The organism is Kitasatospora sp. NPDC005856, assembly GCF_040629945.1.
Lineage (GTDB): Bacteria > Actinomycetota > Actinomycetes > Streptomycetales > Streptomycetaceae > Kitasatospora.
In genome coordinates, this window is the sequence record NZ_JBEXWT010000085.1 from 1 (window position 1) to 40,634 (window position 40,634).

Genomic DNA, 40,634 nt, shown 5'->3' on the forward strand with positions numbered 1-40,634 from the left:
GGAGCGGCGACCGGAGCGGGGGCGGCGGCGGGCGCGGCCTCGGCGGCCGGGGCCGGAGCGGCGGCCGGGGCGCCCGAGCCGTCGTCGATGATCGCCAGCTCGGCGCCGACCTCGACGGTCTCGTCCTCGGCGACCTTGATCGAGGAGAGGATGCCGGAGACCGGGGCCGGGATCTCGGTGTCGACCTTGTCGGTCGACACCTCGAGCAGCGGCTCGTCGACCTCGACACGCTCACCCTCGGCCTTCAGCCAGCGGGTGACGGTGCCTTCGGAAACGCTCTCGCCCAGTGCGGGCAGTGTTACTGAGACCGCCATGGTTTCAGCGACTCCTATCAAGTCTTGCGTACGGGAAGTACTTGCGTACGGGAAGTACCGGGAAGGGGGTGGGGCGTGATCAGTCGTGCGCGTGCAGCGGCTTGCCGGCCAGCGCCAGGTGCGCCTCGCCCAGGGCCTCGGACTGGGTCGGGTGCGCGTGGATGAGCTGCGCGACCTCGGCCGGCAGGGCTTCCCAGTTGTAGATCAGCTGGGCCTCTCCGACCTGCTCGCCCATGCGGGCGCCGACCATGTGGACGCCGACCACGGCGCCGTCCTTGACCTGGACGAGCTTGATCTCGCCGGCGGTCTTCAGGATCTTGCTCTTGCCGTTGCCGGCCAGGTTGTACTTCAGGGTGACGACCTTCTCCTTGCCGTACAGCTCGACGGCCTTGGCCTCGGAGATGCCGACGGAGGCCACCTCGGGGTTGGAGTAGGTCACGCGCGGAACGCCGTCGTAGTCGATCGGCATCGGCTTGAGGCCGGCCAGGCGCTCGGCGACCAGGATGCCCTCGGCGAAGCCGACGTGGGCCAGCTGGAGGGTCGGGGCGAGGTCACCGACGGCGGAGATGGTGGGCACGTTGGTGCGCATGTACTCGTCGACCAGGACGTAGCCGCGGTCCATCGCGACGCCGTTCTCCTCGTAGCCGAGGCCGGCCGAGACCGGGCCGCGGCCGATGGCGACGAGCAGCAGGTCGGCGTCGATCTGCTTGCCGTTCTCGGTGGAGACGCGGACACCGGTCTCGGTGTACTCGACGCCCGAGAAGCGGGCCTTCAGCTCGAACTTGATGCCGCGCTTGCGGAAGGCGCGCTCCAGCAGCTTGGAGGAGTTCTCGTCCTCCAGCGGGACGAGGTGCGGCAGCGCCTCGACGATGGTGACCTCGACGCCGAAGGACTTCCAGACCGAGGCGAACTCGACGCCGATCACGCCGCCGCCGAGGATGACGGCCGACTTCGGGATGCGGTCGAGCTTGAGGGCGTGGTCCGAGGAGATCACGCGGTTGCCGTCGATCTCCAGGCCCGGGATCGAGCGCGGCACGGAACCGGTGGCCAGGACGATGTGGCGGCCTTCGATGCGCTGGCCGTTGACATCCACGGAGGTCTGCGAGGAGAGCTTGCCCTCGCCCTGGATGAAGGTGACCTTGCGGGACGCCACCAGGCCCTGGAGGCCCTTGTACAGGCCGGCGATGACGTCGTCCTTGTACTTGTGGACGCCGTTGATGTCGATGCCCTGGAAGGTGGCCAGCACGCCGAACTCGGCGGCCTCCTTCGTCTCGTCCGCGATCTCCGCGGCGTGCAGCAGCGCCTTGGTCGGGATGCAGCCGCGGTGCAGGCAGGTGCCGCCCAGCTCACCCTTCTCGATCAGGGCAACGCTCAGGCCCAGCTGAGCGGCGCGGAGCGCCGCGGCGTAACCGCCGCTTCCGCCTCCGAGAATGACTACGTCGAAAACGGTGCTGGCGTCGTTCGCCACGTCACGTCCTCCATGCATGGGGTGGGTCGCCGGGCCGGTCGCGGTCCGGTGGGTCGGAAGCCTTTGTGGGGCGCCCAGTCGTGCCGGAAATACATCTTCGCACTTGTTCACGGTGGCTGATGTCGGGGTCCGCCCCAGGGGTGTCCCGCGGAGCGGTCACCGGGGCGGGAGCACCCTCGACGGAAGGGCATCATCGCAGCTCAGAGCGGTGTTGACAGCCGCCGGACGGGCGTCTTCCGCGTCACCCGCCGCGGGTTCTTCCGCAGTGTGGAATAAAGTTTCGCCCGCAGCGAACAGAGGTGCGCCGCGGCCGCCCGCCCTACTCGCAGGTAACCCGGCCGGGAACGCCGACGGGGCCCGGCGCACGCGCGCCGGGCCCCGTCGCAGCGGGTCCTGGACCAGCGGACGCCCCGCGGTCGGGGGCGTCCCGGAACAGGGGATGTCCGCGTCAGGCCTTGCCGTTCGCCCGCTGCTCGGCGAAGCGGACCAGGGTGCGCACCGCGCTCGCGGTGCCGCCCTTCGGGGTGTAGCCGTACGGCGCGCCCTCGTGGAACGCCGGACCGGCGATGTCCAGGTGCGCCCAGTCGATGCCCTCGGCCACGAACTCCTTCAGGAACAGGCCGGCCACCAGGCCGCCGCCCATCCGCTCGCCCATGTTGGCCAGGTCGGCGATGGTCGACTCGGTGAAGCCCTTGCGCAGCTCGGCCGGCAGCGGCATCGGCCAGGACTGCTCGCCCGCCTCGCCGGCCAGGACGTGCAGCTCCTCGCGCAGCTCGTCGGCGTTGGCCATCACACCGAAGGTGCGGTTGCCCAGGGCCAGCACCATGGCGCCGGTCAGGGTGGCGACGTCGACGATGACGTCCGGGTTCTCCTCGCCGGCCCGCACGATCGCGTCGGCCAGCACCAGGCGGCCCTCGGCGTCCGTGTTCAGGACCTCGACGGTCTTGCCGCCGTACATCTTCAGCACGTCACCCGGGCGGGTGGCGGAGCCGGACGGCATGTTCTCGGCCAGCGCCAGCCAGCCCGTCACGTTGACGGCCAGGCCCAGGCGCTTGGCGGCCACCACGGCGGCGAACACGGCGGCGGCGCCGGCCATGTCGCACTTCATGGTCTCGTTGTGGCCGGCCGGCTTCAGCGAGATGCCGCCCGAGTCGTAGGTGATGCCCTTGCCGACGAACGCCAGGGTGGCCTTCGCCTTCGGGTGGGTGTAGGCCACCTTCACCAGGCGGGGCGGGTTCGCCGAGCCGTTGCCGACGCCCAGCAGGCCGCCGAAGCCGCCCTTGGTCAGCGCCTTCTCGTCCAGCACCTCGACCTTGAGGCCGTGCTCCTTGCCGGCCGCCTGGGCGATCGCGGCGAAGCTCTTCGGGTTCAGGTCGTTCGGCGCGGTGTTGACCAGGTCGCGGGCCCGGTTCATCTCCTCGCCGATCGCGGCGGCGCGCTCCACGGCGGCCTTGGCGTCCTTGCTGCCCTTGCGGGCGGCCAGCAGGACCAGCTCGCCGACCGGCTCCTTGCCGTTGCCGTTGCCCTTGTAGGTGCCGAAGGCGTACGAGCCGAGCAGACCGCCCAGCGCGACCGCCTCGACGTCCGCGGCGGACTCGGCGGGCAGGACCAGCGCGGCCTTCTTGGCACCGGCCAGGGTGCGGGCGGCGACACCGGCGGCGCGGCGCAGCGCCTCCGCCGCGTAGCCGTCCTCGGCGACCTCGCCCAGGCCGACCGCGAGCACGAGCGCGGCCTTCAGGCCGGCGGGGGAGGGGACCTTGACGGCCTCGCCCTCGGCGCCGGTCGCGCCCAGGGTGCTGAGGACCTCGGTCAGCTTGCCCTCGAACGCCTCGTCGACGGCCTCGGCGCCGGGGGCCAGCACGATGCCCTTCGGGCCCTTCGCGACACCGATCACCAGGGCGTCCGCGCGCAGCGAGGCGGCGGAGGAGGTGCTCACAGACAATGCAGTCACGTAATGCGTCCTGTTCTTTCGCGGTCCACGACCGGCCACGGCGAGGCTGCCGCACCGGCGCAACCCGCCGTCGCAGGCCGTCCGCCGGCGGGCCTCAGGCTCCGGGCCCCCTGGCGCGCGCGTCCGCCCGAAGCGGCCGCGCACACCAGAGGGCCCGGCTCCTCGGTACGCGCCGGGCGGGCAGGACCTGCCACGGTGCAGGGCTGCGGTGCTCCACGCATGGTAGTCCGCATGCTGGGATCACGCGCCGCCCGGTATCAGCCGAGCAACGCCAAGGCGAACAGCGAGGCGGTCGCGGCGGTTTCGGCCATCGCGCCGAGCACGTCCCCGGTGATCCCGCCGAACCGGCGCACACACCGTCCGAGCAGCAGCCGGGCGCAGCCGGTTCCGAGCACAACGGCCAAGGGGAGACGAAGAGCTGACCATCCGTCGAACAGTCCGACCGCGGCCAGGACGAGCGCGGCGGCGGCCGTCGCGGCGGCGGCTCCGGCGGGCGGCACGGTGCTCGCCACCATCGCACCCAGCCCGCCCGGCCGGGCGGCCGGCACCGACCGCAGGCAGCCCCAGGCGAGCGCGCACCGGGCGGCCGTCGCCGAGGCGAGCACCGCGAGCGCGCCGCGCAGTGGGGAGTGGGCGAACTGCCCGGCCAGCGCGGCCACCTGGGCGAGCAGGGCGAGGACGAGGGTCAGTACGCCGAACGGACCGATGTCGGACTGCTTCATGATGCGCAGCGCGTCCTCGGCCGGCTTCCCGCTGCCCAGCCCGTCGGCGACGTCCGCCAGGCCGTCCAGGTGGAGCCCCCGGGTCAGGGTGGCGAGCACCGCCACCGAGGACACCGCGCCGAGCGGCCCGCCCGCCCGCCAGGCCACCAGGGCACCGGTCGCGGCCGCCAGTGCCCCCAGCACCAGCCCGACCACCGGAGCCGTCAGCATCGCCCGGGCCGCCGCCGCCCGGTCCCACCGTTCCACCCGCACCCGCAGCACGGACAGCGTCCCGAACCCGAACCGCAGGCCCTCGGCCCAGGTGGCCCGATCGCCGCCGCTCGCCATCGAATACGTCCTCTCAAAGCAAGAACGCCCCTGGCAGGGGCGTTCTTCGGGTTGTCGTGCCGTCAAAAAAGCCGGGCGCGGGGCCCCGCCGCTACAGCTTCCGCAGCAGGTCCGCCGCCGAGGGCAGCTTCGGCTGCTCCTTGGGCGCGCTCGGTGCCGGCGGCACGAACGGCTTCGGCGCCTCGTCCGCGAGCACGTCCCCGGCGGCTTGGAGCAGCGGCAGCGCCAGCAGGGCGCCGAGGCCCTCGCCCGCGGTGATGCCCTGGTCCTGCAGCGGCGTCAGGGTCAGCCGGTCGTACGCCTTCGCCTGGGCCGGCTCGCCGCTGGACTGCCCGGCCCGCCACCACTCCGGCGCCCGGAAGGCGATCCGCTGAGCGACCAGCGCGCAGGCCGCGGAGACCACGCCGTCCAGCACCACCGGCAGCCGTCGTACGGCCGACTGGAGCAGGAAGCCGGTGATCGCCGCGAAGTCGGCCCCGCCGGTGGCGCCGAGCAGCGCGAGCTGGTCGCCGAGCACCGGCCGGGCCCGCCGCAGCGAGTCCCGGATCGTGGCGCACTTGACCATCCACACCCGGTCGTCGATCCCGGAGCCGCGCCCGGTCACCGCCGCCGCGTCCGTCCCGCAGAGCGCGCCGACCAGCACGCCGGCCACCGTGGTGGCGCCGACCCCGAGGTCGCCGAGCAGCACCAGGTCGGTGCCGGCGTCGGCCTCCTCGTCGGCGACGGCCATGCCGGCCCGGAACGCCCGGACGGTCTCCTGCGCGGTGAGCGCGTCCTCGACGTCGATCCGCCCGGAGCCGCGCCGGACCCGGTGGGTGACCACCTCGTCCGGGAAGTCGGCCGGGTCGGCGTCCACCGCGACGTCGACGACCCGCACCCGGGCGCCGTAGCGCGCGGCCAGCCGGGACACCGGAGCGCTGCCGTCGAGCACGGCCCGCACCCGGGCCGCGGTGCCGCCCCGGGCGGGCATCCGGGAGACCCCGAGCGCCGCGACGCCGTGGTCGGCGGCGAACAGCAGCACCTTGGGGGCGGAGATCGGCCGTACCGGCGAGTGCCCCTGCACGGAGGCCAGCCAGCTGCCCAGCTCCTCCAGCTTGCCGAGCCCGCCGCGCGGGCGGTCGGCCGCCTGCCAGCGCTCCTCGGCGGCCCGCCGGGCGCTCTCGTCGGGGCGCTCGACGAGCGAGGAGAACGTATCGAGATCCACGGTCGTGTCCATCGTCCGGAAGGCTACACGCCGAAGGTGTTCAGCCAGCGGCTGGCTTGACGTCCGGCTTGATGGTGAGCACCTGTCCGGCCACGACCAGCAGGACCCGCTCCGAGGCGTCCGCCACGGCCATGTTGAGCCGGCCCAGGGTGTCGCGGAAGCGGCGGCCCGCGGCGGTGGCCGGGACGACGCCCATGCCGACCTCGTTGCTCACCGCGACGACCGTGCGCCCGGTGGCCGCCCAGGCCCGCGCCAGTGCGTCGCAGCGGCGCTGCACCGCTCTCTCGCCCCCGTCGGCCCAGACCTCGTCGTCCCAGGCGCCGCACTCGTCCATGACGGAGGTCAGCCACAGCGCCAGGCAGTCGACGAGCACCGGAGCCGGGTCGGCGGGGTCGGCCAGCACGGCCTCCAGGTCGCAGGTCTCGGCGGTGCGCCAGCTCGCCGGCCGGCGCTCCCGGTGCAGCGCGACCCGCTGCGCCCACTCGGCGTCGCCGTCCCGGGTGCCGCCGGTGGCCACGTACAGGACGTCCGGGCGGTCGGCGAGCAACTGCTCGGCGCGGGTGGACTTGCCGGAGCGGGCGCCGCCGAGCAACAGGGTGCGGGGCAGCGGGGGACGGGTGGGCTCGGATGGGGTCGCCATGGCGCCCATCCTGCCCGACAGGCATACGGAAGATCGGGCCGGGCAAGCTATGGTGCGCAGCACAGGCAGCGTCAGTGGGAGGAGCCGGGCATGGTCTGGACGTGGCGGTACGAGAAGGCGGACGGCAGTGTGGTGACGCCCGGTGGAGGCCAGGAGGAGTTCGCCGGCCAGGGGGACGCCGAGACCTGGATCGGGGAGACCTGGAAGCAGCTCGCCGAGGACGGCGTGGACACCGCGGTCCTGCTGGAGGACGGCAACAAGGTCTACGCGATGAGCCTGCACGAGGCCTGAGCCCGAGCGGCTACTTCGCCCCGATGACGTGCAGGAGTGCGGCGACCTGCCGGTAGGGGTCGGTGCGGCCGGCCCGGTCCTCGGCTTCCAGGAGCTGGGCCAGCTGCCGGCCGTCCACCGGCGGGGCCGCGTCGTTCGGGGCGGTGTCGGTGAAGACCCGCACGCCGTACCAGTGCCGCAGCGGCACCGACACCTCGGAGAGGGTGACGGTGAGGTCGGCGAGCCGGTCGGCCCGCGCGGCCAGCCCGAGCCGGTTGTAGTACCGGTCGGTCTCGAAGGCGTGCAGGGCGGCCCGCCAGTCCCCGGTGGCGGCCGGCCGCAGGGCGAGCGCGTCGCGGTTGCGGACCAGCAGCGAGAGCAGCCCGCCGGGCGCCAGCAGCCGGGCCAGCGAGGCGATCATCGGGTCCGGGTCGGGCAGGTACATCAGCACGCCGTGGCAGAGCACCACGTCGAAGCTGCGCGGGCCGAACCAGCGCCCGCACTGGTGGCCGTCGCCGCTGAGCAGCTGCATCCGGCCGCGGACCTCCGGCGGCTCCTCGGCGAGCGCCTCCTGGGCGACGCCGAGCGCGACCGGGTCCGAGTCGATCCCGGTGACGTAGTGGCCGGCCCGGGCCAGCCGCAGGGCCTGGGTGCCCTGGCCGCAGCCGATGTCGAGGACGCGCTGCGCGCTGCGCCCGGCGAGCTGTTCGGCGAGCTGGCGGGCGACGAGCTCCTGGCGGACGAAGTCGCGCAGTCCGCCGAGCCGGTCCAGCCAGGCTCCGGTGCCGCCCGCGAAGGAGCCGCTGCGCGAGGGCAGCCGGCGCTCCTGGGCGATCCGGTCGTGACCGCCGTCACCCTGTCCCGGAAGCGCGTAGAGGCCGGGCCCCTCCCAGGACGGGGGGGCCCAGCCGGAGTCGACCGGTTCGGCGGTCAGGGCTTCTCTCCGCGCCGCACCTGCGGCTTGGGCAGGCGCAGCCGGCGCATCTGGAGGGTGCGCATGATGCCGTACGCGACGGCGCCGCGGGTGTTCTGCCCGGCGAAGCGCTCGGTCAGCTGCTTGCGCAGGCCGAAGCCGAGGCGGACGAAGTCCAGGATCACGAACACGAAGAACAGCAGGAACAGCAGGGTGGAGAGCATCTGGAGCGTCGGCACCTTGACGATGCTGAGCACCAGGATGACCACGGCGGCCGGCAGGAAGAACTCGGCGAGCGACCAGCGGGAGTCCACGTAGTCGCGGGCGAACTTGCGCACGGGGCCCTTGTCACGGGCCGGCAGGTGGCGCTCGTCCCCGTTCATCAGGGCCTGGCGCTGCTTCTCGCGCTCGACGCGCATCCGCTCGCGCCCCTGACGGGCGGCCTCCTTGCGGTCCTTGGGCACGGTCACCCGGTTACGCCGGTTGGCCTCGGCCTCACTGCGCTTGGGGGTGGGGCGGCCCTTCTTGGCCTGCGGGTCGCGGGCCTGGGTCGTCTCGTCCTGCTTCTCCAGCACGGTGGCGGAGGCGGCGGCATCATCTGAACGGCGTCGGAACACACCCCCAGCGTACGGGGTGCGACGCGGCTTCCACGGGTGCCCTCGGCACCGAACGCATATCGATGCCCCCGGGCCGGCGTCCGACCCGGGTTTCCCGGGGCCTTCCCGTAGGGGATCAGTCGGATGGACGATGAGGGGTATGAGGGGCGGATCCACCCGGGGGAGGAGGAAACCCACTGGTCGCTGTAGCAGTCTTGTTGCAGGCAGGTGCACTGCGGCGACGGGCTCGCTGCACATACACTCGTCGTGTCTGGTAACGAGATAGAAACCGCAGGCCGGAGAAGGGGGCACCCGAGGCCCATGAGCGACGGAATCATGAAGCGTATGGGGCTGATCTTCCGCTCCAAGGCGAACAAGGCCTTGGATCGGGCGGAGGATCCCCGTGAGACGCTCGACTACTCCTACCAGAAGCAGCTCGAACTGCTGCAGAAGGTACGGCGTGGTGTCGCGGACGTCGCGACCTCGCGCAAGCGGCTCGAACTCCAGCTGACGCAGCTGCAGCAGCAGTCCGCCAAGTACGAGGACCAGGGCCGCAAGGCGCTGTCGCTCGGCCGCGAGGACCTCGCCCGCGAGGCGCTGACCCGCAAGGCCAACATGCAGTCGCAGATCACCGACCTGGAGACGCAGTACCAGCAGCTCCAGGCCGAGGAGGAGAAGCTCACGCTCGCCTCCCAGCGGCTCCAGGCCAAGGTGGACGCCTTCCGCACCAAGAAGGAGACCATCAAGGCGACGTACACGGCCGCCCAGGCGCAGACCCGCATCGCCGAGTCCTTCTCCGGGATCTCGGAGGAGATGGGCGACGTCGGCCTGGCGATCCAGCGTGCCGAGGACAAGACCGCCCAGATGCAGGCCCGGGCCGGTGCCATCGACGAGCTGCTCGCCTCCGGCGCGCTCGACGACGCCAGCGGTCTCGGCCGCAAGGACGACATCGAGGCCGAGCTGGAGCGCGTGGCCGGCGGTTCCGACGTCGAGCTGGAGCTGGCCCGGATGAAGGCGGAGCTGTCCGGCCCGTCCTCGGCCGGGCCCGCCGCGATCGAGCAGGGCAAGCAGGACGTCCAGCCGCAGCCGCAGCAGGACACCCCGCGCATCAACTACAACAAGTGATCTGAGCTCCACCCCACGAACCAGGGAGACGCACGGCATGATCATGAGGGTCATGGGTGAGGGGCAGTACGAGGTGGGCGAGGACCACCTGAACCTGCTCAACGAGCTCGATTCCGAGCTTGTCACCGCAGTGGAGTCGGGGGACGAGACGCTCTTCCGCCAGGCCTACGGCAAGCTCATCGACGCGGTGAAGCAGTACGGCACCCCGGTGCCGCTGGATTCGCTGGAGCCGTCCGAGCTGATCCTGCCGAGCGCCGAGGCGACGATCGACGAGGTCCGCGAGCTGCTGATGGCCGACGGCGAGGGCGTGATCCCGGGCTTCCCCGAGTAGCGACTGCGGCTGGTGCCAGACGAAAGGGCGGGCCCCCTCCGGTGGGAGGGGGCCCGCCCTTCGCCGTTGTCCGCGGTTGTTCCGTCCGCGGGACGGGCTACGGCAGGGCCAGCATCCGGTCCAGCGCCGCCTTGGCGTACTTCTCGGTCTCCGGGTCGACGGTGATCACGTTCGGCACCCGGCCCTCGACCAGCGACTCCAGCGCCCAGACCAGGTGCGGCAGGTCGATCCGGTTCATGGTCGAGCAGAAGCAGACCGCGCGGTCCAGGAAGACGATCTCCTTGTCCGGGTGCGCCTTGGCCAGGCGGCGGACCAGGTTCAGCTCGGTGCCGATGGCCCACTTGGAGCCGGGCTCGGCGGCGTCCAGCGCCTTGATGATGTACTCGGTCGAGCCCACCATGTCGGCGGCCGCGACGACCTCGTGCTTGCACTCGGGGTGCACCAGGACGGTGACGCCGGGGATCCGCTCGCGGACGTCGTTCACCGAGTCCAGGCTGAACCGGCCGTGCACCGAGCAGTGGCCGCGCCAGAGGATCATCTTCGCGTCCCGCAGCTGCTCGGCGGTCAGGCCGCCGTTCGGCCGGTGCGGGTTGTAGACCACGCAGTCGTCCAGCGAGAAGCCCATGTCCCGCACCGCGGTGTTGCGGCCGAGGTGCTGGTCGGGCAGGAACAGCACCTTCTGGCCCTGCTCGAAGGCCCACTCCAGGGCGCGCTTGGCGTTGGAGGAGGTGCAGATGAGGCCGCCGTGCCGGCCGGTGAAGGCCTTGATGTCGGCGGAGGAGTTCATGTACGAGACCGGGACGGTCACGTCGGCTATGCCGGCGTCGGTCAGCACGTCCCAGCACTCGGCGACCTGCTCGGCGGTGGCCATGTCGGCCATCGAGCAGCCGGCCGCGAGGTCCGGCAGGACGACCTGCTGGCGGTCGCCGGTGAGGATGTCCGCGGACTCGGCCATGAAGTGCACGCCGCAGAAGACGATGTACTCGGCCTCGGGGCGGGCCGCCGCGTCGCGGGCGAGCTTGAAGGAGTCGCCGGTGACGTCGGCGAACTCGATCACCTCGTCGCGCTGGTAGTGGTGGCCGAGGATGAAGACGCGGTCGCCGAGCGCGGCCTTGGCCGCGCGGGCGCGCTCGACCAGGTTCGGGTCGGAGGCCGGGGGGAGGTCACCGGGGCATTCGACGCCGCGCTCGCTGTTCGGGTCGGCCTCGCGGCCGAGCAGCAGCAGAGCGAGCGGCGTCGGGGTGGGGTCGACGCCGTGGGTCTCGGTGATGGTGGTGGTCACGGGCGGGTGCCCTTCTGTGCGGCCGAGCTAGCGGTGGGGCCTTTTCGTCTAACTGACGCTATCTATTCTAACCGCTTAGCGTCAGAGTGACGATGGCCATCCTGTCGATGTGACGAGAACCGCTCGCCGAAACGGACCCTGGCGGAGCCCGATAGCCGATTCGGGGCAGTCTGGCGTGTCCGAATCGATACTTCGAAGCCCGCGGGTATGGCTGAGCCCATGAAAGCAATCGCGATCAACCGCTACGGCGGCCCCGAGGTGGTCGAGTACACCGACCTGCCCGACCCGAAGGTCGGGCCCGACTCCGTCCTGGTCGAGGTCCGGGCGGCCGGGGTGAACCCGGTGGACTGGAAGGTCCGGGACGGCGCCCTGGACGGCATCCTCGACGTGCACTTCCCGCTGGTCATGGGCTGGGACCTGGCCGGTGTGGTGCGCGCCGTCGGCGGCGCGGTCACCGAGTTCGCCCCGGGCGACGAGGTCTACGGCTACGTCCGCAAGGACGCCGTCGAGCACGGCACCTACGCCGAGCTGGTCTCCGCCCCGGTCCGCACCCTGGCCCGCAAGCCGGGCGCGCTGGACTGGGCGCAGTGCGGCGGCCTGCCGCTGGCCGGGCTCACCGCCCTGCAGGCCCTGCGGGCGCTGCGGCTCGCCGAGGGGGAGACCGTCCTGGTGCACGCCGCCGCGGGCGGGGTCGGGCACCTGGCGGTGCAGCTGGCCCGGGCCTTCGGCGCCCGGGTGATCGGCACCGCGGCCGAGCGCAACCACGACTTCCTGCGCGGACTCGGCGCCGAGCCGGTGGCGTACGGCGAGGGCCTGGCCGACCGGGTCCGCGCGCTCGCCCCCGACGGGGTGGACGCGGCCCTCGACCTGGTCGGCCACGGCGCCGTCCAGGTCTCGGCCGGCCTGGTGGCCGACCCGGGCCGGATCGCCTCGGTCGCCGACTTCGGGGTCAAGGCGATCGGCGGCCGGTACGTCTGGGTCCGCCCGGACGCCGCCGACCTCGCCGAGCTGGCCGCGCTCGCCGGCGACGGCCGGCTGACCGTCACGGTCGCCTCCACCTTCCCGCTGGCCCAGGCGGCCTCCGCCCAGGCGCTCAGCGCCGAGGGCCGCACCCGGGGGAAGATCGTGCTGCTCGTCCCGTGACGGCCTCCCGCCCGTCATCCGCCGGCGGTGAACTCGTCCAGGTCATCCGCCAGAATGGTGGAGAACCGTTTCGGCAGTGGCAGCCCGCCGCCCACCGCCGGAGCGCCCCGCCGACCCCCCGTACGATCCGTGGAGCCCCGCACCCATGAGCAGCAGCCGAGCGCACGAGGTGATCGGGGCCGACCTGGACGAGACCGACCGGCTCCTGCTCGCCCGGCTCGGCAGTGACGGCCGCGCCTCGTACGCCGAGATCGGCCTGCAGGTGAACCTCTCCGCCACCGCCGTGCGCCGGCGGATCGACCGGCTGCGGGCGCGCGGCGTGGTGCGGGGCTTCACCGTGGTGCTCGACCCGTCCGTGCTGGGCTGGCAGACCGAGGCCTTCGTCGAGGTCTACTGCCGCGAGCGCACCGCCCCCGAGGAGATCCTCGCCAGTCTGCGGCAGTTCCCCGAGGTGGTCGCCGCCTGGACGGTCACCGGCGACCCGGACGCCCTGGTGCACCTGCGGGCCGCCGACATGCGCCACCTGGAGGCCGTCATCGAGCGCATCCGGCGCGAGCCCGGCGTGCAGCGCAGCCGCTCCTCGGTGGTCCTCTCCCAGCTCATCGGCTGACCTCTCCCGGCCCGCACGCAGGAATCCTGCGCGGACCGCCCCGAAGACGCCCGAAACCTGCCTGACCAGCCGCGTTCCGACGCGCGGCGAGGCACTCACGCTGCCTACGCTGATCACGTCCGGTCGTCGCGGTGAAGCCCCCCGCCGGTCGGACACCCCCCGACACCCCACGCCGAGAGGGACAGCCGTGTCCGCAGCACCCGACCGCATGCACCGGCCCGACAACGAACTGGTCGACCTGGTTTTCGACTACATGCGGGAGCGGCTGCAGTACGACCCCGTCCCGCTCGACCACCCCGGTGACGGCGAGCACCTGCGCGCCCAGCTCTCCGGCCTGCTGAACCAGGACGGCAACAACCCGGTCGACGTGCTCAAGCTGTACGACCACGAGCTGTCCCGGGCCGTCATCTCCGCCGACAGCCCGCGCTACCTGTCCTTCATCCCGTGCGCCCCGACCAAGGCCGCGCTGCTGTTCGACATGGTCGTCTCCTGCGCCTCCCTGCAGGGCATCTCCTGGCTGGAGGCGGCCGGCGCGATCGCCGCCGAGAACCAGGTGCTGCGCCTGATCGCCGACCGCGCGGGCCTGCCCCAGTCGGCCGGCGGCTGCTTCGTCTCCGGCGGCTCGGCGGGCAACCTCTCCGCCCTGGTGGTCGCCCGCGACACCGCCCGCCGCCGGCTGGCCGGTGAGGGTCGACCCAGTGGACCGGAGGCCCGGCTGCGGATCGCCGTCGCCGACCAGGTGCACTCCTCGGTCAAGAACACCTTCAACATCATCGGCGTCGAGGCCTTCAAGGTCCCGACCGTCGACCGGCGGTTCACCGGCGAGGCGCTGCGCGCCGCCCTGGCCGCCGACCCCGATCCCGAGACGGTGATCGCCGTCGTCGGCACCGCCGGCACCACCAACGAGGGCATCGTCGACGACCTCAAGGGCCTGGCCGAGGTCGCCCGCGAGCGCGACCTGTGGTTCCACGTGGACGGCGCCTACGGCGGCGCGGGCCTGTTCGCCCCCTCGGTGCGCGAGCGCTACGAGGGCATCGAGCACGCCGACTCCTTCGTGGTCGACCCGCACAAGTGGCTGTTCGCCCCCTTCGACTGCGCCGCGCTGATCTACCGCAACCCGCAGCTCGCCCGTGCCGTGCACACCCAGGACGCCTCCTACCTGGACGTCCTGCACACCGAGGGCGACGAGTGGAACCCCACCGACTACGCCTACCACCTGACCCGGCGCGCCCGTGGCCTGCCGCTCTGGTTCTCGCTGGCCGTGCACGGCGTCCAGGCCTACACCGACGCCATCGAGGCCGGCCTCGCCCTGGCCCGGGAGACCGCCCAGCTGATCCGGGAGACCGAGCACCTGGAGCTGCTGTTCGACCCGCAGCTCTCGGCGGTCTGCTTCAAGCGCAAGGGCTGGACCAACGACGACTACTACCGCTGGTCGCAGCAGCTGCTCGCGGACCAGATCGGCTTCGTCACCCCCACCGGCTGGGACGGCGAGACGGTCGCCCGGTTCGCCTTCCTGCACCCGGGCACCACCATGGAGATGGTCAAGGAGATCCTGGACACCATGGTCTGAGGGGTCTGAGCCCCTCCCTCGTCACGGCCCCGCCGGCGTTCCGGCGGGGCCGTACGCGTGCCCGCGCGCCCCGGGCCCGACGGACCCGCCCTACAGGAACGCCCCGTTCGGCAGGTACGGCGCCGGCGGCCGCATCCCGCGGACCCCGACGAAACCGCCGGCCCGTGGCGTCAGCCTGACCTCCAGCCCGACGTCCAGCGCCCACTCCTGCTCCGCGGTCAGGTGCTCCACCCGCGCCTCGACGCCGTCCGGCACCCGGGCCAGCGCCTCGCGCAGCAGCCGGGCGGCGATCCGTTTGCTGGTGGCCGCGAGCAGCCGCACCACGCCGCCGTCCCGGTAGCAGTAGCCGCTGCCGGCCAGCGCGTCGGCGATCAGCAGCTCCTCGAAGTGGCCCAGCATCAGCCCGTGGTCCGGCCCGTGCGCCGACCCGCGCAGCCGCCGGTCCACCGAGTCCAGCAGGTGCAGGTGGGTGGCGTTGCCGCGGTGCACCGGGATGTCGCCCGGGTCGAGCAGCCCGTCCCGGTCCACCCGCCCGGTCAGCCGCATCGCCGGGTGCAGGGTGAAGCCGGCCAGCCGGTAGCGGCGGGCCGCCGCCGGGGAGTCCGCGGCGCAGACCATCCCGCGCAGACAGCCCCGGGAGTGCGCCGCCGCCCGCTCCAGCAGCAGCCGCCCGACGCCCTTGCCCTGGGCCGACGGCCGGACGGCGTACAGCGAGGGCGCCCACAGGCCCTCCCGGCGGATCGACAGCACCGCCCCGACCGGCCGGCCGGCACTCTCGGCCAGCCAGCAGCCGCCGGGGTCGGTGCGCGCCAGGTGTCTGGTCCGGGCCAGCCGCAGGGGCGTCGGCTCCGGCGCCGCTCCGGCCGGTCCGCCCGGGGAGGCGTCCGCGAACGCGGCGTCGGTCAGCTCCTGGACGGCCTCCGCGTCCGCGGCGGTGTCCCTGACCGGGCGAAGGATCATGGGCACCATCCTGACGTCCGGTGGCCCGCCGCGGGGCCGGTTCACCCGGATCCGCACCTCGCGCGGTGACCGCGCCCGCGGGGGTGTGCGAGCATGGGGAGCGTAGGGGACGCGGGTGGCACACCCGGCCCACGGATATCCAGCCGCGACAGAGGCCGCAGAAAATCCATCGCCGCCCGGGAAATGAAACCGGACGGCCGTTGGTTGGCACTGGCGGCAGACCGTCGTCAAGACCGGGAGAAAGCAGATGACCGTCCAGGACGAGACCACCGTCGAGAGTGGCATCCTCCTTACCGATGCCGCCGCGGCCAAGGTCAAGGCCCTGCTGGAGCAGGAAGGCCGCGAGGACCTCGCGCTGCGCGTCGCCGTCCAGCCCGGTGGCTGCTCCGGCCTGCGTTACCAGCTGTTCTTCGACGAGCGCTCGCTCGACGGTGACGTGATCAAGGACTTCGACGGTGTCAAGGTCGTCACCGACCGGATGAGCGCCCCGTACCTGGGTGGCGCCACCGTCGACTTCGTCGACACCATCGAGAAGCAGGGCTTCACCATCGACAACCCGAACGCCACCGGCTCCTGCGCCTGCGGCGATTCGTTCAGCTAAGCCCGCTGCGGAAGGCGGCCCCGGGGATCACCCCGGGGCCGCCTTCTCGTTTCCCCGCCAGGGGCGCCTACTGCCCGGCGATGTCCGGGGTGACCGGGTCCGGCCCGATGTGCGGGTCGCCCTCCAGGGGCACCTCCTGGCCGCTGGACTTGTCGACGACGGTCCGCCCGGCCAGCGGCGAACGCAGGTCGGCCGAGACCGACTGCCGCTTGGCCAGCGCGTTGCACACCTGACCCGGCTGGATGGTGGGCGGGCCCGGCACGACCAGCACGTCCACCCGGCCCGGCTGGGACTCGTCCGCCTTCAGCGCGTACTTGGTGCAGACCCCGCCGAAGAAGTAGACGGTGAGCTTGGTGGTGCCGTCCACCCGGTAGGCGACCGGCGGACGGACGGGCGCGTTCGAACCGTTCGGGTCGGGCTCGCCCACCGCGATCCCGTTGCCCGGGGGAGTGGCCGGGGCCGGCTGCGCGGCCCCGGAGGAACTCCCCGTCGGGTCCGCCGGGGCCGGGCTCGCGGGGTCCGCCGGAGCCTGCGGGGAGGCACTCGCCGAGGCCGAGGCCGGGGCGGGGGCGGAAGCGGCGGCCGGGCCGCCCGCCGCAGCGTCCGAGGCGGGCTTGCCGCCGCTGCCGCAGCCGGCCACCGTCACCACCGCCGCCAGCGCCAGACCCGCCAGGGCCATCGCCCGCCGACCGCGCCGGGGCATCGTCTCCAGATCCATCTGCACATCCTCCCGAGGGCTCAGCGGTGCCGCGTCCTCGCCGCGCCGCGCGGATGTGACGTGCTCCGGTCGGATCCGGTTCCGTACCGGTCGGATCCGCTTCGATGCCGGTCGGGTCCCGCTCGGATTCCGTCCGGAACCCGTCCGGCGCGGGCTCAGAAGCCGTACTCGGCCATCCCGGCCACCATCCGCTGCGCCCCGGAGGGGACCCGGACGCCGGTCGGCGCGGGGGTGGCGGGCTGCGGACCGGCCGCGACCTGCGGCCAGAAGCGGAGCAGCCGCCGGGAGGAGTCCAGCAGGGCGTCGAGCGTCTCGCCGTCCTCGGTCCGCAGGACGGGCAGGGCGCAGTCGTCGGTCATCATCGGGCATCGCTCCGATCCAGGGCCGTGGCCACGCTGCCACGGTCGGCGACGGGTCCGTACGAACGGGCCCTCTACGGCCGACCCTAGGCAGGGGTCGGGCCGCCCACCAGTGCTACCGGGAGGTAGTACACGTTCGAGGGTCACGGGTGCCACCATGGGCGTGCGGGCGGCAACTTGCGGCACTCATGCCTGGGCGCTCCCCGGGGCCGGGTACCGTGGGTGGGTTCATCCCCGCCTGCCCGTTGGCCCCGCAGCCATCCTGAGGAGACCTTCCGTGCGTATCGCCGTTGCCGGCTCGATCGCCACCGACCACCTGATGACGTTCCCCGGCCGGTTCGCCGACCAGCTCGTCGCCGAGCAGCTGCACACCGTGTCGCTGTCCTTCCTGGTCGACACCCTGGACATCCGCCGCGGCGGCGTCGCGCCGAACATCGCCTTCGGCATGGGTGTGCTCGGCCTGCGCCCGGTCCTGGTCGGCGCCGCCGGTGCGGACTTCGCCGAGTACCGCAGCTGGCTGGAGCGCAACAACGTGGACTGCGACTCCGTCCACATCTCCGAGACCCGGCACACCGCGCGCTTCATGTGCACCACGGACGAGGACCACAACCAGATCGCCTCGTTCTACACCGGCGCCATGGCGGAGGCCCGCAACATCGAGCTGAAGCCGATCGCCGACCGCGTCGGCGGCCTGGACCTCGTCCTGATCGGCGCCGACGACCCCCAGGGCATGGTCCGCCACACCCAGGAGTGCCGCACCCGGGGCTACGCCTTCGCCGCCGACCCCTCCCAGCAGCTGGCCCGCCTGGAGGGCGACGACATCCGCGAGATCGTGGACGGCGCCGCGTACCTCTTCACCAACGAGTACGAGGCCGCGCTGATCGAGAGCAAGACCGGCTGGGGCGCCGAGGAGCTGCTCACCCGCGTCGGCACCCGGATCACCACCCTGGGCAGCAAGGGCGTCCGGATCGAGCGCAAGGGCGAGGCGCCGATCCTGGTCGGCTGCGCCAAGGAGGAGGCCAAGGTCGACCCGACCGGCGTCGGCGACGCCTTCCGCGCCGGCTTCCTGGCCGGTCTGTCCTGGGACCTCGAGCTGGAGCGCTCCGCCCAGCTCGGCTGCATGCTCGCCACCCTGGTGATCGAGACCCTCGGCACCCAGGAGTACGAGCTGCGCCCGCTCGCCTTCCTGAAGCGCTTCGAGGAGGCCTACGGAGCCGAGGCGGCCGCCGAGATCAGCGGCCACCTGGTCAAGTAGTCCGCCGCACGACGAGGTAGGCCGAGCCCCGGTCGCCGCCGTACTCGGCGGCCGGGGCCTCGCCCGCGTACTCCTGCCCGCGCATCTCGCACCAGGCCGGGATGTCCAGCCGGGCCGCCTCGTCGTCCGCCAGCACCGCGACCGTGCCGCCCGGCGGCACCTCGCCGATGCGCTTCGCCAGCTCGATCACCGGCAGCGGGCAGCGCTTGCCCAGCGCGTCGATGACCAGCAGCGACTGCCGGGCCGCCGGCCCGGGCGCCGGAAGGTCCAGCCCGAGCGGCGCCCGGACGCCGGCCACCAGGTCCGGCAGCACCGCGAGGAAGCGCTCCACGTCGGCCTCGGCCGTCCCGTACGGCAGCGAGACCCGCACGTTCCCCTCGGTGAGCACCCCCATCGCCGCCAGCACATGGCTGGGCGTCAGCGTGGACGAGGTGCAGGAGGAGCCGGAGGAGACCGCGAAGCCCGCCCGGTCCAGCTCGGTCAGCAGCACCTCCCCGTCCACGTACAGGCAGGAGAAGGTGACGATGTGCGGCAGCCGCCGCACCGGGTCGCCGACCACCTCGACCTCGGGCACCAGCCGCGGCACCCGGGCGCGGATCCGCTCCACCAGCGCGTGCAGCCGGGCGTTCTCCCGCTCGGCCTCGGCCCGTACGGCGCGCAGCGAGGCGGCCGCGGCCACGATCGCCGGGACGTTGACGTAGCCGGGCACCCGGCCGCCCTCGCGCTCGTCGGCCGGCAGCGGCGAGGCGTACCGGACGCCCTTGCGCACCGCCAGCACCCCGACCCCGGGCGGGCCGCCCCACTTGTGGGCGCTCGCGGTCAGCAGCGACCAGCCCGCCGGGACGTCCAGCCGTCCGGCGCTCTGCGCCGCGTCCACCAGCAGCGGGACGCCGGCCCCGGCGCACAGGTCGGCGACCTCGCCGACCGGCTGCACCGTCCCCACCTCGTGGTTGGCGCTCTGCAGCGCGGCCAGCGCGGTGTCCGGGCGCAGCAGCGCGCCGAAGGCCGCCGGATCGACCCGGCCGCCGCGGTCCACCGGCGCCGACGAGACCTCGCCCCCGCCCGCCTCGTGCCGCTCCGCGACGTGCAGCACGCTGGAGTGCTCGACGGCGGAGTGCACGAAGTGGCCCCCGCGCCGCCGGTTCCCGGCCAGCGCGCCCAGCAGACCGAGCTGGACGGCCTGGGTGCCGCTCGCGGTGAAGGAGATCTCGTCGGCCCGCGTGCCCAGCACCGCGGCCACCGTCTCGCGGGCGGCGTCCAGCAGCATCCGGGCCTGCCGGCCGGAGCGGTAGAGCCGGGCCGGATCGGCCCAGCCCTCGTCCAGGGCGGCGGTCAGCGCCTGCCGCGCGACGGGGTGCAGAGGGGCCGTCGAGGCCGCGTCGAAGTACACGGTCACATTTAACGACACACCCGGCCCGGGACCGCGGCCGCTCGCCCGGCTCACCCGCCGTCAGTCGATCATCCCGAATGTCCGCTTCGTCCGTGTCCGACGGGTCGTCACGGGCGTCGTTCGAGGTCATCCCCCGATCGGGCGTACGGGCCTCGAATGCCTACGATGACCTGCGACGCAGCCCCCACCGGGCCTGATCGGGCTAGCGGGCGGCGCGTTACCGGGGGCTGCCCGTCAGGAGCGCATAAGGCTGGAGTAGGGTTTGGCCCGCATAAGCATTCAAACCGTGCCCGTGGACGGGTCGCCGGGGAGGCTCACACTCCTCCCCGGGGCGACGCGAAGGCGGGCGAGACTTCGGGAAGGCGCTACGTGAGTCCCAACGGCTCCGACCGCTCGCCGCGGCGCACGATGCGGCGGAAGCTGCCTCAGGCGCTGGCACTGGGCCTCGTCATCGCGACCGCCACCGGCTGCTCGGCCAACGACCTCCCCAGGCTTGGCCTCCCGAGCCCCGTCACCAAGGAAGGGCCCATGGTCCTCCAGATGTGGCAGGGCTCCTGGATCGCGGCGCTGGTGGTCGGCGTACTGATGTGGGGTCTGATCATCTGGAGCGTGATCTTCCACCGGCGCAAGCGCACCGGTGTGGAGGTCCCTCCGCAGACCCGGTACAACGTGCCCATCGAGGCGCTCTACACCGCGGTCCCCATCATCATCGTCTCGGTCCTCTTCTACTTCGTCGCCCGCGACGAGTCGAAGCTGACCGCCACCTCCGAGAAGCCGCAGCACTACGTCAACGTGGTGGGCTTCCAGTGGAGCTGGGCGTTCAACTACGAGAACACCGAGACTCCCGACCCGGCCAACAGGGACGCCGCGTACGAGGTCGGTACGCCCAAGGACGCTCCGACGCTCTGGCTGCCGGTCAACGAGACGGTGCAGTTCCGTCTCACCTCGCGTGACGTCATCCACGACTTCTGGCCCGTCAACTTCATGATGAAGATGGACGTCGTGCCGGGCGTGGTGAACAAGTTCGAGGTCACGCCGACCGTCAAGGGCGAGTACATGGGCAAGTGCGCCGAGCTCTGCGGCGTCGACCACTCGCGCATGCTGTTCAACGTCAAGGTCGTCGACCGCGCCGACTACGACAAGCACCTGGCCGAGCTTCGCGCCAAGGGCCAGAACGGTGCGGTGCCCTCCGGCCTGATCACCATGGGAAGTGAAGAGAAGTGACAATCCTCAACGAGCCCGCCGCGGCCGGCGGGGGCGCCGAGGCCGTCACGGTCGGGGCGCAGCGGACCCGGAAGCCGGGTTCGACCATCATCAAGTGGATGACCACCACTGACCACAAGACGATCGGCACGCTGTACCTGGCCACGTCGTTCGCCTTCTTCCTGATCGGTGGCGTCCTCGCCCTGGTCATGCGCGCAGAGCTGGCTCGTCCCGGGACCCAGATCCTGTCGAACGAGCAGTTCAACCAGGCGTTCACGATGCACGGCACGATCATGCTGCTGATGTTCGCGACGCCGCTCTTCGCCGGCTTCGCGAACTGGATCATGCCGCTCCAGATCGGCGCCCCGGACGTGGCGTTCCCGCGTCTGAACATGTTCGCGTACTGGCTGTACCTCTTCGGCTCGACCATCGCGGTGGCGGGCTTCGTGACCCCGAACGGCGCCGCCGACTTCGGCTGGTTCGCCTACTCCCCGCTGTCCGACGCCGTGCACTCGCCCGGCATCGGCGGTGACATGTGGATCATGGGTCTGGCCTTCTCCGGCTTCGGCACGATCCTCGGTGCGGTCAACTTCATCACCACGATCATCTGCATGCGCGCTCCGGGCATGACGATGTTCCGGATGTCGATCTTCGTCTGGAACGTCCTGCTGACCTCGGTGCTGGTCCTGCTGGCCTTCCCGGTCCTGGCCGCCGCGCTGTTCGCCCTGGAGGCGGACCGCAAGTTCGGTGCCCACGTCTTCGACCCGGCCAACGGCGGGGCCCTGCTGTGGCAGCACCTGTTCTGGTTCTTCGGCCACCCCGAGGTGTACATCATCGCGCTGCCGTTCTTCGGCATCGTGTCGGAGATCATCCCGGTCTTCAGCCGCAAGCCGATGTTCGGTTACTCCGGTCTGGTCGCGGCCACCATCGCGATCGCCGGTCTGTCCGTGACGGTGTGGGCGCACCACATGTACGTCACCGGACAGGTACTACTGCCGTTCTTCTCGTTCATGACCTTCCTGATCGCGGTCCCGACCGGTGTGAAGTTCTTCAACTGGGTCGGCACCATGTGGAAGGGCTCGCTGAGCTTCGAGACCCCGATGCTCTGGACGGTCGGCTTCCTGGTCACCTTCCTCTTCGGTGGTCTGACCGGTGTTCTGCTGGCCTCCCCGCCGATCGACTTCCACGTCTCGGACTCGTACTTCGTCGTCGCGCACTTCCACTACGTGGTCTTCGGCACCGTCGTCTTCGCGATGTTCGCCGGCTTCCACTACTGGTGGCCGAAGATGACCGGCAAGATGCTGGACGAGCGCCTCGGCAAGATCACCTTCTGGACGCTGTTCTTCGGCTTCCACACCACCTTCCTGGTGCAGCACTGGCTCGGCGCGGAGGGCATGCCCCGCCGCTACGCCGACTACCTGGCGTCGGACGGCTTCACCACGCTGAACACCGTCTCGACCATCGGCTCCTTCGTGCTCGGCCTGTCGATCCTGCCGTTCCTCTACAACGTCTGGAAGACCGCCAAGTACGGCGAGAAGGTCACCGTGGACGACCCGTGGGGCTTCGGCCGCTCGCTGGAGTGGGCGACCTCCTGCCCGCCGCCGCGGCACAACTTCCTCACTCTCCCGCGGATCCGCTCCGAATCCCCGGCCTTCGACCTCCACCACCCGGAGATCGCCGCGCTGGACTACCTGGAGAACCACGGCGAGCCTGCCAAGCACCTCGCCGGTGTGACTCCCGCGAAGTACGACGCCCCGAAGCTGAGCAAGGGCACCAAGGAGGGTGACGCCTGATGAAGGAACAGGGAAAGATCTTCCTGGGCCTGTCGGTCTTCGTCCTGGCCATGGCCATCACCTACGGCCTGTGGACGAACAGCTCCGACGTCGGCATCGAGGCCGCCGGTACCACCGCGCTGTTCCTGGCCTTCGGCCTCTGCGCGTTCATCGGGTACTACCTCGCCTTCACCGCCCGTCGGGTGGACAGCGGCGCGGGTGACAACCCCGAGGCCGAGGTCGCGGACGACTCCGGCGAGCTGGGCTTCTTCGCCCCGCACAGCTGGCAGCCGCTCTCGCTGGCGCTCGGTGGCGCGCTCGCCTTCCTGGGCGTGATCTTCGGCTGGTGGCTGATGTTCTGGGCCGCCCCGATCATCGCGATCGGCATCTTCGGATGGGTCTTCGAGTTCTACCGGGGCGAGAACCAGAACCAGTAGGGTTCCCGCTTCCGGCACCAGGGCCGGTCCTCCCGCAGGGGAGGGCCGGCCCTGGCGCGTTCCCCGGTGCCGCCGCCCTTCCCGGTCGTGTCGCGTCCCCGGTTCCGCTGCGTCCCCGGGATGACGGGTGTCACTCCGGTGGGTGAACCGGAAGTCCCTCGGATGTCGCTTCCCCGGGGGGCGTTCCTACGATCTGATCAATCGTGCGAACCCTCGGAGGCGGTCATGGCCGACAGGCGCGGAATCGCAGCTCTCGGCGGCATCTCGCTGGCCCTCGCGGTGCTGGCCCCGCTGGCCGGCTGCACGGCCGGGGACGACGGGCCCGCCGGACCGCACCGGATCGACGCGGGCCCGCTGGTCCACCTCTCGGCGGACGACAAGGCCGATCCCTCCCAGCCCGTCACCGTGAGCGCCGTCGAGGGCAGCACGCTCACCGACGTCACCGTGGTCGGCCCGGACGGCCGGGTGGTCGCCGGGACGCTCGCCGAGGACCAGCGCAGCTGGCGGACCACCGGCCGGCTGAGGGCCGGGACGGCGTACACGGTGCGGATCTCCGCCGACGACGGCAACGGCGGCCGCGGCGACACCACCGCGGGCTTCAGCACCGTCGCCGCCCAGCGCCTGCTCACCGTCAAGCTCGGCCCGGACTCCTCCGGCACCGGCGTCTACGGGGTGGGCCAGCCGCTCACCGCGCAGCTCTCCGAGGCGGTGAAGGACCCGCAGGCCCGCCAGGAGGTCGAGCGCGCCCTGACCGTCGGCTCCCAGCCCGCCGTCACCGGCGCCTGGTACTGGGTGGACGACAAGAACCTGCACTTCCGTCCGGAGGACTACTGGCCGGCCGGTACGACCGTCTCGCTGGCCTTCGACGGCACCGGCAGCCGGATCGCGGACGGCCTCTACGGCGGCGACCGCAGCTCGCTGAAGCTGCGGATCGGCGAGCGGGTGGAGTCGGTGATCGACGCGGCCGCCCACGAGCTCACCCTGAAGCGCGACGGCGAGGTGCTGCGGAGCATCCCGGTCACCACCGGCAAGCCCGGCTTCGACACCCGCAACGGCGTCAAGGTGGTGCTCGGCCAGGAGCGGTCGGTCCGGATGAACGGTGAGACCATCGGCATAGCCGCGGGCAGCACGGAGTCGTACGACCTCGACGTGAAGTGGGCCACCCGGGTGACCTGGAGCGGCGAGTACGTCCACGCGGCGCCCTGGTCGGTCGGCTCGCAGGGCATCGAGAACGTCAGCCACGGCTGTACCGGCATGAGCACCGGCAACGCCGAGTGGTTCTACCAGCACACCCGGGTGGGGGACCTGGTGACGGTGGTGAACAGCCGGGGCGGCGAGATGGAGCCCTTCGGCAACGGCTTCGGGGACTGGAACATCGCCTGGGCGGACTGGGTCAAGCACAGCACCTCCGGACAGGCCGTCAGCACCACCGCACCGGCCTCCCAGGCCCCCGCCATGGGGCTGATCCGCCCCGACCTCTGACCGGCCCTCCCCGGCCCGTCAGCCCTCCGGGTAGGCCAGTCGCAGGGCGGTGTCCACGGCGGCCAGGGCGTCCGCGCGGGAGACGCCCAGGCGGCTCGCCCGGGCGGCGTACTCGGCGGCGGCCTCGGCGGTCAGCCGGTGGGCGGCGTCCCCGGTGGCGGCGATCAGCGTGCCGCGCCGGCCGTGGGTCTCCACCACGCCGTCCGCCTCCAGCTCGCGGTAGGCCCGGGCGACGGTGCCGGCGGCCAGCCCCAGCTCCTCGGCCAGGGCCCGGACGGTGGGCAGCCGCAGTCCGGTCGGCAGCTCGCCGGAGCGGGCCCGCTCGGCGATCTGGGCGCGGATCTGCTCGTACGGGGGAGTGGCCGAGGCGGGATCGACGGAGAGCTGCACGGGGGCTCCTGGCGGCGGGGTGGGTACGGGGCTGGCACGTACGGGAACGGCCGAGGGCCGCCGACCAGAAGAACTGGTCAGCGGCCCTCGGGGTGACGCGGTGGCGCTTACGGGATCAGTGGTGGCCGTGGCCGCTGGTGATCTCGTGGTGCTCCTCGGCGGTCGGCTTGGGGATCTGGCCGCCCTCGCCGTAGAAGCCGCGGGAGAGCTTGGCCCGGGTGCGGGTGAGGACGCCGGCCTTGCGGGCCACGCCGTTCTCGTCCGCCTGGGCCGGCAGCTCGACCGGCTGGTTCTGCTCGTGCGCGGTGAGCTTGTACAGGTCCTTCTGCGGCAGCTGGGCGTGCACCTCGATGAACTCGCCGTGCGGCAGGCGCTTGATGACGCCCGTCTCGCGGCCGTGCAGCACCTTCTCCTTGTCGCGGCGCTGGAGGCCGAGGCACCAGCGCTTGGTGACGATGAAGGTGATGACCGGGACGACGAAGAAGCCGACGCGGACGAAGTAGGTGATCGAGTTGATCGACAGGTGCAGGTGGGTGGCGAACAGGTCGTTGCCACCACCCATCAGCAGGACCAGGTAGAGGCTGATCCAGGCGGCACCCAGAGCGGTGCGGACCGGGGCGTTGCGCGGGCGGTCCAGGATGTGGTGCTCACGCTTGTCGCCGGTGATCCAGCCCTCGATGAACGGGTAGACCGCGATCGCGACCAGGACCAGCGGGAAGATCGCCAGCGGGACCATGACACCCAGGTTGAGGGTGTGGCCGCCCCAGACGCTGATCTCCCAGCCCGGCATGACACGGATCAGACCCTCGGAGAAGCCCATGTACCAGTCGGGCTGGGCGTCCGTGGAGACCTGGTCCGGACGGTACGGGCCGTACGCCCAGATCGGGTTGATCGTGGCGATCGCCGAGATGACGGCGATGAGGCCGAACACCAGGAAGAAGAAGCCACCGGCCTTGGCCATGTAGACCGGCATCAGCGGCATGCCGACGACGTTCTTCTCGGTCTTGCCCGGGCCCGCCCACTGGGTGTGCTTGTGGTAGAAGACCAGGATCAGGTGCGCCACCAGCAGGCCGAGCATGATGCCCGGGATCAGCAGCACGTGGATGGTGAAGAACCGCGGCACGATGTCGTGGCCGGGGAACTCGCCCCCGAACAGGAACATCTGGACGTAGGTGCCGATCAGCGGGACGGCGAGGATCGCGCCTTCCATGAAGCGGATACCGGTGCCCGACAGCAGGTCGTCCGGCAGGGAGTAGCCGAAGAAGCCGTCGAACATGCCCAGGACCAGCAGCAGGAAGCCGAAGACCCAGTTGATCTCACGCGGCTTGCGGAACGCGCCGGTGAAGAACACGCGCATCATGTGCACGAGCATCGCGGCCACGAAGACCAGGGCGGCCCAGTGGTGGATCTGACGGATCAGCAGACCGCCGCGGATCTCGAAGCTGATGTCCACCGTGGAGGCGTAGGCCTCGGACATCGGGATGCCCTTGAGGGGCACGTACGAGCCCTCGTAGACGACCTCGGCCATCGACGGCTTGAAGAACAGCGTCAGGTAGACGCCGGTCAGGATGATGATGACGAACGTGTAGAGGCAGATCTCGCCCAGCATGAAGGACCAGTGGTCCGGGAAGATCTTCCGCAGGTTGGCCTTGGCGAGGGAGTAGATCCCCAGCCGGCCATCAGTCCAGTCAGCCGCGGCCTCCCACTTGTTGGCGGGCTTGGCGCGCGTGCTGGAGGGCTTGGCGGCACCGGTCGTGGTGCTGCTCGCGCTACTCATCGAGCACGCTCCCAGTAGCTCGGGCCGACGGGCTCATCGAAGTCGCCGGTGGCGACCAGGTTGCCCTTCTCGTCAGTGGTGATCTTCAGCTGCGGCAGCGGGTGACCGGCCGGGCCGAAGATGACGCGGGCGCCGTCCGCCAGGTCGAAGGTCGACTGGTGGCAGGGGCAGAGCGCGTGGTGGGTCTGCTGCTCGTACAGGCTGATCGGGCAGCCGACGTGGGTGCAGATCTTGGAGTAGGCGAGGATGCCCTCGAAGCCCATCTCCTTGGACTTCTCGTCCTTGATGTCCTCGGGCGCGATGCGGACCAGCATCAGGGCGTCCTTGGCGATCCGCTGCTGGAAGTCCTCGCTGTGCGTGGACAGGCCCTCCGGCATGGCGAAGGTCAGCGAGCCGACGGTGATGTCCTCGGGCTTCATCGGCTGCATGGTGTTCATGTTGATGAGCGGCAGCGGCTTGGCCTCGGTCGCCTCCTTCCAGCCGGTCTCCTTGAGCTTCTTCTCGGGAAGCGGGCCGAGGTCACGGAGCAGGACCACGCCGGAGAGCGGGACCAGCGCCATGGAGCCGATCAGGGTGTTGCGGATCATCTTGCGGCGGCCGAAGCCGGACTCGGCGGCGCCGGTCTTGAACTGCTCGATGACGTCGGCGCGGACCTCGTCCGACGCCTCGATCGGGTGACGCTCGGCCGGCAGCTCGACGTCCGACATCAGGGTGCGGGCCCAGTGGACCGCGCCCGCGCCGATCATGAACAGCGCGACGCCCAGGGTCAGGCCGAGCGCGAAGTTCAGCGCGCTGACGTGACCGAGCGGGAAGATGTAGACGATCTTGTCCGGGTCGATGGCCACGTACGAGGCGATGAAGCCGACGGTGGCGAGCATCGAGACCACGAACATCAGCGAGACCTGGCGCTCGGCGCGCTGGGCGGCCCGCTCGTCGATGTCGGTGCGTCGGGGCTCGTGGGCCGGCAGGCCCGGGTCGGCGAACGGGCTGCCGTGGTCGGCCACCTCGCCGGTGGAGCCGTGCGGCTCCGGGAGCTTCTCTTCTGACATGTCGTGGCTCATGACTTCTTGGCCTTGGTGGTGTGGGCGGCGACCCAGATCGCGACCGCGATGAGCGTGCCGAGGCCGAAGATCCAGCCGAACAGACCCTCGGTCACCGGACCGAGGCTGCCCAGGGTGAGACCGCCGGGGTTGGGCTCATCGTTGGTGGTGTGGCGGACGAAGGCCACGATCTGCTTCTTCTGCTCCTCGGGCATGGTGGTGTCCGGGAACGACGGCATGTTCTGCGGGCCGGTCTGCATGGCCTCGTAGATGTGCTTGGCGTCCACGCCCTCGAGCGACGGGGCGTACTTGCCCTTGGTCAGGGCACCACCCTGGCCGGCGAAGTTGTGGCACTGGGCGCAGTTGGTGCGGAACAGCTCGCCACCCTTGGAGATGTCCTCGGGGTTGGTCGAGGTGAACTGCTCCTCCGTCGGGGTCACCGGGCCGGGACCGAGGGAGGCGACGTAGGCGGCGAGCTGGTCGATCTCGGCCTGCGTGTAGATGTTCTTCTTGCGCGGGACCTGGGCGCCGGGCTGCTGGGCCGGCATGCGGCCGGTGCCGACCTGGAAGTCGACAGCGGCGGAGCCGACGCCGACCAGGCTCGGACCGTCACTGCTGCCCTGGCCGTTCAGGCCGTGGCAGGAGGAGCAGCCCACGGCGAAGAGCTTCTTGCCCTCATCGATCGCGAGCGACTGCGCGGCGACGTCGGCCTGCGCCTTGTCGGCGGGCGCGAACGCGGCGTACAGCCCCCCGGTTGCCGCCAGGGCGAGAAGTAGGACGACCAGCGCCGCCAATGGGTGGCGCCGTCGTGCGGAGAGCTTTTTCACGGAATAACCCCGGTGTCAGGATCTGGTCGACTGGTGGGTGCACCCGGCGGCCGGTCTGGCCGGCACGAGGCTGCCTGTCTAGGGCTGCGCGCGCGGTCGGTCGGTGGGAGCGTCGGCACCGGCAGAAGCGGCCCGTCGCCGGTGAGGGCGGGGGCCGCAGCCGGTGGCCAGCGACCTGATCAGCTGGTTACTTGATCAGGTAGATGGTCGCGAACAGGCCGATCCACACGACGTCGACGAAGTGCCAGTAGTACGACACGACGATCGCCGCGGTGGCCTGCTCGTGCGTGAAGCGCTTGGCTGCGTACGTCCGTCCCAGGACCAGCAGGAACGCGATCAGACCACCCGTCACGTGCAGCCCGTGGAAGCCGGTGGTCAGGTAGAACACCGTGCCGTACGGGTCGGAGGACAGCGAGAGGCCGTCCTTCTTGACCAGCTCGGTGTACTCGAAGACCTGGCCGCCGATGAAGACCGCGCCCATGGCGAACGTGAGGATGAACCACGCCCGGAGCTTTTTCACGTCACCGCGCTCGGCAGCGAACACGCCGAGCTGGCAGGTGAGCGAGGAGAGCACCAGGATCGTGGTGTTGACCGACGAGAAGGGCACGTTGAGGGCGTGGGCCTTCTCGGTCCAGAACTCCGGCCCCTTGACGGAGCGGAGCGTGAAGTACATCGCGAAGAGGGCCGCGAAGAACATCAACTCGGAACTGAGCCAGACGATCGTTCCGACGCTGACCATGTTCGGCCGGTTGACCGATCCGTGCGCGTGCCCGGTTTCTACTGCTGTTGCTGTCGCCACGACGGACATTATGTCGGTCCCTTATTCCGTCTTCACGCCGGGGGGTGTCCCTCGGAGTGTCCGGTGCGTGCGGTATGCCCGCTTGGGGGGCGACCGGGTGCCCGGACGGCGACTGAGCAGCGGCGTGTCCCTTTTCTGATGGTTCCTCGGAGGAGCCTACGACCCCGTTGCCCGGCGCGTCGTTGCACGGTCGGAGTAGCCGTGGGAGGTAAGGGGACGGGCGCCCGGGTCGGCCGTACGGGTGGACCGGGCGGGGTCGGGTGACGGGCCGTCCTCCGGGCGGGTGAGCCCGGGGCGCGGTGGCTCGAGGAGGAACGTGCGCGAGGGGGACTCGGCGGAGGGTGATCGGGAGTAGCATCCGGAACAGGCGAACGTGGTCCGGATCACACTTGAGGGAGCAGGGTCCATGGCGTACACGACCGATGAGACGCTCACCGTCCTCGTCTACAGCGACGACCGCAACACCCGCGAGCAGGTGCTGACGGCGCTCGGCCGCCGGCCCGCCGCGGATCTTCCGGAACTGTCCTACCTGGAGTGCGCGACCACCCCCGCGGTGCTCAAGGCGCTGGAGAAGGGGGGAGTGGACCTCTGCGTGCTGGACGGCGAGGCGGTTCCGGCCGGGGGGCTGGGACTCGGGCGCCAGCTCAAGGACGAGATCTACGGCTGCCCGCCGGTGCTGGTGCTGATCGGCCGGCCGCAGGACTCCTGGCTCGCGGCCTGGAGCCGGGCGGACGCCGCCATCTCCCACCCGGTGGAGCCGGTGGCACTGGCCGAGGCCGTCGCCACCCTGCTGCGGGCGCGAGTGGCCAAGCGGACTCCGGCCGTCCGCTGATTTCCGCCCCGGCAACTGGAAAAGAGAGGGGTAGAAGCGACCGCTTCGCTCGATAGGCTGGCTCCATCCGTACGGACGTCCCCGCAGCGGGGAACCGACAACAGCTGGAGTCAGCCATGGTGAACGTGAACCCTGCGAACGGCGGTAGCGACCCCGCGCAGGTGGTCCGCACCTGGCCGGACATCCTGGCGGCGCTGTTGCAGGGAGAGGACCTCGACCGGGCGTCCACCGCGTGGGCGATGGACCGGATCATGAGCGGCGAGGCCTCCCCCGTGCAGGTGGCCGGGTTCATGATCGCCCTGCGGGCCAAGGGCGAGTCGGTCGAGGAGATCTCCGGCCTGGTCGACGCGATGTACGCGCACGCCGAACCGCTGGAGATCCCCGGCCCGGCGGTGGACATCGTCGGCACCGGCGGGGACCGGGCGAAGACCGTCAACATCTCCACCATGTCGGCGATCGTCGCGGCGGCCGCCGGCGCCAAGGTGGTCAAGCACGGCAACCGGTCGGCCTCCTCCTCCAGCGGCTCCTCGGACGTGCTGGAGAAGCTCGGGGTGGCGCTCGACCTCTCCTCGCGGCGGGTCGCCGAGGTGGCCGAGGAGGTCGGGCTCACCTTCTGCTTCGCGGCCAAGTTCCACCCCTCGATGCGGCACGCCGCCACCGCGCGGCGCGACCTCGGGGTGCCGACCTCCTTCAACATCCTCGGCCCGCTGACCAACCCGGCCAAGGTCACGGCGCACGCCATCGGCTGCTTCGACACCCGGCTGGCCGGGCTGATCGCCGGGGTGCTGGCCGAGCGGGGTGCGACGGCGCTGGTCTTCCGCGGCGACGACGGGCTGGACGAGCTGACCATCACCACCACCTCGCAGGTCTGGCTGGTGCGCGACGGGGTGGTCACCGAGACCGCCTTCGACCCGCGGGACGTCGGCATCGAGCTGGTCGGCATCGAGGCGCTGCGCGGGGCGGACGCCTCGTACAACGCCGAGGTCGCGCGGCGGCTGCTGGCCGGGGAGCACGGGCCGGTGCGGGACGCCGTCCTGCTGAACACGGCGGCGGCACTGGTCGCGCTGGACCTGGGCGACGCGCCGCTCACCGAGCAGCTGGCGGCCGGCATGGAGCGGGCCGCCAACGCGATCGACTCCGGCGCCGCGCAGGACCTGCTGCGGCGTTGGTCGGAGGCCACCAGCCGCGTCTGAGGCGGAAGTCGGGGAGCCCGTGCCGGTGCGCCGGTGCGGGCTTCCGTGCTGTGTCCGGATGTTGGACGCTCGTTTGACCACCCGATGGACGCGGCCTAGAGTCTTCGCCAGGTCATGAGTGACAGCGCCAAGCCCCAGCTGGCTGTCCGGCAACCCTCCGTCCGTGGCGGGGTGCCCTGGGTGAGGACCGGGTCGTCACGGCAAACCGTCCGTGCGACAAGCGCGGACGCCCGACGACTGGCACTCCCGGGGGTCCCTTGCCCCTGAAGGAGTGCGTCCTCATGTCGATTTCCACCGAAATCCGGACCCCGCTCGCCGTCCTCGGCGCCGACGTCCAGGTCCCGCTCGCCAACGGTGAGAAGGTCGCCTACGCGGCGCTCGACTACGCGGCCAGCTCCCCGGCGCTCCAGCGGGTGTGGGACGACGTCGCCGCCTACGCGCCGTACTACGGCAGCGTCCACCGCGGGGCCGGGTACCTGTCCCAGCTGTCCACCGACCTGTTCGAGCAGAGCCGCCGCACCGTCGGCGAGTTCCTCGACCTGCGCGAGGGCGACCAGGTGGTCTTCACCCGGGCCACCACCGACTCGCTCAACCTGCTGGCCGCGGCCGTTCCGGCCGGCACCCGGGTGTTCGCGTTCGAGACCGAGCACCACGCCTCGCTGCTGCCCTGGGCGCACGCCGGACTGACCGTCACTTACCTGCGGGCGCCGCGCTCCCGGGCCGAGGCGGTGGCCGCGCTGGACGCCGCGCTCGCCGAGGCGCCCGAGGGCCCCAAGCTGCTCTGTGTCACCGGCGCCTCCAACGTGACCGGCGAGCTGTGGCCGGTCGCCGAGCTGACCGCGACCGCGCACCGGCACGGCGCCCGGGTGGTGCTGGACGCCGCCCAGCTGGCGCCGCACCACCGGGTCTCGGTGCGCGAGCTGGACGTCGACTGGATCGCCTTCTCCGGCCACAAGATCTACGCGCCGTTCGGTGCCGGGGTGCTGGCCGGCCGGGCGGACTGGCTGGACGCGGCCGAGCCGTACCTGGCCGGCGGCGGGGCGACCCGGACGGTGGCCCGGGAGAGCGACGGCTCGGTGGCCGTGCAGTGGCACACCGGCCCGGCCCGGCACGAGGCCGGCTCGCCGAACGTCATCGGCGCCTACGCCATCGCCTCGGCCTGCCGGGCGCTGGCCGAGGCCGGCTTCGACGCGCTGGAGGCCCGCGAGCAGCAGCTGATCGCCCGGCTGACGGCCGGGCTGGCCGAGATCCCGCAGGTCAAGGTGCTGAACCTGTTCGGTGACGACTCCGCCCGGGTGGGCGTGCTCTCCTTCGTCGTCCGGGGCTGGAACAGCTCGCACTTCTCGGCCGCGCTCTCCGCCGAGTACGGCATCGGGGTGCGCGACGGGCTGTTCTGCGCCCACCCGCTGGTGCGCACGCTGCTCGGGGACGAGGACGTCGCCCCGTCCGAGTGCGGTGCGCCCGAGCCCTCGCTGCCGGGCGAGCGCAGCCTGAACGCGATCCGGGTGAGCTTCGGCGCCGGGACGCCGGACGAGCACGTCGACCGCTTCCTGACCGCCGTCCGGGAGCTGGTCACCGACGGCGCCGCCTGGAGCTACCGCAACGAGGGCGGGCGCTGCGTCGCGACCGTGCAGATCGACAGGGGCCGGCGCGAGGGCTGAGCGCTACTCGTCCAGGCCGAGGGCGAAGGCGGCTTCCAGGTCGTGCTGGGAGTACGTGCGGAAGGCGATCTGGGTCTCGGTGTGGGCCACGCCCGGGACCTTGTTGAGCCGGCCCGGGATGACCTCGGCGAGGTCGTCGTGCCGGCGCACCCGCACCATCGCCACCAGGTTGTAGCCGCCGGTCACCGAGTAGACCTCGCTGACGCCGTCGATGGCGGCGATGGACTCGGCGATCTCCGGGATGCGGTCGACACTGGTCTTGATCAGGACGATGGCGGTGATCACAGTCGGGCTCCTTTGTGGGGTGCCGCCAGCGTATCGGGCGTCAGCCGGGGCGTCGCGGGGGGTGGCGAACCACGGTGCAGGCGTAGAGGAACCCGGCCGAGAAGCCGATCACATGGACCAGGTACGCCACCCCGGGCCCGGCCGAGTGCACCGACCACCACTGCAGGGCGAACCAGAGGCCGAGCACCAGCCAGGCGGGGAAGCGCAGCGGCAGGAAGCACAGCAGCGGGACGAGGGTGGTCACCCGGGCCCGGGGGTGGAGGCGCAGATAGGCGCCGAGGGCGGCGGAGATCGCCCCCGAGGCCCCGATGAGCACCCGGGTGGAGTTCGGCGAGTGCGCCTCGGCGAGCGCGAAGCCGTACGTGGTCAGGCTGCCGGCGGCCAGGTAGAAGAGGGCGTACCGGGCGCGGCCCAGCCGCCGTTCGACGGTGGGGCCGAAGACCTGGAGGAAGAGCAGGTTCCCCAGCAGGTGGAGCCAGCCGGCGTGCAGGAAGAGCCCGGTGAGGACGGACAGCGCCGGGTGCTTCCCCGGGGTCGGTGCGGCCGGACAGCCGGGGACCGGATCGGGGGCCTCGGTCAGCTGTCCTGCGGTCAGCGGCCGTCCGGCGAGCACCTCGGCCGGGACGGCGCCCCAGCGCTGCTCGTACCGCTGCTCCGCGCAGACCCGGGCCTGGCCGGTGCCGTACAGCGGGTTGAGGCCGGCGGCCGGGCCGAGCAGGAAGACCAGGGTGTTGAGGGCGATCAGGGCGTAGCTGACCGCCGGGACGGTCGCCGCCGGGCTGCCGCCCCGGGCGGCGGTGTGGTCGGGGACCGCGAACGCCATGCGGCCAAGCATCCCTCCGGGCGCCGTAGGTGACACGGCGGTTTACGGCAGGTGGACTAGCCAGGGTGTTCGGGCGACCGGTGGTCGCGGTGGTTGCCCCAGGCAATAGGCTTGGGGCGGGCATTCCCGCCTCCCGCCGCCGATGCCGGGGCTCCGGGGGGAGCGCCTAGCCCACCCAGGGACCACCCGAGAGGACCCCCGATGACCGTCCCCGCCCTGACCGCCGAGACGCGCTGGCGCTGCACCCTGTGCGGCAACCTCACCCGCTTCGACGTGACCCGCACCGCACGGGTGACCGAGTTCCTGCACTTCGACCTGGCCGGCGAGTCCAAGGTCGAGGAGACCGAGGTACTGAGCGAGACCATCGAGTCGGTGCGCTGCCGCTGGTGCAACGCGGTGGACCAGGTCGAGCTGGTGGCCCGCCCGGGCGCCGAGGGGGAGCAGGCCCCCGCCGAGCAGGGCTGATCCCCGCCGCCGCGGCGGGTGGGTGCCCGGCGCACCCACCCGCGCCGCAAGGGACAATGCACAACAAGACGCACGGAGCGTGACGGCAGGGGGGCGGTCGCGGCCGTGCCCCGCTGGACCAGGATCGGAGCCGAGGACGTGGTGGACGCAGCGAAGGAGCCCGGCGAAGCCCAGGGGCTTCAGCCCGCTGCGGCCGAGGCGGCCGAGGCGGCGAACGACTCCTCCGAGCCCGCGGAGGAGCGCGCCGTCGAGAAGCTCGACCGGCCACTGCCGGAGGGCGTGCGCCGGCGCGTGGTCGGGCTGGCCTCGGACGCGCTCGGCGGGCTGCCGCCGGGCGAGCTCCCGCAGAGCCTGCGTCAGTACGTCAAGTTCACCCCGGCGCGGCGGGCCAAGTACGCGGCCACCGCGCTGGCGGCGGCCCTGGAGGCCGAGCCGGCCTTCCGGGTGCGGATAGCGGAGCGGCTGCGACTCGGGCAGCCGGACCTGGTGAAGGCGCTGGAGTCGGGTACCGTCCCGAGCGCCGCCGATCCGATGGACGTCGCGGCCGCCGCCTACCTGGTGCGTTCGGCGGGCTGGAGCCGGCTGGTGGCCGAGGCCGGCGAGGAGGCCGAGCGGGCCGGTGCCGAGGACGCGGCCGCGGAGGCGGCCCGGCTGGTGGAGAAGCTGCAGGCCGAACTGGCCGAGGTGCGGGCCTCCGCGCGGGCGGACCTGGACCGGCAGCGGGCCGAGTCCGACGGGGTCCGCAGGGAGGCGGAGTCGCTGCGCAAGAAGGTGCGGTCGCTGGAGAGCGACACCCGCCGGGCGCAGGCCGAGACGCGCCGGGTGGCAGGCGAGCTGGAGGCCCTGAAGGGGCAGGCGGCGGCCGAGCGGGGTGCGGCCGAGACCGAGGCGCGCAGACTCAGGCACCGGGTCTCGGAGCTGGAGACCGCGGCCGAGCAGGGCCGCCGGTCGGCCCGCGAGGGGCGCAGCGTCGAGGACATGCGGCTGCGGCTGCTGCTGGACACCGTGCTGCAGTCGGCCCAGGGGCTCCAGCGGGAGCTGGCGCTGCCGGTCTCCCAGATCCGCCCGGCGGACCTGGTGGAGGCGGTGGTGCCGGGGGCGGCCTCGCCGCACGACGTGGCCCGGCGCGGGCTGGCCGAGGACGATCCGGCGCTGCTGGACCAGTTGCTGGCGATCCCCCAGGTGCACCTGGTGGTGGACGGCTACAACGTGACCAAGACCGGCTATCCGACGCTGCCGCTGGAACAGCAGCGGATCCGGCTGCTGGGCGGGCTGGCGATGCTGGCGCAGCGCACCCAGGCGGAGGTCACCTGTGTGTTCGACGGGCAGGACCTGGACGTCCCGGTGATCATGGCGCCGCCGCGCGGGGTCCGGGTGCGGTTCAGCCGGACCGGGGAGACGGCCGACGAGCTGATCCGCCGTCTGGTGCGGGCCGAGCCGCAGGGCCGTCCGGTGGTGGTGGTGTCCACCGACCGGGAGGTCGCGGAGGGCGTGCGGAAGGCGGGCGCGCGCCCCGTGGCGTCGGTGCTGCTGCTGAACCGGCTGGCGCGCCCCTGACCCCGACCGGCCGTGCGATGCCTGGTCAGGAGCGTGTTCGGGGTGGTGTGCCGATCCCGTGCGGTCAGTGTGCGGAGCGGAGTTCACGCCTTCGGGGGAGTGGCAAAACAGATAGATCTTCACTAGGGTCTGGCGTCAAACCTATTTTCCGGAATCTCATCCCATCAGGTGAGTCCGATGGAAGAAGGAGCCGGTCCCTTGGCCTCCCACCGCCGTCCCAAGCAGCCGAGCCGCGCGCGGATCTCCGTGCTCACAGCTGCCGCTGCGACCGCGGTCGCCCTCTCCGCCCAGGTGGCCGCGCACGCCGCGCCGCAGCCCAACAAGGCGGACGTCAAGGCGCAGATCGACCAGCTCCAGGAGGAGCAGGAGCAGTCGGCGGAGAAGTACAACGGCGCCAAGGAGCGGGCCGACCAGCTGCGCAAGCAGGCCGACCAGCTGCAGGACCAGGTGGCCCGCAGCCAGGAGCAGATGACCCAGCTCCAGGGCGGCCTCGCCGAGGTGGCGGGCGAGCAGTACCGCACCGGCGGCATCGACCCGTCCGTCCAGCTGATGCTCTCCTCCGACCCGTCCGGCTACCTGGAGAAGGCCTCCACCGTCCAGCAGGCCAGCACCAGCCAGGCCGAGGCGCTCAAGGGGCTGCTGGACCAGCAGCGCCGGCTGGACCAGGAGAAGGCCGAGGCGGCCGCCGTGCTCGCCTCGCTGGACACCACCACCAAGGACCTGAACCAGGCCAAGGCGGACGTCAACGCCAAGCTGAAGGCCGCCCAGGACCTGCTGAACTCGCTGAGCGCCGCCGACCGCGCCGCGCTGAAGGCCCAGCAGGCGCAGGACGACCGCGCCTCGCGGGGCAGCGAGCGGGTCGACCTCGGCAGTCTGCCGCCGGCCAGTGGCTACGCGGCCGTGGCGGTGTCCAAGGCGATGGGCAAGCAGGGCTCGCCGTACGTGTGGGGCGCCACCGGCTCGACCACCTTCGACTGCTCGGGCCTGATGGTCTGGGCGTACGGCCAGGCCGGCGTCTCGCTGCCGCGCACCTCGCAGGAGCAGGGCCACTACGGCACCCGGGTGCCGTCGCTGGACCAGGCCCAGCCGGGCGACCTGGTGATCTACGGCGGCGACATGCACCACGTCGGGATGTACATCGGCAACGGCATGGTGGTCCACGCGCCGCACACCGGTGACGTGGTGAAGGTGATGAAGGCCGACGCGATGTCGATCAACACCATCCGCCGGGTCTGACGGCCCGACACGCCCGAGGGGCTCCTCCGGGGCCTGTGAAAAGCGCCACCCCCCGCGTGGGGTGGCGTTCGGCTTCGCGCGCCCTTTCGTGACCACATGCCGAGAACCGATCAGCCTTCTGTGCGCCACTGGTCACCATCGGTCATATTCACAAAAGAACTTGGGAAATCTTCGGTCTTTTTTCTGACAAGGATTTGAACGGATCACGGTTCAGTTACTAGGGTCGTGCTCCGAACCACCGCACTGTCGATCGCCCAGCCAGGGTGGCGGCGGTGGTTACCGTCGAGTTCGCGAGGCAGCGGGGCAGGTCGAAGCGACTGCCCGACAGGGGAGCCCAGTGGTTGGGGGCGCTGCGGAGCGGAGCCGGGGAACCACGTTCCTCCGGGGTGAATCGGCGCCAGGTCGGCCGGTGGAACGGCCGTGAGGCGTCGTAGGGCATGCTTCCGGCCCGAACCCGTCAGCTCACCCGGTAGGCGGATGTAGGAAGAAGGAGTCCGCCTTCGTGGCGTCCCATCGTCGTCCCAAGCCCGCAGGCCGCGCCCGCGTCTCGATCCTGACCGGTGTCGCCGCGGCCGCCGTCGTCCTCTCCGCGCAAGGCGCCCACGCCGACCCGCAGCCGACCAAGGAACAGGTCAAGGAGCAGGTCGACCAGCTCAACGAGCAGGCCGAGGTCGCGACCGAGAACTACAACGCCGCCCAGTCCAAGCAGCAGGAGCTGGAGAAGCAGGTCTCCGGCCTGCAGGACCAGGTGGCCCGTCAGCAGGCCCAGGTCACCGAGCTCCAGGGCGGCCTGGCCGAGATCGCCGGCGAGCAGTACCGCAACGGGGGCATATCCCCGACCGTCCAGCTGATGTTCTCCTCCAGCCCGGAGAACTTCCTCGGTCAGGCCGACGCCCTGAACCAGGCCGGCAGCACCCAGAAGGGTCAGCTGAAGGAGCTCCAGGAGCAGCAGCGCAAGCTCGACCAGGACCGCAGCGAGGCCCAGGGCAAGCTCGCCGAGCTGGAGACGACCACCCAGCAGCTGAAGACCTCCAAGGAAGAGGTCCAGGGCAAGCTGAAGGCGGCCCAGGACCTGCTCAACACGCTGACCGAGCAGGAGCGCCAGGCGCTGCGCCAGGCCGAGGAGAAGGCCGCGGCCGACGCCAAGGCCAAGGCTGACGCCGCCGCCCAGGCCCAGCAGCAGGCCGACCGCGCCTCGCGCGACAACAGCCGCAGCGACCTCTCGGCCCCCACGACCACCGCTCCGGTGAAGGTGGCCCCCGGCAGCTCGCGCGGTGCCGCCGCGCTCGCGGCCGCCGCGTCCAAGGTCGGCAGCCCGTACGTCTGGGGCGCCACCGGCCCGAACTCCTTCGACTGCTCCGGCCTGATGGTCTGGGCGTTCAACCAGGCCGACGTGTCGCTGCCGCGCACCTCGCAGGCGCAGGCCGGGGCCGGCACCCGGATCGGTTCGGACATCTCCCAGGCCCAGCCCGGCGACCTGCTGATCTTCTACACCGACGCCCACCACGTCGGCATCTACGCCGGCAACGGCCAGGTGCTGCACGCCCCCAAGCCGGGTGCGTCGGTGCGCTACGAGGCGGTCACCAACATGCCGCTGGCCTCCATCGTGCGGGTCTGATCCCCGCTCGGACGCTTCCAGGCCCGGTCTCCCTCAGGGGAGGCCGGGCCTGCAGCTTTTCCCGGGGCTCTTCCTGCGGCTTTCCCCCCGAGTCGATCTGATGTCCGACAAGGGGTCGAATATTCGGGTTGGTGGGGGTTTGGACTCGCCTGCCCGGACTCGCTAACGTCTGCCACCGGACTCCCGCTCGACGGCCGCCCCTCCCGGTGCGGCGGCGGGGGCCGCACCGCAGGATTGGAGCCGCTGCCGCCATGCCCGTGCACCGCCGTTCCCAACTGCTCACCCGGGCGCTGGTGCTGACCGCGGCCGCCGCCACCGCCCTGGGCGTGGCCGCCGGAGGCAGTGCCCAGGCCGCCCCCGGCAGCCCGGACCCGGGCGACCGTCAGGACGTCAAGACGCAGGTGGAGCAGCTGTACGACGAGGCCGAGCAGGCGTCCGAGCGGTTCAACGCGGCGCAGGAGGCCCAGCGGCGGCTCCAGGGCGAGACCACGATCCTCCAGGGCGAGATCGCACTGGCCCAGGATCAGCTCAACGAGCTGCGCGGCGACCTGGCGACGGTGGCCGGCGCCGAGTACCGCGGCGGCGGGATGACCCAGACCGCCCAGCTCATCCTCTCGTCCGACCCGGAGGGCTACCTGGCCCGCGCCCGCACCCTGGACCAGGCGGCCGTGCGCCAGCAGGAGACCCTGCACGAGCTGGTCGGCCGGCAGCGCCGGCTCGACCAGCGCCGCACCGAGGCGGCCGGCAAGCTCGCCGAGCTGGACGAGACCCGCCGCTCGCTCGCCGACAGCAAGCAGCAGGTCCAGCAGCGGCTGGCCAAGGCGCAGAAGCTGTTGAACGGTCTGGGCGCCGCCGAGCGGACCCGGCTGACGGTCCAGGACGCCCGGGACGCCGAGCGGCGCGCCACCCGGGGCACCGACCGGCTGGACCTCGGCACCGCCCCGCCCGCCTCCGAGCGCGGGGCCGCCGCGCTGGCCGCCGCGGTGCGGATGATCGGCTCCCCGTACGTCTACGGGGCCACCGGCCCGCACGCGTTCGACTGCTCCGGTCTGATGTACTACAGCTGGCGGCAGGCCGGAGTGACCCTGCCGCGCACCTCGCAGGCCCAGGCGTACGCCGGGCAGCGGATCAGCCTGTCCGAAGCGCGACCGGGAGACCTGGTGATCTTCTACCGGGACATGCACCACGTCGGCATGTACGCCGGCGGCGGCGTGATCGTGCACGCTCCCCGCCCGGGCGCCAAGGTCCGCTACGAGAGCGTCACCGCCATGCCGGTCTCCGGGGTGGTCCGGCTCTGAACGCCCCGCCGTCCGGCCCCGCCGGCCCCGAGGAGATACCCGGCCCCCGCCGCACGCTGTCCCGGCGGGGCGCGCTGCTGCTCGCGGCCGGCGGGCTGGCCCAGCTGTCGCTGCCCCCGGCCGCCCCGGCGGCGCCCGCGGCCCGCTCGGCGGACCGGCACGCCGAGGTGGCCGCCGCGCTGGCCCGGCG

39 protein-coding genes, 1 pseudogene and 2 riboswitches are annotated in these 40,634 nt (G+C 72.0%); of the genes and pseudogenes, 20 read left to right on the plus strand and 20 right to left on the minus strand.

The window, feature by feature from the left end; genetic code table 11:
• The 6 genes and pseudogenes from ABZ449_RS33835 to cobU all read right to left on the minus strand — a co-directional run.
• Positions 1-314: biotin/lipoyl-containing protein (locus tag ABZ449_RS33835; protein WP_360353774.1), on the minus strand; the 314-nt coding region annotated here is incomplete at its 3' end.
• A gap of 79 nt (positions 315-393) precedes the next feature.
• Positions 394-1,800, minus strand: a complete 1,407-nt coding sequence (gene lpdA / locus ABZ449_RS33840) for a dihydrolipoyl dehydrogenase (RefSeq protein ID WP_360353776.1) — start codon at positions 1,798-1,800, stop codon at positions 394-396.
• A 430-nt stretch (positions 1,801-2,230) separates the two neighbouring features.
• Entirely contained in the window at positions 2,231-3,733 is a 1,503-nt protein-coding gene (locus tag ABZ449_RS33845) for a leucyl aminopeptidase (protein ID WP_360353778.1), read from the minus strand.
• Between the two features lie 257 nt (positions 3,734-3,990).
• The gene (locus ABZ449_RS33850) at positions 3,991-4,782 is read right to left on the minus strand and encodes an adenosylcobinamide-GDP ribazoletransferase (RefSeq protein WP_360353780.1); all 792 of its coding nucleotides are present in this window, start codon (positions 4,780-4,782) and stop codon (positions 3,991-3,993) included.
• A 91-nt stretch (positions 4,783-4,873) separates the two neighbouring features.
• Positions 4,874-5,998: a nicotinate-nucleotide--dimethylbenzimidazole phosphoribosyltransferase gene (locus ABZ449_RS33855; protein WP_360353782.1), complete on the minus strand. Its 1,125-nt coding sequence runs from the start codon at positions 5,996-5,998 to the stop codon at positions 4,874-4,876.
• 28 nt (positions 5,999-6,026) lie between these two features.
• Positions 6,027-6,599 (minus strand): annotated as a pseudogene (gene cobU / locus ABZ449_RS33860) (bifunctional adenosylcobinamide kinase/adenosylcobinamide-phosphate guanylyltransferase); the annotation flags it as partial.
• A 117-nt stretch (positions 6,600-6,716) separates the two neighbouring features.
• On the opposite strand from cobU, the gene ABZ449_RS33865 reads away from it, so the two are divergent.
• A complete protein-coding gene (locus ABZ449_RS33865) occupies positions 6,717-6,917 on the plus strand; it encodes a hypothetical protein (protein WP_360353784.1) in 201 nt (66 codons plus the stop codon).
• Between the two features lie 10 nt (positions 6,918-6,927).
• Here ABZ449_RS33865 and ABZ449_RS33870 read toward each other — a convergent pair whose 3' ends face one another.
• Together ABZ449_RS33870 and ABZ449_RS33875 are read right to left on the minus strand one after the other, a co-directional pair.
• The gene (locus ABZ449_RS33870; RefSeq protein ID WP_360353837.1) at positions 6,928-7,668 is read right to left on the minus strand and encodes a methyltransferase domain-containing protein; all 741 of its coding nucleotides are present in this window, start codon (positions 7,666-7,668) and stop codon (positions 6,928-6,930) included.
• Positions 7,669-7,826: 158 nt separating this feature from the next.
• Entirely contained in the window at positions 7,827-8,426 is a 600-nt protein-coding gene (locus ABZ449_RS33875; protein ID WP_360353786.1) for a DUF3043 domain-containing protein, read from the minus strand.
• 315 nt (positions 8,427-8,741) lie between these two features.
• Here ABZ449_RS33875 and ABZ449_RS33880 point away from each other — a divergent pair, with 315 nt between their 5' ends.
• The gene (locus tag ABZ449_RS33880; protein ID WP_360353788.1) at positions 8,742-9,530 is read left to right on the plus strand and encodes a PspA/IM30 family protein; all 789 of its coding nucleotides are present in this window, start codon (positions 8,742-8,744) and stop codon (positions 9,528-9,530) included.
• 37 nt (positions 9,531-9,567) lie between these two features.
• Entirely contained in the window at positions 9,568-9,861 is a 294-nt protein-coding gene (locus ABZ449_RS33885; RefSeq protein WP_360353790.1) for a hypothetical protein, read from the plus strand.
• A 97-nt stretch (positions 9,862-9,958) separates the two neighbouring features.
• Here ABZ449_RS33885 and nadA read toward each other — a convergent pair whose 3' ends face one another.
• The gene (gene nadA, locus ABZ449_RS33890; protein ID WP_360353792.1) at positions 9,959-11,143 is read right to left on the minus strand and encodes a quinolinate synthase NadA; all 1,185 of its coding nucleotides are present in this window, start codon (positions 11,141-11,143) and stop codon (positions 9,959-9,961) included.
• A gap of 219 nt (positions 11,144-11,362) precedes the next feature.
• On the opposite strand from nadA, the gene ABZ449_RS33895 reads away from it, so the two are divergent.
• The 3 genes from ABZ449_RS33895 to ABZ449_RS33905 all read left to right on the plus strand — a co-directional run bounded on the left by ABZ449_RS33895 (position 11,363) and on the right by ABZ449_RS33905 (position 14,466).
• Complete coding sequence (locus ABZ449_RS33895) at positions 11,363-12,286, plus strand: NADP-dependent oxidoreductase (protein WP_360353794.1); 924 nt, start codon at positions 11,363-11,365, stop codon at positions 12,284-12,286.
• 145 nt (positions 12,287-12,431) lie between these two features.
• Positions 12,432-12,896 carry an Lrp/AsnC family transcriptional regulator gene (locus ABZ449_RS33900; protein ID WP_360353796.1) on the plus strand — a complete coding sequence of 155 codons (465 nt, stop codon included), beginning with the start codon at positions 12,432-12,434 and terminating at the stop codon, positions 12,894-12,896.
• Positions 12,897-13,083: 187 nt separating this feature from the next.
• Positions 13,084-14,466: a pyridoxal-dependent decarboxylase gene (locus ABZ449_RS33905; protein ID WP_360353798.1), complete on the plus strand. Its 1,383-nt coding sequence runs from the start codon at positions 13,084-13,086 to the stop codon at positions 14,464-14,466.
• A gap of 90 nt (positions 14,467-14,556) precedes the next feature.
• Here ABZ449_RS33905 and ABZ449_RS33910 read toward each other — a convergent pair whose 3' ends face one another.
• On the minus strand, positions 14,557-15,426 hold the full coding sequence (locus ABZ449_RS33910) for a GNAT family N-acetyltransferase (RefSeq protein WP_360353800.1): 870 nt from the start codon (positions 15,424-15,426) through the stop codon (positions 14,557-14,559).
• Positions 15,427-15,673: 247 nt separating this feature from the next.
• On the opposite strand from ABZ449_RS33910, the gene erpA reads away from it, so the two are divergent.
• Positions 15,674-16,027, plus strand: a complete 354-nt coding sequence (erpA, locus tag ABZ449_RS33915; protein WP_049651846.1) for an iron-sulfur cluster insertion protein ErpA — start codon at positions 15,674-15,676, stop codon at positions 16,025-16,027.
• Between the two features lie 67 nt (positions 16,028-16,094).
• Here the strand turns inward: erpA and ABZ449_RS33920 are convergent, their stop codons facing one another.
• Positions 16,095-16,745 carry a hypothetical protein gene (locus ABZ449_RS33920; protein WP_360353802.1) on the minus strand — a complete coding sequence of 217 codons (651 nt, stop codon included), beginning with the start codon at positions 16,743-16,745 and terminating at the stop codon, positions 16,095-16,097.
• Positions 16,746-16,900: 155 nt separating this feature from the next.
• Positions 16,901-17,107 carry a hypothetical protein gene (locus ABZ449_RS33925; protein ID WP_360353803.1) on the minus strand — a complete coding sequence of 69 codons (207 nt, stop codon included), beginning with the start codon at positions 17,105-17,107 and terminating at the stop codon, positions 16,901-16,903.
• A gap of 274 nt (positions 17,108-17,381) precedes the next feature.
• Here ABZ449_RS33925 and ABZ449_RS33930 point away from each other — a divergent pair, with 274 nt between their 5' ends.
• Positions 17,382-18,359: a carbohydrate kinase family protein gene (locus tag ABZ449_RS33930; protein ID WP_360353805.1), complete on the plus strand. Its 978-nt coding sequence runs from the start codon at positions 17,382-17,384 to the stop codon at positions 18,357-18,359.
• Here ABZ449_RS33930 and ABZ449_RS33935 read toward each other — a convergent pair.
• Positions 18,352-19,749, minus strand: a complete 1,398-nt coding sequence (locus tag ABZ449_RS33935) for an aminotransferase class V-fold PLP-dependent enzyme (RefSeq protein ID WP_360353807.1) — start codon at positions 19,747-19,749, stop codon at positions 18,352-18,354. The two genes, ABZ449_RS33930 and ABZ449_RS33935, sit on opposite strands and share 8 nt — an antisense overlap.
• A gap of 369 nt (positions 19,750-20,118) precedes the next feature.
• Between ABZ449_RS33935 and coxB the strand changes: the two genes are divergently transcribed.
• The 4 genes from coxB (at position 20,119) to ABZ449_RS33955 (ending at position 24,643) form a co-directional block, all read left to right on the plus strand.
• The gene (coxB, locus tag ABZ449_RS33940) at positions 20,119-20,973 is read left to right on the plus strand and encodes a cytochrome c oxidase subunit II (RefSeq protein WP_360353808.1); all 855 of its coding nucleotides are present in this window, start codon (positions 20,119-20,121) and stop codon (positions 20,971-20,973) included.
• An 89-nt stretch (positions 20,974-21,062) separates the two neighbouring features.
• Positions 21,063-22,745, plus strand: a complete 1,683-nt coding sequence (gene ctaD, locus ABZ449_RS33945) for a cytochrome c oxidase subunit I (RefSeq protein ID WP_360353839.1) — start codon at positions 21,063-21,065, stop codon at positions 22,743-22,745.
• Entirely contained in the window at positions 22,745-23,161 is a 417-nt protein-coding gene (locus ABZ449_RS33950; RefSeq protein WP_360353810.1) for a cytochrome c oxidase subunit 4, read from the plus strand. The genes ctaD and ABZ449_RS33950 overlap by 1 nt, the downstream gene beginning before the upstream one ends.
• Before the next feature lie 225 nt (positions 23,162-23,386).
• A complete protein-coding gene (locus tag ABZ449_RS33955; RefSeq protein ID WP_360353811.1) occupies positions 23,387-24,643 on the plus strand; it encodes an Ig-like domain-containing protein in 1,257 nt (418 codons plus the stop codon).
• A gap of 18 nt (positions 24,644-24,661) precedes the next feature.
• On the opposite strand, the gene ABZ449_RS33960 is transcribed toward ABZ449_RS33955, so the two are convergent.
• From ABZ449_RS33960 to ABZ449_RS33980, 5 genes are all read right to left on the minus strand, one after another.
• Positions 24,662-25,033, minus strand: a complete 372-nt coding sequence (locus ABZ449_RS33960) for a GntR family transcriptional regulator (protein WP_360353813.1) — start codon at positions 25,031-25,033, stop codon at positions 24,662-24,664.
• 115 nt (positions 25,034-25,148) lie between these two features.
• Positions 25,149-26,810: a ubiquinol-cytochrome c reductase cytochrome b subunit gene (locus tag ABZ449_RS33965; RefSeq protein ID WP_360353815.1), complete on the minus strand. Its 1,662-nt coding sequence runs from the start codon at positions 26,808-26,810 to the stop codon at positions 25,149-25,151.
• Positions 26,807-27,859: a Rieske 2Fe-2S domain-containing protein gene (locus tag ABZ449_RS33970; protein ID WP_360353817.1), complete on the minus strand. Its 1,053-nt coding sequence runs from the start codon at positions 27,857-27,859 to the stop codon at positions 26,807-26,809. Before ABZ449_RS33970 ends, ABZ449_RS33965 begins: the two co-directional genes overlap by 4 nt.
• Positions 27,860-27,867: 8 nt before the next feature.
• Positions 27,868-28,677, minus strand: coding sequence for a c-type cytochrome (locus tag ABZ449_RS33975; RefSeq protein ID WP_360353819.1), 810 nt, complete (start codon positions 28,675-28,677; stop codon positions 27,868-27,870).
• Positions 28,678-28,864: 187 nt separating this feature from the next.
• A complete protein-coding gene (locus ABZ449_RS33980; RefSeq protein WP_049651835.1) occupies positions 28,865-29,485 on the minus strand; it encodes a heme-copper oxidase subunit III in 621 nt (206 codons plus the stop codon).
• A 397-nt stretch (positions 29,486-29,882) separates the two neighbouring features.
• On the opposite strand from ABZ449_RS33980, the gene ABZ449_RS33985 reads away from it, so the two are divergent.
• From ABZ449_RS33985 to ABZ449_RS33995, 3 genes are all read left to right on the plus strand, one after another.
• Positions 29,883-30,308: a hypothetical protein gene (locus ABZ449_RS33985; RefSeq protein WP_360353820.1), complete on the plus strand. Its 426-nt coding sequence runs from the start codon at positions 29,883-29,885 to the stop codon at positions 30,306-30,308.
• 116 nt (positions 30,309-30,424) lie between these two features.
• On the plus strand, positions 30,425-31,501 hold the full coding sequence (trpD, locus tag ABZ449_RS33990) for an anthranilate phosphoribosyltransferase (RefSeq protein ID WP_360353822.1): 1,077 nt from the start codon (positions 30,425-30,427) through the stop codon (positions 31,499-31,501).
• A 110-nt stretch (positions 31,502-31,611) separates the two neighbouring features.
• A riboswitch (SAM riboswitch) is annotated at positions 31,612-31,730 on the plus strand.
• 52 nt (positions 31,731-31,782) lie between these two features.
• Complete coding sequence (locus ABZ449_RS33995; RefSeq protein WP_360353824.1) at positions 31,783-33,162, plus strand: aminotransferase class V-fold PLP-dependent enzyme; 1,380 nt, start codon at positions 31,783-31,785, stop codon at positions 33,160-33,162.
• A 3-nt stretch (positions 33,163-33,165) separates the two neighbouring features.
• On the opposite strand, the gene ABZ449_RS34000 is transcribed toward ABZ449_RS33995, so the two are convergent.
• Complete coding sequence (locus ABZ449_RS34000; protein ID WP_049651832.1) at positions 33,166-33,447, minus strand: Lrp/AsnC ligand binding domain-containing protein; 282 nt, start codon at positions 33,445-33,447, stop codon at positions 33,166-33,168.
• A gap of 40 nt (positions 33,448-33,487) precedes the next feature.
• The gene (locus tag ABZ449_RS34005; protein WP_360353826.1) at positions 33,488-34,270 is read right to left on the minus strand and encodes a rhomboid family intramembrane serine protease; all 783 of its coding nucleotides are present in this window, start codon (positions 34,268-34,270) and stop codon (positions 33,488-33,490) included.
• Positions 34,271-34,471: 201 nt separating this feature from the next.
• On the opposite strand from ABZ449_RS34005, the gene ABZ449_RS34010 reads away from it, so the two are divergent.
• From ABZ449_RS34010 to ABZ449_RS34030, 5 genes are all read left to right on the plus strand, one after another.
• Positions 34,472-34,735 carry a hypothetical protein gene (locus tag ABZ449_RS34010; RefSeq protein ID WP_360353827.1) on the plus strand — a complete coding sequence of 88 codons (264 nt, stop codon included), beginning with the start codon at positions 34,472-34,474 and terminating at the stop codon, positions 34,733-34,735.
• A gap of 138 nt (positions 34,736-34,873) precedes the next feature.
• Complete coding sequence (locus tag ABZ449_RS34015) at positions 34,874-36,292, plus strand: NYN domain-containing protein (RefSeq protein ID WP_360353829.1); 1,419 nt, start codon at positions 34,874-34,876, stop codon at positions 36,290-36,292.
• Positions 36,293-36,490: 198 nt separating this feature from the next.
• Positions 36,491-37,528 (plus strand): NlpC/P60 family protein, encoded by a 1,038-nt coding sequence (locus ABZ449_RS34020; RefSeq protein ID WP_360353831.1) that lies wholly within the window; start codon positions 36,491-36,493, stop codon positions 37,526-37,528.
• Between the two features lie 338 nt (positions 37,529-37,866).
• Positions 37,867-38,020, plus strand: a riboswitch (cyclic di-AMP (ydaO/yuaA leader).
• Positions 38,021-38,030: 10 nt separating this feature from the next.
• Positions 38,031-39,146 carry an NlpC/P60 family protein gene (locus ABZ449_RS34025; protein WP_360353833.1) on the plus strand — a complete coding sequence of 372 codons (1,116 nt, stop codon included), beginning with the start codon at positions 38,031-38,033 and terminating at the stop codon, positions 39,144-39,146.
• Between the two features lie 251 nt (positions 39,147-39,397).
• On the plus strand, positions 39,398-40,444 hold the full coding sequence (locus ABZ449_RS34030; RefSeq protein WP_360353835.1) for an NlpC/P60 family protein: 1,047 nt from the start codon (positions 39,398-39,400) through the stop codon (positions 40,442-40,444).
• The last annotated feature ends 190 nt before the right edge of the window (positions 40,445-40,634 follow it).

Coding starts and splice junctions, on each gene's coding strand:
- ABZ449_RS33920 (WP_360353802.1), bottom strand. CDS start 16,745: ATGGATCTGGAGACGATGCCCCGGCGCGGTCGGCGGGCGATGGCCCTG.
- ABZ449_RS33880 (WP_360353788.1), top strand. CDS start 8,742: ATGAAGCGTATGGGGCTGATCTTCCGCTCCAAGGCGAACAAGGCCTTG.
- ABZ449_RS33850 (WP_360353780.1), bottom strand. CDS start 4,782: ATGGCGAGCGGCGGCGATCGGGCCACCTGGGCCGAGGGCCTGCGGTTC.
- ABZ449_RS33950 (WP_360353810.1), top strand. CDS start 22,745: ATGAAGGAACAGGGAAAGATCTTCCTGGGCCTGTCGGTCTTCGTCCTG.
- ABZ449_RS34005 (WP_360353826.1), bottom strand. CDS start 34,270: ATGGCGTTCGCGGTCCCCGACCACACCGCCGCCCGGGGCGGCAGCCCG.
- ABZ449_RS33980 (WP_049651835.1), bottom strand. CDS start 29,485: ATGTCCGTCGTGGCGACAGCAACAGCAGTAGAAACCGGGCACGCGCAC.
- lpdA (WP_360353776.1), bottom strand. CDS start 1,800: ATGCATGGAGGACGTGACGTGGCGAACGACGCCAGCACCGTTTTCGAC.
- ABZ449_RS33865 (WP_360353784.1), top strand. CDS start 6,717: ATGGTCTGGACGTGGCGGTACGAGAAGGCGGACGGCAGTGTGGTGACG.
- ABZ449_RS33970 (WP_360353817.1), bottom strand. CDS start 27,859: ATGTCAGAAGAGAAGCTCCCGGAGCCGCACGGCTCCACCGGCGAGGTG.
- ABZ449_RS33900 (WP_360353796.1), top strand. CDS start 12,432: ATGAGCAGCAGCCGAGCGCACGAGGTGATCGGGGCCGACCTGGACGAG.
- ABZ449_RS34010 (WP_360353827.1), top strand. CDS start 34,472: ATGACCGTCCCCGCCCTGACCGCCGAGACGCGCTGGCGCTGCACCCTG.
- erpA (WP_049651846.1), top strand. CDS start 15,674: ATGACCGTCCAGGACGAGACCACCGTCGAGAGTGGCATCCTCCTTACC.
- ABZ449_RS33895 (WP_360353794.1), top strand. CDS start 11,363: ATGAAAGCAATCGCGATCAACCGCTACGGCGGCCCCGAGGTGGTCGAG.
- ABZ449_RS33985 (WP_360353820.1), top strand. CDS start 29,883: ATGGCGTACACGACCGATGAGACGCTCACCGTCCTCGTCTACAGCGAC.
- ABZ449_RS33910 (WP_360353800.1), bottom strand. CDS start 15,426: ATGATCCTTCGCCCGGTCAGGGACACCGCCGCGGACGCGGAGGCCGTC.
- ABZ449_RS33965 (WP_360353815.1), bottom strand. CDS start 26,810: ATGAGTAGCGCGAGCAGCACCACGACCGGTGCCGCCAAGCCCTCCAGC.
- ABZ449_RS33855 (WP_360353782.1), bottom strand. CDS start 5,998: ATGGACACGACCGTGGATCTCGATACGTTCTCCTCGCTCGTCGAGCGC.
- trpD (WP_360353822.1), top strand. CDS start 30,425: ATGGTGAACGTGAACCCTGCGAACGGCGGTAGCGACCCCGCGCAGGTG.
- ABZ449_RS33925 (WP_360353803.1), bottom strand. CDS start 17,107: ATGATGACCGACGACTGCGCCCTGCCCGTCCTGCGGACCGAGGACGGC.
- ABZ449_RS34030 (WP_360353835.1), top strand. CDS start 39,398: ATGCCCGTGCACCGCCGTTCCCAACTGCTCACCCGGGCGCTGGTGCTG.
- ABZ449_RS33995 (WP_360353824.1), top strand. CDS start 31,783: ATGTCGATTTCCACCGAAATCCGGACCCCGCTCGCCGTCCTCGGCGCC.
- ABZ449_RS33885 (WP_360353790.1), top strand. CDS start 9,568: ATGATCATGAGGGTCATGGGTGAGGGGCAGTACGAGGTGGGCGAGGAC.
- ABZ449_RS33955 (WP_360353811.1), top strand. CDS start 23,387: ATGGCCGACAGGCGCGGAATCGCAGCTCTCGGCGGCATCTCGCTGGCC.